The 57416-nt window shown below is 60.5% G+C and carries 51 protein-coding genes, 1 tRNA gene and 1 riboswitch (1 of these 53 running past the window's edge); of the genes, 21 read left to right on the top strand and 31 right to left on the bottom strand.

Translation table 11 applies throughout. The annotated features are described in order from the left end of the window. Both D6858_RS02900 and D6858_RS02895 read left to right on the top strand, forming a co-directional pair. On the top strand, positions 1-274 hold the 3' end of the coding sequence (locus tag D6858_RS02900) for a hypothetical protein (protein ID WP_120107013.1). 326 nt of this gene lie to the left of the window's left edge; the window shows 274 of its 600 coding nt (coding positions 327-600); its start codon lies off the left edge, out of view; its stop codon occupies positions 272-274. A gap of 124 nt (positions 275-398) precedes the next feature. Next, the gene (locus D6858_RS02895) at positions 399-1205 is read left to right on the top strand and encodes a hypothetical protein (protein ID WP_120107010.1); all 807 of its coding nucleotides are present in this window, start codon (positions 399-401) and stop codon (positions 1203-1205) included. A 5-nt stretch (positions 1206-1210) separates the two neighbouring features. On the opposite strand, the gene D6858_RS02890 is transcribed toward D6858_RS02895, so the two are convergent. The 11 genes from D6858_RS02890 to D6858_RS02835 form a co-directional block, all read right to left on the bottom strand. Then, positions 1211-1879 (bottom strand): trimeric intracellular cation channel family protein, encoded by a 669-nt coding sequence (locus D6858_RS02890; protein WP_120107007.1) that lies wholly within the window; start codon positions 1877-1879, stop codon positions 1211-1213. A 273-nt stretch (positions 1880-2152) separates the two neighbouring features. Then, entirely contained in the window at positions 2153-3637 is a 1485-nt protein-coding gene (locus D6858_RS02880) for a DUF4403 family protein (protein ID WP_120107002.1), read from the bottom strand. 52 nt (positions 3638-3689) lie between these two features. Further along, positions 3690-4457 carry a hypothetical protein gene (locus D6858_RS02875; RefSeq protein WP_120106999.1) on the bottom strand — a complete coding sequence of 256 codons (768 nt, stop codon included), beginning with the start codon at positions 4455-4457 and terminating at the stop codon, positions 3690-3692. A 66-nt stretch (positions 4458-4523) separates the two neighbouring features. Next, entirely contained in the window at positions 4524-5921 is a 1398-nt protein-coding gene (gene lpdA / locus D6858_RS02870; protein ID WP_120106997.1) for a dihydrolipoyl dehydrogenase, read from the bottom strand. Between the two features lie 75 nt (positions 5922-5996). Then, positions 5997-7238: a 2-oxoglutarate dehydrogenase complex dihydrolipoyllysine-residue succinyltransferase gene (gene odhB / locus D6858_RS02865; RefSeq protein ID WP_120106995.1), complete on the bottom strand. Its 1242-nt coding sequence runs from the start codon at positions 7236-7238 to the stop codon at positions 5997-5999. A gap of 17 nt (positions 7239-7255) precedes the next feature. Next, positions 7256-10111, bottom strand: a complete 2856-nt coding sequence (locus D6858_RS02860) for a 2-oxoglutarate dehydrogenase E1 component (protein ID WP_120106993.1) — start codon at positions 10109-10111, stop codon at positions 7256-7258. Positions 10112-10172: 61 nt separating this feature from the next. After that, entirely contained in the window at positions 10173-11063 is an 891-nt protein-coding gene (gene sucD, locus D6858_RS02855) for a succinate--CoA ligase subunit alpha (protein ID WP_120106991.1), read from the bottom strand. Between the two features lie 41 nt (positions 11064-11104). Further along, positions 11105-12067 (bottom strand): malate dehydrogenase, encoded by a 963-nt coding sequence (mdh, locus tag D6858_RS02850; protein WP_120106989.1) that lies wholly within the window; start codon positions 12065-12067, stop codon positions 11105-11107. Positions 12068-12312: 245 nt separating this feature from the next. Next, positions 12313-14241: a putative bifunctional diguanylate cyclase/phosphodiesterase gene (locus tag D6858_RS02845; RefSeq protein ID WP_225081279.1), complete on the bottom strand. Its 1929-nt coding sequence runs from the start codon at positions 14239-14241 to the stop codon at positions 12313-12315. A 162-nt stretch (positions 14242-14403) separates the two neighbouring features. Continuing rightward, on the bottom strand, positions 14404-14715 hold the full coding sequence (locus D6858_RS02840; RefSeq protein WP_120106987.1) for a hypothetical protein: 312 nt from the start codon (positions 14713-14715) through the stop codon (positions 14404-14406). Positions 14716-14864: 149 nt separating this feature from the next. Further along, a complete protein-coding gene (locus tag D6858_RS02835) occupies positions 14865-16112 on the bottom strand; it encodes a cell wall hydrolase (protein ID WP_240623660.1) in 1248 nt (415 codons plus the stop codon). Positions 16113-16275: 163 nt separating this feature from the next. Continuing rightward, positions 16276-16461: riboswitch (cobalamin riboswitch) on the top strand. Between the two features lie 92 nt (positions 16462-16553). Here D6858_RS02835 and D6858_RS02830 point away from each other — a divergent pair. The 4 genes from D6858_RS02830 to D6858_RS02815 are packed head-to-tail and all read left to right on the top strand — an operon-like array spanning position 16554 to position 21006. Next, on the top strand, positions 16554-18413 hold the full coding sequence (locus tag D6858_RS02830) for a TonB-dependent receptor plug domain-containing protein (RefSeq protein ID WP_120106985.1): 1860 nt from the start codon (positions 16554-16556) through the stop codon (positions 18411-18413). A gap of 42 nt (positions 18414-18455) precedes the next feature. Further along, the gene (locus D6858_RS02825; RefSeq protein WP_225081283.1) at positions 18456-19331 is read left to right on the top strand and encodes an ABC transporter substrate-binding protein; all 876 of its coding nucleotides are present in this window, start codon (positions 18456-18458) and stop codon (positions 19329-19331) included. Continuing rightward, positions 19328-20281, top strand: a complete 954-nt coding sequence (locus D6858_RS02820) for a FecCD family ABC transporter permease (RefSeq protein ID WP_120107176.1) — start codon at positions 19328-19330, stop codon at positions 20279-20281. The genes D6858_RS02825 and D6858_RS02820 overlap by 4 nt, the downstream gene beginning before the upstream one ends. After that, complete coding sequence (locus D6858_RS02815; RefSeq protein ID WP_120106983.1) at positions 20278-21006, top strand: ABC transporter ATP-binding protein; 729 nt, start codon at positions 20278-20280, stop codon at positions 21004-21006. Before D6858_RS02820 ends, D6858_RS02815 begins: the two co-directional genes overlap by 4 nt. A gap of 3 nt (positions 21007-21009) precedes the next feature. Here the strand turns inward: D6858_RS02815 and D6858_RS02810 are convergent, their stop codons facing one another. Beyond that, positions 21010-23235: a M3 family metallopeptidase gene (locus tag D6858_RS02810; protein WP_240623659.1), complete on the bottom strand. Its 2226-nt coding sequence runs from the start codon at positions 23233-23235 to the stop codon at positions 21010-21012. A 182-nt stretch (positions 23236-23417) separates the two neighbouring features. Further along, the gene (thpR, locus tag D6858_RS02805) at positions 23418-23963 is read right to left on the bottom strand and encodes an RNA 2',3'-cyclic phosphodiesterase (protein ID WP_240623658.1); all 546 of its coding nucleotides are present in this window, start codon (positions 23961-23963) and stop codon (positions 23418-23420) included. Between the two features lie 143 nt (positions 23964-24106). On the opposite strand from thpR, the gene D6858_RS02800 reads away from it, so the two are divergent. The 4 genes from D6858_RS02800 to D6858_RS02785 all read left to right on the top strand — a co-directional run bounded on the left by D6858_RS02800 (position 24107) and on the right by D6858_RS02785 (position 30307). Then, positions 24107-25822 carry a thiamine pyrophosphate-dependent enzyme gene (locus D6858_RS02800; RefSeq protein ID WP_120106981.1) on the top strand — a complete coding sequence of 572 codons (1716 nt, stop codon included), beginning with the start codon at positions 24107-24109 and terminating at the stop codon, positions 25820-25822. A gap of 96 nt (positions 25823-25918) precedes the next feature. Continuing rightward, on the top strand, positions 25919-26692 hold the full coding sequence (locus D6858_RS02795; RefSeq protein WP_120106979.1) for a DUF2189 domain-containing protein: 774 nt from the start codon (positions 25919-25921) through the stop codon (positions 26690-26692). Positions 26693-26829: 137 nt separating this feature from the next. Then, positions 26830-29751 (top strand): excinuclease ABC subunit UvrA, encoded by a 2922-nt coding sequence (gene uvrA / locus D6858_RS02790; RefSeq protein WP_120106977.1) that lies wholly within the window; start codon positions 26830-26832, stop codon positions 29749-29751. 58 nt (positions 29752-29809) lie between these two features. Further along, positions 29810-30307, top strand: coding sequence for a hypothetical protein (locus D6858_RS02785; protein WP_133305227.1), 498 nt, complete (start codon positions 29810-29812; stop codon positions 30305-30307). Positions 30308-30456: 149 nt separating this feature from the next. On the opposite strand, the gene D6858_RS15600 is transcribed toward D6858_RS02785, so the two are convergent. The 4 genes from D6858_RS15600 to D6858_RS02765 all read right to left on the bottom strand — a co-directional run bounded on the left by D6858_RS15600 (position 30457) and on the right by D6858_RS02765 (position 34465). Next, complete coding sequence (locus D6858_RS15600; protein ID WP_133305226.1) at positions 30457-31764, bottom strand: hypothetical protein; 1308 nt, start codon at positions 31762-31764, stop codon at positions 30457-30459. A 1357-nt stretch (positions 31765-33121) separates the two neighbouring features. After that, complete coding sequence (locus D6858_RS02775; protein ID WP_120106971.1) at positions 33122-33667, bottom strand: septal ring lytic transglycosylase RlpA family protein; 546 nt, start codon at positions 33665-33667, stop codon at positions 33122-33124. 290 nt (positions 33668-33957) lie between these two features. Beyond that, on the bottom strand, positions 33958-34287 hold the full coding sequence (locus tag D6858_RS02770) for a hypothetical protein (RefSeq protein ID WP_225081295.1): 330 nt from the start codon (positions 34285-34287) through the stop codon (positions 33958-33960). Continuing rightward, on the bottom strand, positions 34277-34465 hold the full coding sequence (locus D6858_RS02765; RefSeq protein ID WP_120106969.1) for a hypothetical protein: 189 nt from the start codon (positions 34463-34465) through the stop codon (positions 34277-34279). The genes D6858_RS02770 and D6858_RS02765 overlap by 11 nt, the downstream gene beginning before the upstream one ends. A 101-nt stretch (positions 34466-34566) precedes the next feature. Here D6858_RS02765 and D6858_RS02760 point away from each other — a divergent pair, with 101 nt between their 5' ends. From D6858_RS02760 to D6858_RS02745, 4 genes are all read left to right on the top strand, one after another. Then, a complete protein-coding gene (locus D6858_RS02760) occupies positions 34567-35220 on the top strand; it encodes a S24 family peptidase (protein WP_120106967.1) in 654 nt (217 codons plus the stop codon). Between the two features lie 165 nt (positions 35221-35385). After that, positions 35386-35952, top strand: coding sequence for a hypothetical protein (locus D6858_RS02755; protein ID WP_120106965.1), 567 nt, complete (start codon positions 35386-35388; stop codon positions 35950-35952). 109 nt (positions 35953-36061) lie between these two features. Then, positions 36062-36736: an MBL fold metallo-hydrolase gene (locus D6858_RS02750; RefSeq protein WP_276308682.1), complete on the top strand. Its 675-nt coding sequence runs from the start codon at positions 36062-36064 to the stop codon at positions 36734-36736. A gap of 171 nt (positions 36737-36907) precedes the next feature. Beyond that, complete coding sequence (locus D6858_RS02745) at positions 36908-37123, top strand: hypothetical protein (protein ID WP_120106963.1); 216 nt, start codon at positions 36908-36910, stop codon at positions 37121-37123. 104 nt (positions 37124-37227) lie between these two features. Here the strand turns inward: D6858_RS02745 and D6858_RS02740 are convergent, their stop codons facing one another. The 5 genes from D6858_RS02740 to pdeM form a co-directional block, all read right to left on the bottom strand. Beyond that, positions 37228-38496, bottom strand: coding sequence for a cystathionine gamma-synthase family protein (locus D6858_RS02740; RefSeq protein ID WP_120106961.1), 1269 nt, complete (start codon positions 38494-38496; stop codon positions 37228-37230). Positions 38497-38648: 152 nt separating this feature from the next. Then, positions 38649-40067 carry an SLC13 family permease gene (locus D6858_RS02735; protein ID WP_205664861.1) on the bottom strand — a complete coding sequence of 473 codons (1419 nt, stop codon included), beginning with the start codon at positions 40065-40067 and terminating at the stop codon, positions 38649-38651. Between the two features lie 132 nt (positions 40068-40199). Further along, positions 40200-40796 (bottom strand): hypothetical protein, encoded by a 597-nt coding sequence (locus D6858_RS02730; RefSeq protein WP_133305225.1) that lies wholly within the window; start codon positions 40794-40796, stop codon positions 40200-40202. A 67-nt stretch (positions 40797-40863) separates the two neighbouring features. Continuing rightward, positions 40864-41382, bottom strand: coding sequence for a translation initiation factor IF-3 (infC, locus tag D6858_RS02725; RefSeq protein WP_102156435.1), 519 nt, complete (start codon positions 41380-41382; stop codon positions 40864-40866). Between the two features lie 100 nt (positions 41383-41482). Beyond that, positions 41483-42190 carry a ligase-associated DNA damage response endonuclease PdeM gene (gene pdeM, locus D6858_RS02720; RefSeq protein ID WP_120106955.1) on the bottom strand — a complete coding sequence of 236 codons (708 nt, stop codon included), beginning with the start codon at positions 42188-42190 and terminating at the stop codon, positions 41483-41485. 45 nt (positions 42191-42235) lie between these two features. On the opposite strand from pdeM, the gene hemF reads away from it, so the two are divergent. From hemF to D6858_RS02695, 5 genes are all read left to right on the top strand, one after another. After that, positions 42236-43105 (top strand): oxygen-dependent coproporphyrinogen oxidase, encoded by an 870-nt coding sequence (hemF, locus tag D6858_RS02715; RefSeq protein WP_120107166.1) that lies wholly within the window; start codon positions 42236-42238, stop codon positions 43103-43105. 66 nt (positions 43106-43171) lie between these two features. Beyond that, complete coding sequence (locus tag D6858_RS02710) at positions 43172-45079, top strand: M1 family metallopeptidase (RefSeq protein ID WP_120106953.1); 1908 nt, start codon at positions 43172-43174, stop codon at positions 45077-45079. A 95-nt stretch (positions 45080-45174) separates the two neighbouring features. Beyond that, the gene (locus D6858_RS02705; protein WP_120106951.1) at positions 45175-47265 is read left to right on the top strand and encodes a RelA/SpoT family protein; all 2091 of its coding nucleotides are present in this window, start codon (positions 45175-45177) and stop codon (positions 47263-47265) included. 4 nt (positions 47266-47269) lie between these two features. Further along, positions 47270-47632: a VOC family protein gene (locus D6858_RS02700; RefSeq protein WP_120106949.1), complete on the top strand. Its 363-nt coding sequence runs from the start codon at positions 47270-47272 to the stop codon at positions 47630-47632. An 18-nt stretch (positions 47633-47650) separates the two neighbouring features. Continuing rightward, a complete protein-coding gene (locus tag D6858_RS02695) occupies positions 47651-48103 on the top strand; it encodes a tRNA (cytidine(34)-2'-O)-methyltransferase (protein WP_120106947.1) in 453 nt (150 codons plus the stop codon). Positions 48104-48113: 10 nt separating this feature from the next. Here D6858_RS02695 and D6858_RS02690 read toward each other — a convergent pair whose 3' ends face one another. Continuing rightward, complete coding sequence (locus tag D6858_RS02690) at positions 48114-49160, bottom strand: peptidylprolyl isomerase (RefSeq protein ID WP_120106945.1); 1047 nt, start codon at positions 49158-49160, stop codon at positions 48114-48116. Between the two features lie 37 nt (positions 49161-49197). Further along, complete coding sequence (locus D6858_RS02685) at positions 49198-49605, bottom strand: metallopeptidase family protein (RefSeq protein ID WP_120106943.1); 408 nt, start codon at positions 49603-49605, stop codon at positions 49198-49200. 84 nt (positions 49606-49689) lie between these two features. On the opposite strand from D6858_RS02685, the gene D6858_RS02680 reads away from it, so the two are divergent. Beyond that, positions 49690-49780, top strand: a tRNA-Ser gene (locus D6858_RS02680). A gap of 160 nt (positions 49781-49940) precedes the next feature. Here the strand turns inward: D6858_RS02680 and D6858_RS02675 are convergent. Then, entirely contained in the window at positions 49941-50837 is an 897-nt protein-coding gene (locus tag D6858_RS02675; protein ID WP_120106941.1) for an AraC family transcriptional regulator, read from the bottom strand. 188 nt (positions 50838-51025) lie between these two features. On the opposite strand from D6858_RS02675, the gene D6858_RS02670 reads away from it, so the two are divergent. Then, positions 51026-51757 (top strand): SDR family oxidoreductase, encoded by a 732-nt coding sequence (locus tag D6858_RS02670; protein WP_120106939.1) that lies wholly within the window; start codon positions 51026-51028, stop codon positions 51755-51757. Positions 51758-52031: 274 nt separating this feature from the next. On the opposite strand, the gene D6858_RS02665 is transcribed toward D6858_RS02670, so the two are convergent. The 6 genes from D6858_RS02665 to D6858_RS02640 all read right to left on the bottom strand — a co-directional run. Then, complete coding sequence (locus D6858_RS02665) at positions 52032-52709, bottom strand: TadE/TadG family type IV pilus assembly protein (RefSeq protein WP_240623668.1); 678 nt, start codon at positions 52707-52709, stop codon at positions 52032-52034. After that, complete coding sequence (locus D6858_RS02660; protein WP_240623657.1) at positions 52709-53320, bottom strand: TadE/TadG family type IV pilus assembly protein; 612 nt, start codon at positions 53318-53320, stop codon at positions 52709-52711. Before D6858_RS02660 ends, D6858_RS02665 begins: the two co-directional genes overlap by 1 nt. Continuing rightward, positions 53317-55299, bottom strand: coding sequence for a Tad domain-containing protein (locus D6858_RS02655; RefSeq protein WP_120106937.1), 1983 nt, complete (start codon positions 55297-55299; stop codon positions 53317-53319). The genes D6858_RS02660 and D6858_RS02655 overlap by 4 nt, the downstream gene beginning before the upstream one ends. Positions 55300-55477: 178 nt before the next feature. Then, positions 55478-56071: a hypothetical protein gene (locus tag D6858_RS02650; protein WP_120106935.1), complete on the bottom strand. Its 594-nt coding sequence runs from the start codon at positions 56069-56071 to the stop codon at positions 55478-55480. 126 nt (positions 56072-56197) lie between these two features. After that, positions 56198-56494: a DUF11 domain-containing protein gene (locus D6858_RS02645; RefSeq protein WP_120106933.1), complete on the bottom strand. Its 297-nt coding sequence runs from the start codon at positions 56492-56494 to the stop codon at positions 56198-56200. 39 nt (positions 56495-56533) lie between these two features. Beyond that, a partial coding sequence (locus D6858_RS02640) for an IS3 family transposase (RefSeq protein ID WP_120106458.1) occupies positions 56534-57416 on the bottom strand: 883 nt, incomplete at its 5' end.

Genomic DNA, 57416 nt, shown 5'->3' with positions numbered 1-57416 from the left:
CAACGCCCAACGCTATGGCTATCGCGGCGCGCGGGTGACCGACATTCGCGATATTGATCGCAAACGTAATGGCTACAAGGTCGAAGGCCGGATCGCCGTGAGTAACATGGGCCGCGAATGGCGCCGGGGTGACCGGAATTACGGTTCAGGCTGGGGTAACGACTACCGTGGCTGGAACAACAGCTATCGCGGTTGGGATAGCGGAAAGTTCAAATGCGAAGTGCGCTACGGGCGCGTCGTCGATCTCGATTACAGCGGTATCCGCGGGCTCTGATCTGAGCACGCACCGCTAACGAGCCACCGAAGGGGCGGTTCAGGCTTACGCAAGCCTGGACCGCCTAATTTCGTCGTCACTATGCGGCGCTCTGTCGCAGATCTCCGTGGATGGGGACATTGATATGACCGGTTATTCCAAATTCGCCGCTGCCGTTGCACTGATGGCCAGCGCATCGATGGCAGTATCACCGCTGGCCGCTGCGGAGATGCCGCATCCCTCCATCGCCAGCGATGTCATCGCAATCGGTGGATTTCATGCCGATTCCGACAATGCCGACCACTCACGACGGTGGGGACGGCACTATCGTCGCGACCGTATCGATGCAGGCGATGTTATCGGTGGTCTGCTGGTGGTTGGGGCGATTGCCGCTGTCGCGAGCGCCGTTACCAAGTCTTCGCGCGATAACGATGATCGCTATCGCAACCGGCCATACCCCGACACACGCTATCCCGATACGCGTTATCCGGATAATCGCTATCCCGAATATCGCAGCCGCCCCGATCAGCCGCCGTATGGCGACAGTGCGGGGTTAAGCCGCGCGGTCGATAGCTGTGCCGATGCCGCAGGGAGAAATGGCCGGGTCGACAGCATCCATTCGGCCGAACGGTACGGCGAAGGCTGGCGGGTGGAGGGCAATCTGGTGACGGGCGCGCCTTTCACATGCATGGTCGGGCGCGATGGCCGGATCGACGGCATCGATTTCGGGCGGTCCTCACGCGGAGCGGTGGAGGACCGGCAGTGGAGCAGCGAGCGATATGCTCAGGCGTGGCAGAATCAATCGGCCATCCCCGGTGGCGGTGCATCCGGCCCGGCGGTTGACAGCGATATCGATCGCAATGCGGCACCAGCCTATCCCGGCGGCCCGATTGGCGACGAAGTTGACGACGGGCGGTACTCAACTGCGGAACAGCCTGATTTCAGCGGCTGATCTTCCTAACGATCGTTCTTCGGGGGTGGAGGATCTGCCGGCTCACTGACCTTGTCTCGCTCCTTGCCCTCTCGGTATGATGGCAAGGCGAGCCGCCAGCGGATTGCTGTCCCGCGCAGCGCGAAACCGGCGGCCCATGCTACACTCCACGCGATAACGGCAGGCAGACCCGCCACTTCGCCGCCGACTGTCAGGATTGCCGATAGCGCCGCTGCCGTCACGTATAGCTCTGGCCGCATCAGGATAGAGGGTTCGCCTGCGATTACATCGCGGATCACGCCGCCCGCGCAGCCGGTGACGATGCCCAGCACCGCAGCAGGCAATGGAGCGACACCAAACGCCAGCGCCTTGGCTGCACCCAGCACCGCGAAAGCGGCCAGCCCCATCGCATCGGCCCATTCCAGCAATTCGTTGTCCCACCACCGGCGCGGAGTGAACCACGCCACCAGCGCAGTTGCGAAGATCACCGCCGCCACCCACGGACTGTGCAACCAGAAGGCCGGCGCGCCCAGCAACATATCCCGCAACGATCCGCCGCCCACGCCGGTGACCAGCGCGAAGAACGCCATCGTCACGAATGTCTGGCGTAGTCTGGCGGCCAGCAGTGCACCGGTAAGCGCGAATATCGCCGTGCCGGCAAGGTCGAGAAACGGGGGCAGGGCAGGGCCAATCATGTGCTCGCCTTTACCCGAATCTGGCGATGGGGGAAAAGCGGGATTGTGCCCAATATCGAACCGGGAAGCCTTAATATCGGTTTATGTGCAGAATGTGCGCTCAGTACCTGCTCATGCTAATCACGGATCATCTGCTATCCCAGCTCTCTTTCGATCAGCTGCGCCAACGCGATTGCGCCGGGTTCTTCGGGTGGCCTGAAGACATCGGCTTCTCCAGGATTTACTCCCGAATTCAGACGCGAGGCGCGGCAGGGTTGCGATCAGCCGACCCCGTCAGCGGGCGGTCAATGTGATCGATGTCGTCGCGGAGCCCTGCACCGGAAGATACAGCCCGCGCCCGGCCGCCTTCAGCTCTCCGGTGTTCACTTCATCGATCCGGGCGTGAATTACCAGATCGCCTTCGCGGCGGCGAGCGATGGCGCGTTCGATCTTGCCTTTCAGATCATCGAAATCGCCTTCGAAATTCTGTGTCAGGGCATCGGCGATTGCCTGCTGATATCCCGGCGCACTGGCAAGCCGCATCAGGATATCGGTTTCCATCCGGTCGCTGTCGCCCGTCACCGAGACATCGCTGAACGACACTTTGCGTGAATTCGGCTGGTTATGCGGCACGCCGGTGAGCCAGACCGTTCCGTTGGCCGCGCCATATTTCCCGTCGGTCCGCTGTGCCGTGAAGGTGGCGCCCACGGCCACGCGGCCGCCGGTGGATCCGTAAACCTCTATCTTCCCGAATCGCGCCTGCACCGGGCCGATGCCGGGCACTTTGAATGGTCGGGCAGCCCGCTTGTTCAGTGCCCTGGCAATCACGGGTTCCAGCTCTGCGTAATCGGCCACGACCGGGATGAAGAATGCCAGCTTGCCGGGCGTTTCCGACAAAGGTGTGCGTGGTGGCAGTGGTTTCTTGTCCGGGGGTGCAGGCTTGTCGCCAACGAAAGTCTGGGTTCGGGCGGTCATTCCCAGCTTGAGATTCAGCGTTTTGCCGGAAAGTGAATAGCCGCCATACTGCAATTGCTGCGGCTCGATCCGCATCCACACTGGCGGGTTTTTCTCGTTGAGCTGAAGGACAGTGAACGCTTCGCCCCACAATCGCTCGATATCGCGGCGCAAGTGGACTTTCTCCAGCTCTCGCGGAAGGCTGCGTTCGAGCTTGGCGATTACGCTTTTCAGTTCTTTGTCGGCATCTTTGGTGAATTCGATCCGCTGGCCGAGGAAGTCGATGTGCGGCGTGTCGGTCCAGTCGTACCGGATGGCGATCTTGCCCCGCGGGTTCCACTGCCGATCGATCGACAGCCGGATCACAGCGCGTACATTGGCATCGGCAGTGGCGGTTTCCTGCTTGAGAATGCCTGCAATATCCTTGGCGTGCACTTCGGCGTGGATTGGCATTGTCACGACGATATCGCGCCCGCGCCCGGCAATGGCCATTTTGCCGCGCGTGACAGTGCCGACGATGTCGCATTTGATCTTGGGAGTCTTGAGTTTGACGAAAGCGACTTTGACCTTTTTCGACGCGAGGCACGTCTGATCCTTGCGATCAATCTGGTAGAGTGTGCGCGGAATTTCGCGCGCGACATTATCGACCAGTTTCGACAAGTCAGCCTTAACAGGCACCGCGATGACCGAATTTTCATCGGGGACTTCGATAGCATCGTTGGCGCGGGGAGGGGGCGCGAACGGTTCGCTCGATTGCTTGCAACCGGCCAGCGCCATGGTGCCGCAGAGAGCCATCGCCAGCCTGTGAACCCAGCCGTTCGCCATAACGTGCCCCTGTTCCCCTTCGCCTATCAATACGCGAGTTAGCGGACAGTTCCTAGCGGTCGGTGGCGCTCAACGGCCTGAAGAGCAGGCCGAGAGCCAGACAGTAGCCGAGAACGGGGGCGGCGCCATATCCGACCAGCGGTGCGGGGAAGGGGCCAATCAGCGATGCGCCGACAAGTCCGGCAGAATATCCGGCGAATGCAAGTCCGCCTGCGTATCGCCCTTCGCGCGAAAGCGTGGGGGCTGCTGTCGCAAGCGCCAGTAATGCCAGCGAAATCAGTGCGGCTGCGCTGTGTTCGCTCGCCATGCGCTGTACTACGCCTTCCACGAACGGCACGGCTGACAGCGGATCGCCGCGCCATGCTGTCCACACCGTCGCCAATGCCGCGCAGGCAAAGGCAGCCAGAGTTGGCAAATCGCGCCGGACGACCAGAGTCGCTGCAACGCTGCAAGTCAGTGCAAGCGCCATTCCAAAATCGGGTTGGAAAGCGGTGACAGCAGCGAAGGCGACTGCCGCGATGGAGGCCGGCCATCCGCCAATCCGCTGGAATGCCACCGCGAAACACGGCCCTGCCAGCATTGTCGCATGTATGCTCAGCCCGCCCAGAGCGACCCACCGATGGACTCCTTCGCTGGAAGGGCCGAACATCAGCGCCAGCGCGCCTAGAACTGCGGGGGCGATCAGCGCAGCATTCGCAGGAACCCGTGCGATTGCGAGCGCGAGTGGCACCCCCGCGACCACGGCGGCAAGGTTCACAATGGCATAAATGCGAGGTGCACCCGCGCCCACCATCCACCACCCGCTGACAAGCAGTGTCACGGACAGCGCGATAGCGCAGACGGAGATGGGGCGGTGCAATCCTATGTCGCGATAGCCCTTAATAAATCAGGTGTGGATCGGTTTCCCCATCACGCCCATTGCCGCTTCCTTGATCGCTTCCGAATGGGTCGGGTGCGCGTGGCAGGTATAGGCGATGTCTTCGCTGGTCGCGCCGAATTCCATGCCCAGTGCGGCCTCCGCGATCATTGTTCCGGCGACGGAGGCAATGATCCACACGCCTAGCACGCGGTCGGTTTCAGCGTCGGCGATGACTTTCACGAAGCCATCGGGTTCGTGGTTGGTCTTCGCGCGGCTGTTGGCCAGCATCGGGAACTTGCTGGTTTTCACTGCGCCGCGTTCCTTCGCGGCCTCTTCGGTCAGGCCGACGCCAGCGATTTCCGGCCATGTATAGACCACACTGGGGATCACGTCGTGATTGACGATGCCGGTCTGTCCGGCGATCCATTCGGCCACGGCGATGCCTTCGTCTTCCGCCTTGTGCGCCAGCATGGGGCCGGGGATGACATCGCCAATGGCGCGCACACCATCGACAGCGGTGCGGAATTCACCGTCGACTTCGATCTGGCCACGCTTGTTGGTTTCCAGACCGATCTTGTCGAGGCCGAGGCCATCGGTATTGGGCTTGCGTCCGATCGACACCAGCACGCAATCGGCCTCCAGCGTTTCCGCATCGCCGCCAGCGGCCGGTTCCAGCGTCAGCGTGGCTTTCTTGCCCTTCACCGTGCAGCCGGTGACTTTGGTGCCGAGCTTGAATTCGATGCCCTGTTTCTTGAAGATTTTCTGCGCTTCCTTGCGCACATCGGCGTCCATGCCGGGCAGGATTTGATCGAGGAATTCGACCACGGTGACTTCCGCGCCCAGACGGCGCCAGACCGAGCCGAGTTCCAGCCCGATCACACCGCCGCCGATCACGACCATCTTCTTGGGGACGGCTGGCAGTTCGAGCGCGCCGGTCGAATCGACAACCACGCCTTTGGCATTGTCCACTTCGACACCCGGCAGCGGAGTGACCGACGAACCGGTGGCGATCACCACGGTCTTGGCGGTTTTGGTTTCGCCGTTCACTTCCACGCTGTGCGCGTCCTTGAAGGTGGCGTAGCCTTTCAGCCAGTCGACCTTGTTCTTCTTGAACAGAAATTCGACGCCCTTCGTCAGGCCGCCCACGGCGTCGATCCGCTGTTTGTGCATCTGACCGAGGTTGAGCTTAGGGGTCACCTCAATGCCCATTTCGGCCATCGCGCCACCCTTGGCCGCTTCGAAATACTCGCTGGCATGGAGCATCGCCTTTGACGGAATGCAACCGACGTTGAGGCAGGTGCCGCCCAGCGTTTCGCGTCCTTCGGCACAGGCGGTTTTCAGGCCAAGCTGCGCCGCACGGATCGCCGCGACATAGCCGCCGGGTCCAGCACCGATAATCAGGACGTCGTAATCGTAGTCCGACATTTTCAACTCCGTTCGCCCCTTGTATCCAGCGCAGGGCATTTGTCTGGGGTCGCTGCGGGCAGCGAACCAAATGGATTACAGGTCGATCAGCATCCGGGTGGGATCTTCGATCGCTTCCTTGATCGTTTTCAGTGCGGTGACCGCTTCGCGACCGTCGATCAGTCGGTGGTCGTAGCTGAGCGCGATGTACATCATCGGGCGGATCACGATCTCGCCATTGCGGACGACCGGGCGATCTTCGATCCGGTGCAGGCCGAGCACGGCGCTCTGCGGCGGGTTGATGATCGGGGTCGACATCAGGCCGCCGAACACGCCGCCGTTGGAAATGGTGAAGGTGCCGCCCTTCATGTCTTCCATCGTCAGCGAACCGTCCTTGGCGCGTTTGCCGAAGTCCGCGATATCCTTTTCGATCTGGGCAAAGCCCTTCTTGTCGGCATCGCGCACGACCGGCACGACCAGCCCGTTGGGCGCGCTGACCGCGACCGAGATATCGACGTAATCGAAATAAACGATTTCATCGCCATCGATCTGCGCGTTGACCGAAGGGATATCTTTCAGCGCAAGACAGGCTGCCTTGGCGAAGAATGACATGAAGCCCAGTTTGATATCGTGCTTCTTGGCGAAAACGTCTTTGTACTTTTCGCGCGCTTCGATCACGGCGCTCATATCGCAGTCGTTGAAAGTGGTCAGTAGCGCGGCAGTGTCCTGCGCGCCTTTCAGCCGCTTCGCGATAGTCTGGCGCATACGGGTCATCTTGACCCGTTCTTCGTTGCGGCTCCCGACAGGCGCAGCGGCGGCAGGTGTCGGCGTAGCGGCGGCTGGTGCAGGCGAGGCGGTTTTTGCCTGCGCGGCGGCGACAACGTCTTCCTTGGTCAGGCGACCGTCTTTGCCAGTGCCCTTGATCTGCGTTGGATCGACCCCGTGTTCGAGCACAGCGCGGCGTACAGCGGGCGAAAGCGTCTGTGCGGCATCGGGATCGTGGATCTTCGCCTGCGCCGGAACGGTGTCTTCCAACGTGCCATTGTCCGACGATGAAGCGGGCGCCGCAGCGGCAGGCTTGGCGGGGGCAGCGCCCGCGCTGCCTTCCTCGACGATGGCGATCACCGCACCGACTTCGACTGTGTCGCCAACGGCGACTTTGTGCTCGCCCATCACCCCTGCGATGGGGGAGGGGACTTCGACAGCGACCTTATCGGTTTCAAGACTGGCAATCGGTTCGTCGACAGCGACCGCTTCGCCCGGCTGTTTCAGCCATTCACCGATGGTCGCTTCTGTGACCGATTCACCCAGAGTGGGGACTTTGACTTCTTGGGACATTGAAAAGTTCCTGTTCCTCAGGCGGGTTTCTTGCGAGCGGATGCCTTGAGCTTTGCGCGGGCATCCGCGCCGCCATCGGCAAGGCCAAGTGCGACCTGCACCAGCGACCGCTGTTGTTCGACATGGCGTTTGGCAAGGCCGGTGGCAGGCGATGCCGCCACTTCGCGTCCGGCATAACACGGGCGCATCCCGGTATGCCCGGCTTCGTTCAACGCCTCTTCGATCTTGCTTTCAACGAAGAACCATGCGCCGTTGTTTTTCGGCTCTTCCTGACACCAGACGACCGTTTCGAGGTTCTTCATCCGTTTCAGGCGGATCACCAACGGCTCACCGGGGAAGGGATAAAGCTGTTCGAGGCGGACGATAGAGACGTCTTCCAACCCTTCCTCGTCGCGCTTCTCGATCAGGTCGTAGGCGACCTTGCCCGAACAGAGCACAAGGCGTTTCACCTTGGTGTCTGCAATTTCGGCCGTATCCGACATAATCCGCTTGAAATGGCTTTCACCCGTGAATTCCTCGACAGTGCTTTTCGCCATCGGGTGGCGAAGCAGGCTCTTGGGAGTCACGATAATCAGCGGTTTGCGGAACGGACGCAGCATCTGGCGGCGGAGAACATGGAAATAGTTCGCCGGCACGGTGATGTTGCACACCTGAATGTTATCGTTGGCGCACAGTTGCAGGAATCGTTCGAGCCGGGCCGAGCTGTGTTCCGGCCCCTGACCTTCGTAGCCGTGCGGCAGGAGCATCACCAAACCGTTGGCGCGCAACCATTTGGCTTCGCCACTGGCGATGAACTGATCGATGATGATCTGCGCCCCGTTGGCGAAATCGCCAAACTGGGCCTCCCACAAGACCAGCGATTTGGGATCGGCCATCGCGAACCCGTATTCGAAGCCGAGCACGCCGTATTCGGACAGCGGGCTGTCATACACCTCGAACTTGCCATGCGGCAGCTGGCACAGCGGAATGTACTTGTCTTCGGTCTTCTGATCGATCCACACCGCGTGACGCTGGCTGAACGTGCCGCGCCCAGAATCCTGGCCGGACAGGCGCACGCCATATCCTTCGGTCACCAGACTGCCGTAAGCGAGCGCCTCGGCGGTGGCCCAGTCGAACCCTTCGCCGGTGTCGAACATCTTGCGCTTGGCATCGAGCACGCGGCCGAGCGTTTTGTGGATCGTCAGATCGTCGGGCACAGTCGTAAGAGTGCGGCCGAGGCTGTCGAACAGCTTGCGCGAGATCGCAGTATCGACATTGCGGCGCGCTTCTTCGGAATCGGCGGGCTTGTTCAGCCCAGCCCAGCGGCCACCGAACCAGTCGGCTGCATTTGGCTTGTAATCCGCAGCCCCGTCGAACTGTTCATCCAGATGCGCACGGAATTCTTCGCGCATGGCATCGGGATCGCCCTTTTCGATCATGCCTTCGTTCAGCAGGCGATCGGAATAGAGCACGCTGACTTTGGGGTGCTGACGAATCCGGTCGTACATCAGCGGCTGGGTAAAGCTCGGTTCGTCCCCTTCGTTGTGGCCGAACCGGCGATAGCACCACATGTCGATCACGATATCGCGCCCGAATGTCTGGCGGTATTCGATCGCCATCTTGCAGGCGAACGTCACCGCTTCGGGATCGTCGCCGTTGACGTGCAGGATCGGAGCCTGAACGCCCTTCGCCACATCGGAGGGGTAGGGCGAGGAGCGGGCGAATTTCGGGCTGGTGGTAAAGCCGATCTGGTTGTTGATCACGAAATGGATGCAACCGCCGGTGTTATACCCGCGCACCCCGGAAAAGCCGAAACATTCCCACACGATGCCCTGACCCGCAAATGCCGCATCGCCGTGGATCAGCACAGGCAGAACCTGTTCGTGCTTCTTCAGATCGTCGCGAATGGCCTGTTGCGCGCGGGTCTTGCCGAGCACGACGGGGTCCACCGCTTCCAGATGGCTGGGGTTGGGCACCAGGCTCATGTGAACCTTGATCCCGTCGAATTCGCGGTCGGTGCTGGTGCCGAGGTGGTATTTCACATCGCCCGAACCGCCGACATCTTCGGGGTTGGCGCTGCCGCCGGAAAATTCGTGGAAGATCACGCGATACGGCTTGGCCATCACGTTGGCGAGCACGTTCAGACGGCCACGGTGAGCCATCCCGTAAATGATTTCGCGCACGCCCATCTGGCCGCCATACTTGATCACCGCTTCGAGTGCGGGGATCATCGATTCCCCGCCGTCGAGGCCGAACCGCTTGGTGCCGACGTATTTTTTGCCGAGGAAATCTTCGTATTGTTCGCCGCGGATCACTGCCGCCAGAATCGCGCGCTTGCCTTCCGGGGTGAAGGTGATGACTTTGTCGATCCCTTCGATCCGGTCCTGAATGAAGCGGCGTTCCTCCACATCGGCGATGTGCATGTATTCGAAGCCGACCTTGCCGCAATAATTCTTGCGCAGGATCGCCACGAGTTCGCCGATGGTGGTCCATTCGAGGCCCAGCGTCCCGCCGACATAAACCGGGCGATCGAGCGCGGCGCCGGAAAAGCCGTGGAATTCGGGCGTCAGGTCGGCAGGCAGCTCATGGCTGGAAAGGCCCAGCGGATCGAGGTTAGCGGCAAGATGGCCGCGTACCCGATACGTGCGGACGAGCATCATCGCGCGGATCGAATCGTCGGCGGCCTGTTCGACCGCCTTTTCGTCCATCTGCTTGCCCGTTTTGGTCGCAGCCGCTTTTACCGCCAGCTTCATCGCTGTCGGATCGAGCGCCTGCGTCAGATCGTCCTCGCTCTCACCGCCGACCAGCGGCCAGCGCGGGTTGGCCCAGGACGGACCGGGTTGCGGCCCGGAATCCTGACCGTCAGGGAGGAAATCGTGTGCTTCGTTACCCATTGGGTTACCTCAACGCGCCGACGCCCCCCGTCGGCCCTTCAATAAGTATAATTCAGGCGAGTTACGCCAGTTCCTTCAGCAGCGCATCGAGCGTGGTGCCAAGTTCACTGGGCGACGGGGAGACGCGGATGCCCGCGCTTTCCATCGCAGCGATCTTGTCTTCCGCGCCGCCCTGACCGCCGGACACGATGGCACCGGCATGGCCCATGCGGCGGCCCGGAGGTGCCGTGCGGCCCGCGATGAAGCCGACCATCGGTTTCTTGCGGCCCTTCTTGGCCTGTTCCTTGATGAATTCAGCGGCTTCTTCCTCTGCGGAGCCACCGATTTCACCGATCATGATGATCGATTTGGTTTCATCGTCCGACAGGAACAGGTCGAGCACGTCGATGAAGTTGGTGCCGTTGACCGGGTCGCCGCCGATGCCGACTGCGGTGGTCTGGCCAAGGCCGACCATCGTGGTCTGGTGCACGGCTTCGTAAGTCAGGGTGCCCGAACGGGACACGACGCCAACCGAACCCTTCTTGAAGATGCTGCCGGGCATAATGCCGATCTTGCATTCGCCGGGGGTCAGCACGCCGGGGCAGTTGGGGCCGATCAGGCGGCTCTTGCTGCCATCGAGCGCGCGCTTCACGCGCACCATGTCGAGCACCGGAATACCTTCGGTGATGGCGACGATCAGTTCGATTTCCGCGTCGATCGCTTCGAGGATCGAATCGGCGGCGAACGGCGGCGGAACATAGATGCACGATGCGGTCGCGCCGGTGGCGGCCTTGGCATCTTTGACCGTGTTGAACACCGGCAAGCCGATGTGTTCGGTGCCGCCTTTGCCCGGCGTGACGCCCGCCACCATCTGCGTGCCGTAATCGAGCGCCTGCTGGGTGTGGAATGTGCCGGTGTCGCCAGTCATCCCCTGAGTAATGACCTTAGTATTCTTATCGACGAGAATGGACATGAATTTTCCTCTCTGGATGCGTCTGTTTCAGGCCCGCCGGATCAGGCCAGCGACGGATCGATGTTCTTGCAGGCGACGAGCAGTTCTTCGACCGCATCGACCGAAACCTTGAGGTTCTTCGCTTCTTCGTCCGACAGTTCGATTTCGACCACGTCCTCGATGCCGTTCGCGCCGATCACTGCCGGAACGCCGACATAGAGGCCGTTGACGCCATACTTGCCATCGACGTGCGCGGCGCAGGGCAGAATGCGCTTCTGATCGCCAAGGTACGCTTCGGCCATTGCAATCGCGCTGGTGGCCGGTGCGTAATAAGCGGAGCCGGTCTTGAGCAGGCCGACGATTTCGCCGCCACCCGAGCGGGTGCGGGCGACGATTTCATCGAGGCGGGCCGCATCGACGCCCTTGATCTTGGCCAGATCGCCCACGGGGATGCCGCTGATCGTGGAGTACGACAGCACCGGCACCATCGTGTCGCCGTGGCCGCCGAGCACGAATGCGTTCACGTCCTTCACCGAAACGCCGAATTCCCATGCGAGGAAAGTCGCGAAACGGGCAGAGTCGAGCACGCCGGCCATGCCGACGACTTTATTATGGGGCAGGCCGGAGAATTCGCGCAGCGCCCAGACCATCGCGTCGAGCGGGTTGGTGATGCAGATCACGAATGCGTCGGGGCAGTTGTTCTTGATGCCTTCGCCGACAGCCTTCATCACCTTGAGGTTGATGCCCAGCAGATCGTCGCGGCTCATGCCCGGCTTACGCGGCGAACCAGCGGTGACGATCACGACATCCGAACCAGCGAGATCGGCATAATCGTTGGTGCCGGTGATTTTCGCGTCGAACCCTTCGATCGGGCCGCACTGACTGAGGTCCAGCGCCTTGCCCTGCGGCAGACCTTCGGCGATGTCGAACAGGACGACGTCGCCCATCTCTTTCTTCGCAGCGAGGTGGGCGAGCGTGCCGCCGATCATACCGGCGCCAACGAGGGCGATCTTCTTGCGAGCCATGAGTAAGACTTTCCCTTCACACGCGCGGGAACGGCCAACGGAGGTGACACGGCCCCGTCCCGCGGGCAGGGCGGCCAGCGAATTTGCGCCGGGGTAGGCGTGTGATCAGGCGAATGCAACCGACAAAAGGTCTAATGACGCCAACTATCTTTGCTAACAGTTATCAATTACAATATGAAGCCCAAAACGGGCTTGTCAAGCCAGTGAGAAACCGTTGATCCTGCGGGAAAAGCGGCGGTCGCGGCTCACCCGACAGCGGCGCGGTTCACGCCTTTCGGGTTGCGTTCCTGCGCCAGCAGCAGCGCGGCGAGATAGTCGGGCACGGCCCGGCTGAAATAATATCCCTGGCCCAGAGTGCATCCGGCAGCGGACACAGCGCGGACCTGTTCGATGGTTTCCAGCCCTTCTGCGACTATGGCCATGTCAAGGCGCGCGCCCATTTCGGCCACGGCGCGGATGATCGCGTCGCTCTTGCGGCCGACTTTGGGGCCGGACACGAAGCTGCGATCTACCTTGATCTTGCTGAACGGGAATTTGTTGATGTAGCCGAGCGAGGAATAACCCGTGCCGAAATCGTCGAGTGCGAAGCGGACGCCGACTGCTGAAAGTTCTTCGATAAAGGCGCCGGTCGACTCGCTATCGTCGAGGAACAGGCTTTCGGTTACCTCCAGCTCCAGCCGTTCGGGTGCAAGGCCTGCTTCGCGGATCGCGGCGAGAATGCCGATCGCGGCACCCGGTGCACGGATCTGCAGCGGCGAAAGGTTGACCGCCAGCGTGACATCTTCGGGCCAGGTGGCCGCTGCGCGGGCGGCCTGCTTGGTGATCCAGTTGCCCAGAGTGACGATAACGCCGGTTTCTTCGGCCACAGGGATGAATTCGTCTGGCCGCAGTTCCCCCTTTTCCGGGTGGAACCAGCGCACCAGTGCCTCAAACGTGCGGATACGCCCGGTTTCGAGATCGACGATCGGCTGGAAGAAGATCGACAGTTCGTCACGCTGGATCGCAGCGCGCAATTCTGCCTCGATTTCGCGCCGACGCACGAGGTCGCGGCTCATCGAACAGTCATAGAACCGCGCCTGATTACGGCCGCCCACTTTCGCCTGATAGAGCGCAAGGTCGGCACTTTGCATCAAAGTATCCGCGTCGTGTCCATCGTCGGGCAGGATCGCCACGCCCATCGACGAAGGGATTTCCAACCGCTCGCCATCGACGCGCATGGCACGGGTAACATAGGACAGGACTTCGTCGGCCAGTTCTTCACAATGCCTGCGGGTGTCGACTTCGCACACCATAATGAACTCGTCACCGCCGAAGCGCGACACGATCGCGCCATCGGGGGCGACCTCTTTAAGGCGGCGCGCGACTTCGCTCAAAACCCGGTCACCGACAGGATGACCGAGCAGGTCGTTGACTTCCTTGAAGCGGTCGAGATCGAGCCAGAACAGCGCCAGCATCCGATCGTCCGGCAACGCGAGCAGTTTTTCGACCATCGCGTGATTGAGCCCTGCGCGGTTCGCCAGCCCGGTGACGACATCGGTTCGCGCCAGAGTCTGCATCTTGCTGGCCAGCTTGGCACTGGTTTCCGCAGCGGCGATGGATTCGCGCAACATCCGGAAGAGATTGGCGACAATAGAGGCCATTGCGGGAATCAGCATGGCCATCGTGATCGCCAGAGCGATCAACGGCAACGTCCCCACATACAATGCGCCCAGAATGATCGGCCCGGTGGCCAGCGTCAGTTGCCCCATCGCGATCATCGGACGCCCGGCGTTACGCGCGCAGATGCCGATGCCATATCCGATAGCGTTGGCCTGCATCAGAACCTGAACCCCGACATCGACATGCAACACCAATGCCAGCGCTGCGGTGATGCCAAGCGTAATGGCATAACTGAATGCGCCGATCTCGTAGATGACTTCGAGTGTATATGTGCTGGTGTCGCGCTGACGTTCAGCGAGGATCAGAGAGAGTGTGACGCGTGCAATCGCCACGATGCACAACGTGGCCGACAGTGCATAGAGAGCTGTGCTGCCGGTAATGAACGCGGAAAACCCGGTGGAGACAATGCCGCACAATGCCCCCAGTGCGAGACTGACCGGCTGAGCATAGAGTGAGTGTACAAGGGTGCGTCTGACTCTCTGATCCAGAGCAGTCCGGCGTCCCTTCGGGAACACGCGCCTTACGGCTTTATGGAGTTTTCGATCCACCACAACGCAGGCATTATCGCAAAGAGGTCACCGGATAGTTAAGATCGGCTTGACGTTTATCGGGGGGTGTCATTGGCTACAGGCAGCCGTTGTTAGGCCAGAGCCGATGCAGCCTCGCAGATGCCGGATTTAGTTTACCGACAGGGTGCCCTCGGTCAGCCGCGCCAGACGCTTGTCGAGCGTGCGGCAGATCGCCAGCCACCAGTCATAAGCGAGCCGGTCGTTTGCGAAGAATGCCGCTTCGGCGTGTTTGCGCGCCACTTCCGCTGCGCGCAGGCCGTGCTGGCCGAAATGCCGCAAGGCCGCCTGCAGCACCGCCTCGTTCGATGCGCGGTGATGATTACCATTGTCATTCGCTGCCCGCGCGGGTGCCCTGGTTGTCAGCGCGCGTGTTACGGGTGAACAGATCGCGTGACGGACGAAGGCATAGCGATAGGACATCGGGCGAAGCGATCCTTATGATTATTAAGGGCTTTGTTCTGAATTGTTCCTCTGCGGCGAGAGGAAGTGCCATCGCTATGCCGGAATGATGTTTGTGGGATGCTAAACAGCATGCTTTCCACGCTGTTAACCTTATCGCCCGGTCCCGGTCAGTTCGGCTGGGCGATCCAGCGCCCCGAGTTGGCGTATTCGGCCTTCACATTGCTGGAATTCGGCAGGTCGTTCGCCTGATAGATCCGGTCGCCCCCGCGCGCGGCCACCGATTGCGCGTAAGCGGGCGGTGGCGAGGGGGCCGCGCTACTGTTTGACCCGGCGCCAGCAATGGCTCTGCTGGCCACGGCGGGCGACGCGGTGAGGCTGTCGGTCGGCTTGTGAGCGGCTTCATATGCCCGCGCCAGCATCACCGGATCCGGCGCGGAATCGGGGGATGGTGCGGCTGTGCGCGGATGCGGCGCGGCAATCGGTTCGCTGCCGCGATAGACATCGGAAAACGCCGCCAGCCGTCCGGCCGCGCCGCGCCAGCGATAAAAGGTGTGCAGTCCGATTGTGCCAACATTGTCGAGGCTGGATGCCCAATAGGGCAGCACGTAAGTCGCATGGTAATGTGTGGCGAGGCCGATGGGGCGATAGACATATCCGCTCAGCGCGGCCTGCGCCACCGCGGCGGCGCGGTTCCATTTTACCACCATCGGCTGGCGATTGAGCGACCCGTCGCAAGTGAATGTGAACTGGCACCCGGTCTGCCGCTCGCTGCCCTGAAACACTACGCCGCATACATTGTCGGGATAGCTGGGGTGCGCCACGCGGTTAAGCACCACTTGTGCCACGGCGCGCTGGCCATCGGTGCTTTCATTCGCGGCTTCGTAATAGACCGCCATCGTCAGGCAGCGCAGCGCGCGCGCCTTGCTGATCCCGCTGCCGATTTCAGTGAACGGCCGCGCGACAAGCCGCGAGCCGGGCGCGTCCGTGGCATCGGGCGCGGGTTCGCCATCCCAGTGCGCGCCTGTGTTCAGCGCGGGGGGCAGATCGTCGTCGCTATACCCGGCGGGCAGATCGGGCACATCTTGCAGATAGAAGAACGCCGATCCGGGGAAGCTTTGGCCCGGTGTTTCGAACGGCATGGGCGTGGCATCCTGCACGCTGGCGGGATCGAAATCGAACCGGCTCCATTCGCCCGGTGCGGCCATCGCCGGAACCGCAATCGCGGCGGCCAGTGCCAGAAACCGCCGGCCACGATGCTTGCCATCGGACGCGCCGCCGAACGCACGCAGCCACTCCGCAATGCGCGAAGGCCTGCGGTTGCGCCGTATCCGGCGGGCAGAGGTGGCAGGCTGACGGATCGCGAATTCCTTTACTGCATTGCGTACTGCATCGCACGGGGCACCGCTGGCTTCCACAGCCGCGCCTTAGCGGCGCGTAGCGGACGCGGGCGCATATCGCGAGCGCGGTTACGGCAACCGTCCCTTGGCGGCACACCTTGCAAGGCAGAGTTAAGCGGTGTGCTTGCCAAGTGGTAAACGAGTGGTGCGCGCGCTTGCCTTTCGTAATCGCCGCGCGTATCGGCCCGCCATCGTCACGGGTTGTCCGATTATTCGGGCCTAAGAGGGAAGGGAGTCATATTCTCCCGCTGCCCCCGCAACTGTGACCGGGGAGCGAATGGCCATTCGCCACTGATCGCGAGATCGGGAAGGCGGCCAGAAGCGTTGATCCGGGAGCCAGGAGACCTGCCTGAGACGGTCGTTCGTGTTGCCGGGCGGGGTGTTACCGGTGGCAGACGTGAAGCGCATGTCCGCGCCTCCCGTTGATGAGCGACGAGTTCGTTCATTATTGGAGGTTTAATGTCTAAATATCTGTTTTTGTTGAGTTGTGTCGCAATTGCATCGCCTGCTTTTGCGGGGGAGGACGCATACGAAGCCGATCCGACCACGATCACGGTGACCGCCAGCGGCACAGGCAGCAATGTCGTCGATACCGGGCAGCCGGTAACAGTGATCGGCGCCGATGAAATCGATTCGATTCAAGGTGCGGATATTGCCCGCGTTCTGCAACGCGCGCCCGGTGTTTCGATCACGCGCAACGGCGCCCCCGGCGCGGTAACCAGCGTGAGCGTGCGCGGTGCTGCTTCCCAGCAATTGCTGGTACTGGTCGATGGCGTGCGGGTGGCCGATCCGGCCTCGCCCGGCGGCGGGTACGATTTCGGCAACCTGCTGGCCGGCAATATCGAGAAGATCGATCTGCTGCGCGGCGCGAACTCCACTATCTGGGGTTCGGATGCGATGGGCGGGGTATTGGCAGTGACCACGCGGGCGCAGCGCGGACTGCAGGCCAGCGCCGAATATGGCAGCAACGAAACCGCCTATCTCAACGCCAGCGGAGGTATCGGTAGCGATGCCTATTTCCTTGGCGGATCGGCCAGCTGGTATCGCACCGATGGCTATTCCTCGGCCCGCACCGGGACAGAGCCTGACGGGTTCGAACAGTTCGCCGCCAATGGCGAGGCACGGGCCTATCTCTCGCCCAGCTTCGAACTGTTCGTGCGTGGCCGTTATGCCAAGGGCGATCTCGATGTCGATGGCTTCCCTGCGCCGAGCTATACCTTTGCCGACACTAACGAAACGCAGAAGACCGAACAGTATTCGGGCGCAGCGGGCGCGGTGTACGACAGCGGTACGCTCTATCTGCAGGGGGCATGGTCGTTCGCGGATACGCAGCGCGAAAACTACAATCCCGACATCGGTAGCGACCCGACATACACGATTGCCGGGCATCTCGATCGGGCGGACTTGCGCGGGACATGGCGCGCGGTCGGGCCGCTGGTGGTCAATTTCGGCGGTAACGGCGAATGGACGCGGTTTGCCGATATTGGAGGCAAGCACGAATCCACCAACACATGGGGGGCTTACACCCAGATCGGCATCGAAACCCCGCGTTATGCCGCGCATGTCGGTGTGCGCCATGACGAACACGAACGGTTCGGCGGCGAAACCAGCTTCGGTGCCGATGCCAGCTTTGAAATCGTCCACGACCTGCGCCTGCGCGCCAGCGTGGGCGAAGGGTTCAAGGCCCCGACACTGTATCAGTTGCTGTCGGACTACGGCAATGTGAGCCTGCGTCCTGAACAGGCCACCAGCTACGATCTCGGCCTGGCATGGCGCGACCGCGCTGCGCCGACCTATGCCGCGATCACACTTTTCCGGCGGGATAGCGAAGATCTGATCGATTTTGTTTCGTGTTATGGGGTGAGCGACGGGGTCTGCAGCGACCGCCCATATGGCACATATGACAATGTAGGCCGTGCGCGCGCGCAGGGCGTCGAAGTCGCATTCGGTCTCGCCCCGTCGGAAAACCTGCGGACGCAAATCGCCTATAGCTATGTCGAAGCGACCGACCGGGCGACCGGCAACTGGCTCGCCCGGCGGCCGCAGCACACGCTGACCACATCGCTCGACTGGACCACTCCGGTCGGTCTGGTGATCGGCGGCGACGTGCGGCTGGTAGGCGAAAGCTTTGACAACGCCGCCAATACCACGCGGCTGGCCCCCTATGCCGTGGGCGATATCCGCGCCAGCCTGCCGATTGCCAACCGGTTCGAGCTGTTCGGCCGGGTCGAAAACGTGACCGACGCCGATTATGAAACGGTCGCTGGTTACGGCACACAGGGTCGCGCCGGATATGTCGGTGTGCGGTTGAAGATGTGATCGCTTCGCTGCACCCGGAAACAGCGCCGCTGCCGTTGTCTCATGGCTGATTATCCCAGCCGTGGGGCAACGGGCCACCCGGTGTCCGCCATGCGGCGACGGGCCAAGGTGCGAAGCATCCTTCCGGTCGCTCTGTTCTTCCTGATGGCGGGTTGCACTGCGGCTGCCGCGCCGGAGCCAGCAAGACACCCGACCATCGTCAGCCTCAATCCCTGCACCGATGCCATTCTGGCCGAAGTCGCGGAGAAGGATCAGGTGCTCGCGCTGAGCCATTACAGCCGCGATCCGCAGGCCAGTTCGATGGACGTATCGCTTGCGCGGACATACGGCACCACTGGCGGGACAGTGGAGGAAGTGCTCGCGCTCGATCCGCAAGTCGTTGTCGGCGGCACATATATGCAGCCTGCCACCCGTGCGGCATTTGTCAGACTGGGGATGCGGGTGGAAACCATCGACATTGCAAGTTCGGTGGATGACAGCATCGCACAGGTTCGCAAACTGGCTGCACTCGCCGGATATCCCGAACGCGGCGAAGCGCTGGTGCGGCGGATAGAGGCCGCTGTGCAGCGGGGGCGCTGGGATGGGCCAGCCGTTCCGGCGATCCTGTGGCAACTGGGTGGAACCGTCCCCGGCGACAGCGCGCTGGTGAGCCAGTTGATGGCCAATGCGGGCCTTGCCAACCAAACCGCGGCGCGCGGTATGGGCCAGGCCGAATACCTCTCTCTCGAACGTATGCTGAGCGATCCGCCACGGGTCTTGCTGGTGGCGGGCGATGAACGGGGGCAGCATCACCCCGTTTTGCAAGATGTGCCGGGAATGGCGACGGTCCCGTTCGATCCGACGCTGCTCTATTGCGCGGGGCCGACAATCGTGCGGGTCGCGGATCGGCTGGCGGCCATCCGGCGGGCGATTTCATGACCCGGCTTGTCAGAAACCTGCTTATCCTGCTGGCGATTGCCGTGCCGCTGTCGCTGCTGGCGGGGCGTGTGTGGATCGATCCGGCGACGACGCCCAATGCCACGGCGATCCTGATGGAACTACGGTTGCCGCGCGCGTTGCTGGCAATTGTCATCGGTGCCGGGCTGGGGGCGAGCGGTGCGGCGATGCAGGGGTATCTGCGTAATCCGCTGGCCGATCCGGGCCTGTTCGGGATCGCCCCCGGCGCGGCGCTGGGCGCAGTGGTGAGCCTGTGGTTCGGCTATGCTGCCAGCCCTTATCTGTTGCCGCTATTCGCTCTGGTCGGGGCAGGGGGCGCGATGGCCCTGCTGGCGGCGATTGCCGGGCGCACGGGTGGCATCGCGCTGTTTACGCTGGCGGGCATGATGATCGCCAGTCTTGCCGGTGCGCTGACCAGTCTGGCGATCAGTCTGGCCCCCAATGCCTTCGCGATGAGCGAAATCGTCAACTGGCTGATGGGTGCGCTGACCGATCGCGGCTGGCCCGAAGTGTGGATCGCCGCGCCGCTGACGCTGGCAGGGATCGCATGCCTGATGATGGCTGCGCGCGGGCTGGATGCGCTGGTGCTGGGCGAAAGCGCGGCGCGCAGTCTGGGGATGGACCCCGACCGCCTGCAATGCTGGCTGGTCGCGGGCGTGGGGCTGACGGTCGGCAGCGGGGTCGCGGTGGCGGGGATCGTCGGCTTTGTAGGCCTGATCGTGCCGCACCTTGTCCGCCCGCTGACCGACCGGCGTCCCAGTTCGCTGATGCTGCCGAGTGCGCTGGCGGGGGCGTTGCTGGTGCTGGTGGCCGATTGTCTGTGCCGGATACTTCCGCTGGTCACCGAATTGCGGCTGGGCATTGCGCTCAGCCTTGTCGGGGCGCCGTTTTTCCTCTGGCTGCTGATGCAAATGCGACGGGGGCTGGCATGAGCCTGATCGCGGCAGAGCTGACCGTAGAGGGGCGGCTTGAAGAAGTTACGGCGGCGATGCAAACCGGCCAGGTGACGGCGATCTGCGGGCCGAACGGTGCGGGCAAGTCCACTTTGCTGCAATGTCTTGCGGGCCTGTTGCCGACCGAAGGCGGGCTGGTCGCGCTCGATCACAGGCCGCTCGACCAGATGCGGTCGTGCGAACGGGCGCAGACCATCGGCTATCTCCCGCAGAATGGCGAGATCGCGTGGGATCTGACCGTGCGGAACCTCGTGTCACTGGGGCGCTTGCCGCATCGCGACCGGGGAGAAGCGGAAGTGGCGGAGGCGCTATCCGCGCTCGATCTCGATCCGTTTGCCGAACGGCCGGTGTCGCAGCTTTCGGGTGGGGAACGGGCGCGGGCCTTGCTGGCGCGGGTGCTGGCAGGGACACCGCGCTGGATTCTGGCTGACGAACCGCTGGCGGCGCTCGATATCGCGCATCAACTGGCGCTGATCGGGCATTTCCGGCGCACCGCGCGCGACGGGGTCGGGGTGGTGCTGGTGCTGCACGATCTGGCACTGGCGATGAATTATGCCGACCGCGTTATCGTGCTCGATCGCGGAGTAAAGGCGGCAGATGGCGATCCGCAAATGGCCTTGTCGGAAGATGTCATCGCCCGCGTATGGGGCGTACCCGCGCGCTGGCTGGGAGAGCCGGGCGCGCGGGCACTGATTCCCGGTTAACCCTTACTTCTTGTCAGGCACCAGACCGCGCGCCTCCAGCATCGGTTCGACGCTGGGTTCATGGCCGGTGAAATCCTTGTACATTTTGAAGTAATCTTCCGCAGCACCGCGGCTGAGGATGGTGTCGCGATAATGCTGGCCGTTCTTGCGGGTCAGGCCGCCATTGTCGAGGAACCACTTCTGGCTGTCACGGTCGAGCATTTCGGTCCACAGATAGCTGTAATAGCCAGCCGAATACCCGGTCGGGCCGGAGAAGATGTGGCTGAAATAGCTGCTGCGATAGCGCGGCGGCACCAGATCGGTTTCGAGGCCGAGCTGCTTGAGGCTCTTGTCCTCGAACGCATCGACATCGGTGGGCACCTTGATCGCCGCTGCCTGTTCGGGCGTCAGCGCATGCCATTTCATATCCAGCAATGCCGCTTCGACGACTTCACCGAAATCGTAGCCCTGATTGAACTTCTTGGCGGCGATGATCTTGTCGATCTGCGCCTGCGGGATCGGCGCGCCGGTTTTCCAGTTTTTGGCATAGTGCGCCAGAACTTCGGGGTAGCTGGCCCACATCTCGTTGGTCTGGCTGGGGTATTCCACGAAGTCGCGGGCCACCGCCGTGCCCGAAAGCGAGGCGTATTTGCCGTTGGCGAAGAACCCGTGCAGCGCGTGGCCGAATTCGTGGAACATGGTTTCGACATTGTCGAAGCTGACCAGTTGCGGTTCGCCATCGGGTGCCTTGGGGATGTTAAGCACGTTGTAGATCACCGGCTTGTCACCGAACAGGTGGCTCTGATCGACGAAGTTGCTCATCCACGCGCCGCCGCGCTTATTGTCGCGCTGGAACGGATCGAAGTAGAAGATGCCCAACTGGCTGCCATCGGCATCGAACACATCGTATGTGCTCACGTCCGGGTTATAGACCGGCAGGTCGGTGCGTTTCTTGAAGGTCAGGCCATAGAGCTTGTTGGCGGCATAGAACACACCATCTTCCAGCACCCGGTGCACTTCGAAGTACTGTTTTACTTCGTCTTCGTTGAAGGAAAACTTCTTCGCCTTCACCTTGTCGGCATACATTTCCCAATCCCACGGCTTGACGGCGAAGTTCTTGCCGCTGGCCTTGATTTCTTCGTTCAGCATGGCTGCATCGGCGCGCTGGCGGGCGGCGAGAGCGGGGACCATCTGTTCCATGAAATCGAGCGCGGTTTTGGGGTTTTTCGCCATGCGATCCCACATGACATAGCTGGCCCAGTCGGGTTCCCCGAACAGCGCGGCCTTCTGCGCGCGCAGTTCTGCGATGCGGGCGACGGTTTTGCGGGTGTCGTTCTCGTCACCCTTTTCCGCGCGGGTCCAGCTGTTGGTGAACAGCTTTTCACGCACGGCCCGGTCGGTCAGCGCGCCGAGCGAGGGCTGGCGCGTGGTGTTTTGCAGGGCGATCACATATTTGCCGGGCATCCCGCGTTCTTCGGCAGTCTTGGCCGCAGCGGCGATTTCGGCATCGGACAGACCGGCCAGTTTGGCCTTGTCATCCACCACCAGAGCAGCCGCCTTGGTGGCGGAGATCAGCTGCTGGCTGAATTCGGTGGTGATGGTGGACAGTTCGGAATTGATTTCCTTCACTTTCGCCTTCTGCTCAGGCGTCAGCATCGCCCCGGCATGGACCATCCCCTTATACGTTTCTTCCAGCAGCTTGCTGTCTTCGGCATCGAGGCCGAGCGAAGCGCGCGCATCGTACACCGCCTTCACCCGCGCAAACAGGTGGGGATTCAGCGTGATCCCGTCGGAGTGGGCAGAGAGCTTGGGGCTGATTTCGGCATCGACTGCCTGCAGCGTGTCGTTGGTGTTGGCGCCGGTCAGCGCATAGAACACGGTGGCGACACGGCCCAGCATCCGGCCTGATTTTTCCAGCGCGACGATGGTGTTTTCAAACGTCGGCTGTGCGGGGTTGTCGATGATAGCCTGCACTTCGGCGGAATGAATCTTCATCGCCTGTTCGAAGGCGGGGGCGTAATCGGTATCCTTGATCTTGCTGAAATCGGGTGCGTGCAGCGGCAGGTCGGAAGGTTGCGCGAAATATCCGGTGCCCTGCGGAATGGCCGGCGGGCCGTTTTCAGCGGCAGTGTCAGCTGCGGTTTCGGGCCGGTCGGCGGTGGAATAATCCTGCATCGTGGTACATCCTCCGAGCATCGCGGCGCCCAGAACGGCAGGTGCGGCGGCAGCGAATAGGCGTGTCTTAATCAAGGTGGTGCTCCCTGTTGTATTATGCGGAATTGGCACTGACCGAACGACCGCGACAGATGGGCGCGGGCACAAGGCAGGCATGGAGATACTGTATCAACGGTTGAAGCCGGGATCGGTTGCGGTTGCAACCGGATTCGTGTCGCTCGTCGATAGAGAACAGCAGTTTGTCGACCATAGAGCGTTCATCGCAGCCGCCATTCGACCACCGGATCGTATTGCGATCCGCCGGGTGTCAGCGTGCTTTCGTAAAGGCGGACGCTATCGACGGGCCAGGCGGGCGCGGCCAGCCGCGAATGCTGCGCCAGCCAGGGCGCCACCGGCCCCGCCGCGCTGTTCAGCCGGGCGAGCGTGATGTGCGGCGTGAACTTGCGGTGTTCCGCCTCCAGCCCGACCGACTGGCACACCCGTTCGACTTTCTTCTGCAAGGTGTCGAGCGCGGCATTGGGGGCGATGCCTGCCCACAAAGCAGTTGGCTGCCCCTTGCGTTCGAAAAAACCGACACCGTGCACTGCCAGTTCGAACCGTGGCGCATCGATCCGGCCGAGTGCATCGACGAGATCGTCCGCCACGCGCGGATCGGTTTCCCCGATATAGCGCAAGGTCAGGTGCAGTTGTTCATCGTCCTGCCAGCGGGCGGCGGCCACGCTGTCCATCGTGTCGATCAGCACGTCGCGCACGGCGACCGGTGGGCGCAGAGCAACGAACAGGCGGGGCAGGGCAGCGACCATTGCCGCAAACAATAGGCAGGCATACCGCTCTGGCCAAGGGCAGACAGCGGGGCCATTGTGGAACTGTCGCGCGCGTTATCCGTAAAGGAAATGCTGCGTACTTCTACGTTGCCTCGAAGCATACCTGGAAAGGCCTCCCCAATATGGCAAAGACCGTTGCCGAAATCGTCGTCGATACAATCGAACAGGCAGGGGCGAAGCGGATTTACGGGATACCGGGGGATACGATCAATCATTTCACCGACGCGGTTTCGCGTTCGAACCTGCGGTGGGTTCACGTGCGGCACGAAGAAGTCGGAGCCTTCGCTGCCGGGGGCGAGGCCTATATGACCGGCGAACTGGCAGTATGTGCTGGCACCTGCGGACCGGGCAGCCTGCATTTCGTAAACGGAATATACGAAACCCACCGCAACGGTGCGCCGGTCCTGCTGATCGCATCGGACGTGGACCGGCGGGAGAAAGGATTCGATTTCCCGCAGGAGGTCGATCAGCACAAGATTTACGAACAGCATTCGGTGTTCTGCGAATATATCTCCCACCCCGCACAGGCGCGACGGATCGTCGCCAAGGCGGCGCAGGCGGCGCTGACCCGGCGCGGCGTGGCGGTGGTGATCGTCAACGGCGACATGTTCACCGAGAAGGACGACGATAAGGCCGACTGGCAGGTCTATCGCCCCGATCCCCGCACGCGGCCCAGCGACAGCGAACTGGCCGAACTGGCGCGGGATATCGATGCCGCCGAGAAGGTCACTGTCTATGCCGGCATCGGTGCGCGCGATGCCCACGATCAGATCGTGGCGCTGTGCGAAAAACTCAACGCACCGATGGTCCACACCACCCGCGCGAAGGAATGGCTGGAACCGGACAACCCCTATAATGTCGGGGTCAACGGCATTCTCGGCAACAAGGCGGGGGTGGAGGCGATCCATCGCGCCGATCTGGTGCTCTGCCTCGGCTGCGATTTCGCGTACACGCAATACTATCCCGCACAGGCGAAGATCGTGCAGGTCGATATCGACCCGACCCATCTGGGCCGCCGCGCGCCGATCCATATGGGGCTGATCGGGGATAGCGCGACGACACTGGACGCGCTGACCCCGATGCTGGCGGCAAAGCCGGATCGCGCGCATCTCGACAAGGCGCTCGATCAGTGGCGCGAAGATATCGACGGATATCGCGACGCGGGGGAGGAATCGGACGACACTCTGATCCACCCGCAATTCGTTGCCAATATGCTCGATCGGGTGGCGGCGGACGATGCGATTTTCGTGTCCGATGTCGGCACGCCGATGGTGTGGATGCTGCGCCACATTGCCGCGAACGGGAAACGGCGGTTTCTCAACAGCCTGCTCCACGGCACGATGGCCAGCGCCTATCCGCAGGCGATTGGCGCGAAAATCGCTTATCCCGATCGGCAGGTGATTGCGATGTGCGGCGATGGCGGGATGACCATGCTGATGGGCGACCTGCTGACTCTGGTGCAGGAGAAAGTGCCGCTCAAACTGCTGGTGTTCAACAATTCCACGCTCGGCTTCGTGGAGATGGAACAGCGGGTGGAAGGGCTGGTCGATCATTATACCGGATTGGAAAATCCCGATTTTTCCAAGGTGGCAGAGGCCATTGGTATTGCCGGATGGCGGGTGGACCGGGCCAGCGATCTTAGCGCGGCGATGGACAAATGGCTGGCCGAACCTGGCCCGGCTCTGCTCGATGTGAAGGTCAACCGGGTCGAACTGGTGATGCCGCCCGAAGTGAAGCTGGGGCAAGTGGCCAGCACCGCGCTGTTCGGCGTGAAGGCAGTGCTCAGTGGGCGGACGAAGGAAGTCGTCTCTCTGCTGCGCGATAACTTCCTGCGGTGATTGCCTGCGCGCGGGGTATTGCCCGCTGCGCCGATCTGATGCAGCTTGCCCGGCGAAGACCCCGGATAACCGGGGCGGGATGAGGGGGAGTATGCGATGACCAGTGTCGGTCAGGCGCAGATCGCGCCGGTCACGGTGGCGCGCGATCTGGCGCTGCGCGATTTGTGGGCGGCGCTGGCGGCGGGCGCGCGCGATTTTCTGGCGTGTCCGTTGTTCGGGCTGTTTTTCGGATCGATCTATGTCGGTGGCGGTCTGTTCGTTGGCTATGCGCTGTTCGCGTGGAAATCGCCCACCTGGCTGATCCCGGCGGCGGCGGGCTTCCCGCTGATCGCACCATTCGTGGCGGTGGGCCTCTATGAAGTCAGCCGCCGGCGCGAAGCGGGTTTGCCGCGTAGCTGGCGCGCGGTGCTGGGCGCATTGCGCGGGCGAGGGGACGATCAGATTATCAGCATGGGGGTGATCGTGTTCGTCGCCTTCAGTTTCTGGATGATCGTCGCCCATTCGATATTCGCGATCTTTCTGGCCGAAAGCGGGATCGGATCGGAATCGCTGGCGATCTTCACTACGCAGGCGGGCATCGCCATGCTGGTGGTGGGCGGCGCGGTGGGCGGATTGATGGCGCTGGCATTCTATGCCGTGACAGTGATGAGCCTGCCGATGCTGGTGGACCGCGAAGTCGATTTCCTGACTGCGATCATCACCAGCCTTGCCGTCATCAACCACAACCGCCCGGTGATGATGGCATGGGCGCTGATTATCGCGGTGGTGCTGTTCATGGCGATGATCCCGGCGTTCCTTGGCCTGCTGATCGCGCTGCCGGTGCTGGGCCATGCGACCTGGCACCTCTATCGCCGCGCGGTGACGGACTGACCTGTCGTTCCTGTTGTTCGCTGGTCTGTCGCTCGCGCGGGTTGTATTCGCGCGCGTGCCGCCCACATCGCAACGGCACCGGGGAAGGCCACGCGCATCCCCTTGACTAACGTGAACATTACCGGAACATAGCCTGCATGGCACTTACCACGATTTCCGTGCGCGGCGCGCGCGAGCACAACCTCAAGGGTATCGATATCGACCTGCCGCGCGATGCGCTGATCGTGGTCACCGGCTTGTCCGGTTCGGGCAAATCGAGCCTCGCGTTCGACACGATCTATGCCGAGGGGCAGCGGCGCTATGTCGAAAGCCTCAGCGCCTACGCGCGGCAGTTTCTGGAGATGATGCAGAAACCCGATGTCGAACATATCGACGGGCTGTCCCCCGCGATCAGTATCGAACAGAAGACCACCAGCCGCAACCCGCGCTCCACCGTGGCGACGGTGACTGAAATTTACGACTACATGCGGCTGCTGTGGGCGCGGGTGGGGGTGCCGTATAGCCCGGCGACCGGCCTTCCGATCGAAGCGCAGACGGTGTCCAACATGGTCGACCGGGTGATGACTTTGCCCGAAGGGACGCGGCTCTATCTGCTGGCCCCGGTGGTGCGCGGGCGCAAAGGCGAATATCGCCGCGAACTGGCCGAATGGCAGAAGGCGGGCTTTACCCGCGTGCGGATCGATGGCGAGCTGTACGAAATCGAACAGGCCCCCGCGCTCGACAAGAAATACAAGCACGATATCGAAGTGGTGGTCGACCGGCTGGCGGTGCGCCCCGGCATCGAAACCCGGCTGGCCGACAGTTTCGAAACCGCGCTCAAGCTGGCCGAAGGGCTGGCCTATGTCGATCTGGCCGATGGCGTCGTGCCGGGTCGCGAGGCGGAAGCGAGCGCGGGCGGCGCGATGAAGGGGGCGGGCATCCCCGCCAACCGCATCGTGTTCAGCGAAAAATTCGCCTGCCCGGTCAGCGGGTTCACCATCGAAGAGATCGAACCGCGCCTGTTCAGCTTCAACGCGCCGCAGGGCGCTTGCCCCACGTGCGACGGGCTGGGGGAGAAGCTGCTGTTCGATCCGCAACTGGTGGTGCCCAACGAACAGCTTTCGCTGAAAAAAGGCGCGGTGGTGCCCTGGGCGAAGAGCAATCCGCCGTCGCCTTATTACATGCAGGTGCTGACCAGTCTGGCGAAAGCATACGATTTCGACCTGACGACCCCGTGGGAAGATCTGGCGCAGGATCAGCGCGACATCATCCTGCACGGCACCGGCGGCCTGCCGGTGGCGCTCACCTTCAAGGACGGGCGCAAGGAATACACCGTCAGCAAACCGTTCGAAGGGGTGATCGGCAACCTCAACCGGCGGATGATGCAGACCGAAAGCGCGTGGATGCGCGAGGAACTGAGCAAGTACCAGACCGCTCAGCCGTGCGAGGCGTGTGGCGGCAAACGCCTGAACGAGAAAGCGCTGGCGGTGAAAGTGCCCGGCCCCAACGGCCCGACCGACATCGCCACCCCCACGCAGATGAGCGTGACGCTGGCGAAGGACTGGTTCCTCGCGCTGCCCGATCATCTGACCGATCAGCAGAACCAGATCGCCCGCGCCATCCTGAAAGAAATCAACGAACGGCTGGGCTTCCTCGACAATGTCGGGCTGGATTACCTCAACCTCGACCGGACCAGCGGCACGCTGAGCGGGGGGGAAAGCCAGCGCATCCGCCTCGCCAGCCAGATCGGCAGCGGGCTCAGCGGCGTGCTCTACGTGCTCGACGAACCGAGCATCGGCCTGCACCAGCGCGATAACGACCGGCTGCTGGAAACGCTCAAGCGGCTGCGCGATCTGGGCAATACCGTGATCGTGGTCGAACATGACGAGGATGCGATCCGCACCGCCGACCATATCGTCGATCTCGGCCCCGGCGCCGGGGTGCACGGCGGGCAGATCGTGGCGCAGGGCACGCTGAAAGATATCCTCAAGGCCAAGGGATCGCTCACCGCCGATTACCTGACCGGGCGGCGCAAGATCGCGGTGCCCGAACAGCGCCGCAAGGGCAACGGCCACCACCTGACAGTGCACGGCGCGCGGGCCAACAACCTGCGCGATGTCACCGCCGCGATCCCGCTGGGCACGTTCACCTGCATCACCGGGGTTTCGGGCAGCGGCAAGTCGAGCTTCACCATCGACACGCTCTATGCCTCCGCCGCGCGGCAGCTCAACGGCGCGCGCGTGGTGGCAGGGGCGCACGATAAAGTGACCGGCCTCGAATTCTGCGACAAAGTGATCGAAATCGATCAAAGTCCGATCGGCCGCACCCCGCGCAGCAACCCGGCGACATACACCGGCGCCTTCACCAATATCCGCGACTGGTTCGCCGGTCTGCCGGAGGCGCAGGCGCGCGGGTACAAACCGGGCCGGTTCAGCTTCAACGTGAAGGGCGGCCGGTGCGAGGCGTGCCAGGGCGACGGCCTGATCAAGATCGAAATGCACTTCCTGCCCGACGTGTACGTCACGTGCGAGGAATGCCACGGCAAACGCTATAACCGCGAAACGCTGGAGGTGAAGTTCAAGGGGATGAGCATTGCCGACGTGCTCGACATGACGATCGAGGACGCGGAAGAATTCTTCAAGGCCGTGCCCCCGATCCGCGACAAGATGCACATGCTGAACGAAGTCGGCCTCGGCTATGTCAAAGTGGGGCAACAGGCCACCACCCTATCGGGCGGGGAGGCGCAGCGGGTGAAACTGGCCAAGGAACTCGCCCGCCGCAGCACCGGGCAAACGCTGTATATTCTGGACGAACCGACCACCGGCCTGCACTTCGAAGATGTCCGCAAACTGCTGGAAGTGCTCCACCGTCTGGTGGATCAGGGGAACAGCGTAGTGGTGATCGAACACAATCTGGACGTGATCAAAACGGCAGACTGGATCGTGGACCTTGGGCCGGACGGCGGCGTCCGCGGCGGCGAGATAGTGGCCGAAGGGACGCCGGAAGAAGTGGCGGCGAACGAGCGGAGTTATACGGGGCGGTATCTCAAACCGTTGCTGAATAAGAATGATGCTACTTAAAGAGACTAGTTTTCAATTTTTTATACGTTAAAAAGGTGCCTCATTTTTGGAGGCTAAGATGAATCTTGCTCGAACGGCGCCTGTTAATTCTGAGTTTGAAGACGCAGACGAAGTACGCGGTATTGTGGTTCGCAGTTACACTCCTGTCGGTACTGTGTCGGGAATTAATTACGGTTCTGTTCACGTTGAAGCGCGAGAGGCAATTATCGCGGATACCAACTCTGCTTCTTACTTTGCGCGTTTTGAGCTTAGTACGGGTGGAGATTATCCTCAGACTGCTGCAACGCTTGTCAAAATAGAAGACTTAGATGGTCTGATTTCTGCTCTGGATAAGTTGTCTGGGGCAAAGATAACTATGGAAAGGTTTGAGTATTCGGAAATAGAATTTGAGATAAGCGGACTATCATTTATTGTTTTTAACAATGATCGCGGATCAATGATGCTTGCAGTTGGGTGTAATGGAGTGAATATTCATTTCAACTCAATCTCGAGGATTTCTGAAATATCGGAGTATGTCAAGAAGGCAAAGGCGCTGCTCATGGAAAGAAGGCTTTGAAAAAAAGCAGTGTTCTCAGTTGACTGCTCCGTGTCGAAGGTGACGTGCGACGGCACGATGGTAGCAGAAGCGCGGGTAGCGAGCGAAGCTATACGGGGCGGTCTTTACGCGTGATGTTGCGAGGGGAGGTAGTATCCCTAACTTAATTGCTAGCTTCCAGAACCTATTGATTTTTTTATAATTTCAGATGCCTGGGTCATCCAGTCAGAAATGGTTATTTTTGAGATGGAAGGTGCTAGCGTGGTGGCGTTGTTTGCGGTTGCTGTCAGGAGGAACATGATGGTTGCCCACTTTGCCGATACTTTCAGTCCATCGCTCACACCAGTAAATCCGGCTCCAAAGAGGTTGCCAAAGCTTGTGAATATAGTTGCAATCAAGTTCTCAAGCGTTCTAACGACTCCAAATATAGCTCTTTTCGAAGAGGTGCTTGGATCTCTTATGGCCTCAAGTAGAAGTTGGATAGATTTAGGTACTTGTGGGTCAATTAGGTCTTCATTAGACTTTAGCAAATTAACGAAATTCATTCCTACGGAAAATATATTGGATACGTCTTTGTATTCAATTTCTTTTCCTAAATCTGCATTTGTTACAAATTTCTGCCAATCAGGGAACTGGCTAACAAACATCGACAAGTTTGTCCCGAATGCCTCAAACTTTGCACTGATAGTTTCAGGAAGTTGCTCATTAAATCTCCTTACGAGTACGTCGCAGGTTGTGCTCAACATTCCGAGTCTTATTACGTCGGCGTCCGACCCTAAGACATCTCGTATCTCAGCTATCGCAACTGATAAGCGCGGGTCGACATTTGTTTTTCCAAGAGATTCGATAATCGAAGAGGCATCGGTTTGTAGTGCTGTTTTTCCATATGTTAGTAAGTGACGATCCTCTCTTTTTGATTTGTAATTCTGGCGCCTAATATATAGTTTCCCGTTTGAAACAGAAAACTGTATCGGAGCTAATTTTTGGCCTGGAACAATATCGCCTAATGTTTGATTTAGAGTATTTTTATTTATATTAGTCGATTTATTTATTATTTTTGTTTTATTTTCTCTTGGAGGTCTATGGGCAGATATGTAACTCGAATATGAAGTAAGCACTGATGAAATGTACTCATAATATGTTGAGTAATTTCCTTTTCTATCAATATATATTTCCGATGATATTGAATCTATAAAAAATGAATTTTTTGTTAAATTGTTAAAATATGAAATAACTTCTTCTATGACATCGAAGGAAAAATTCAAATCACGTCGATCAAAAGTTCGGTCAAGCGTCCGCGTTATTTTTTCGGTGGTTGCCTTAATTTCTCGCCCCTCTCCATTTTGAGGCCACTGTTTACGAAATTTGAGCGCCGCATTGCCAAGTGAGACGCTCAAATTTTGCAGATCAAGGCGGGTGAGCCTTGCCCAAGTATGCACATTTACTTTCAATTTGAGCCTCAAATTATCAGATTTCAAAAAATTAATGCCTGTTCAATCTATTATGTGCAATAGTAACTTATAAACAGAGCTGTAGCCCGGATAATCACGGTGGTTCGATTGGGGTTAACTGTGTTGCGCTCATTAGTCCTGCCCCCCTTTCCTACACCCCCCTTTCCCCCATAAATACCCGGTCCACTTCCCCATACGGAGAACCGGACCATGACCATCTCTCACCCCAATCCTCCCCACGATGGCGCCGATGATGGCGCGGGCGGGGGTGCGCAGGCGGCTGCGGCTACGCCCAATCTTCCCGCGCTGATCGCTGCTTTGCCCGGTGACGAAACCCGTCCGCCGCAGACGGGCTTTACGCGGGAGCGGCAGGCGGAGTTTCTCCGGGCGCTGGCCGATGGCGGATCGGCGCGGCGGGCTGCCCGGCGGGTGGGGGTCAGCCATCAGAGCGCCTATCGCGCGCGGCGGGCCTGCCGCGAATTTGCGCGGGCGTGGGATGTGGCGCTGCTCTCCGCCCGTTCTCATGCCGAAGAGGTGCTGGCCGACCGCGCGCTGGATGGCGTGGAGGAGGCGGTGTTCTATCATGGGGAGGAGGTGGCCACTCGCCGCCGCTATGACAGCCGCCTGTTGCTGGCGCATCTCGCGCGGCTCGACCGGCTGGCCGAACGCGCCGAACTGGCGGAGCTGGCCGATGGGTTCGAAGCGGTGCTCGACGCCTTCGCCCGTGGGGAGCCGCTGGCCCCGTCCCCCGCTGCGCCCACCCCGGAAAAGGGCGGGGTGGAGAAGTGCGACTTTTCTTCCCCAGGACAGTGTAACATGCGGTCCATGTCTCTTGCTGAAAACGGGGAGCCGGAGGACAATCCCTATGCCGATCACGTCGAGCTGCACACGATGCCGGTGATCGAGGACTTCGGTGCGGACGAGCTGTGGGTGGGGTGGACGAACGACGAACCCGACGATGGCGGCCCCACCTGGCTGGATGAGGTCGACGAGATGCTCGACAACCGGCCGGAGGACGCTCCGCCATTCGAGGCGCTGATCGAAACCGCCAACTCGCACGGCACCTTCGGTGAACTGCGCGACTGCATCTGCGAACAGGTCTGCGGCTTTCACTGGAACAAGGAGGAGTGGTGGACGCTGGACCACAAGGGCGTGTCGCGCCCCGAACTGAGCATCCGCAAATACGACGAAACGCATTGGGTGCTGCCCGCGCGCTATGCGAAAGACGCCGCTACTCCACAGAGCGGGCACTACCTCCGGCTGGCAACCACCCGCGCCGCGCAAGCCGGGGGCGGGGGCGAGCTACTGACGCCAGCGCGGCGCACGCGCGGCCAGCGGTGGCGGTGGCGCGGGGCGCTCAGGTCGAGGGAGGTATGTGGTCGGCTCAGCCGTCGAGCAGGGCGAGTTCGACCGTGCCGCTGCCCGGCCCGACAAGGCCGATCTCGCTCGCCGCTGCGCGGCTCAGGTCGATCAGGCGGCCATGCGAATACGGCCCACGGTCGTTGATGCGGACCACCACCGACTTGCCATTGCGCGGGTTGGTCACCCGCACTTTGCTGCCGAAGGGGAGTGTCTTGTGCGCGGCGGTCAGCGCGTTCATGTCGAACCGTTCGCCACTGGCGGTGGGGCGGCCGTTGAACTTGCGCCCGTAATACGACGCGATCCCGCTGCCGATCACCTGCCCGGCATCGTCGCCATCGTCGGCGGCCTGATCGTCCACCGGCGGAGTGATGGTGGAGAGGTTGACCGCATGCGATGCCGCGGCAAATGCAGGCGCCGCCTTCGCCATACCGGCGAAGTTGGCCGCAAACGCATCGGCGCTGTCGTCCGCCCGAACCGGCGCGGAAAGCGATGCCGGCAGAGCCAGCGCAACCGCGAATGCAAAACCGCGCAGTGCGCCGTGGCGAATGTTGAAACAGATCCCGTCCATAACGCTGGCGGGTTTACCCGCAAGGTTCCGCCACCGGCACCCCCGCGGAGTCACCTTGCCCCGGTCTGGCCACATTTCATCGTGGTTTGGGGAACGAACTGCGGCAAACCAGACGGTTTGCAACGTCTGTATCGGGGGCGGCATGGGCTGGAAGCGGGGGGCTCCGGAGGCGAGTCGCTGCCACTTTGCTGTGGTCCGGACCGGGGGATGAGGAGAGCGGCTGGATTGCCCGCCGCTCTCCTGAAATGGAGTGAATGGGACAGGTGTTCAGGGTGCCGTTGCGGGGCGGGCTACGCGTCCTTCAGCATCAGCAGCTCGCATCGCAGCGAGAGGACAGGAACAGGAGCAAGCGTATGATCGACTTCGGCAACAGTGGCCTCCGCCACCAGCTGGCCAGGTATGGCGAACTCATGATCGGGCAGAGCGGCGATGAAGGCTTCCCCCGCCGCAATGGCGCCGATGCCCTCGAAGCGCAGGCCAAAGGTGTGGCGGGTGCCTTCGAATGTAGCGCTGGCCCACGGGCGTTCGACATGGCGCACAAAGCGGGCATCCGGCCCGGCAATCTGCGCCAGCGCATTGCGGAGATGGCGGACGGGGCCGCGTTCGGGCTTAGCCTGCATGGGTCGAATCCTGATAGTTGTTCATGAAATGTTCCGTCCTTTTCACCGTCTCGGCACGCGGTTCGCGCCCCATCCGCAGATCGAGCACGAAGCGCGGATCGTGGGCGGCGAGGCGGCCGAACCTGGTGGGCGGCATGTCATGGGTGCGGAGGAACTTCTCGATGGTGCGAATAAGCATGGGGGCTCTCGTCAAATTGAGTCGAATGGTGCGATCGAGCAGCCTAGCTTGCGCGCGAAATCCTACTTGTCTAGGAAAAATCCTACGTATAGGAAGTGGCAATGAGTGAATATCCCAATCACGATGCGCGGCAGCGCTTGCTGGATCTGGCCACAGACCGTGGTGTGAGTCTGGCGGGCCTGTCGGATATGATCGGGCGCAATTCCAGCTATTTGCAGCAGTTTATCCGCAAGGGTAGCCCGCGCAAGCTGGAGGAGGGGGATCGCCGTGCACTGGCGGAGTTCTTCGGCGTGGCAGAATCCGAACTGGGCGGAATGGAGGAAAAATACCACACAGCGCCGACTTCCCGATCCAACTGGGTGGAGGTGCCGCGCCTGCCGGTGGCGGCGGCCGCGGGCAGCGGCGCCGTGGCCAGCGGAGAGCAACCGTTCGACAGTTTCCGCTTCTCGCGCCGATGGTTGCGCGAACACGGGCTGGAACGGGCGCAGCTATCCGCGATCACGGTGATGGGCGATTCGATGGAGCCATTGCTGAACGACGGGGACGAAATCCTCGTCGATACCGCGCAGCGCACTTTGCGCGATGGCATCCATGTCGTGCGCGTGGGCGATGCGCTGATGGTGAAGCGGCTGGCGGCGGCGGGGCCGGACCGCGTCGTCCTGCTCAGCCAGAACTACGCCTATCCGCCGCAGGAATTCGCGCTGTGCGATATCGAGATAGTGGGCCGCGTGGTGTGGAAAGGGGGGCGGTTGTGAGAGTGACTTACATATCCTCCGTCGTCGCCAGTAGTTCGCTTGAAGATGCAGTTATCGCGTTCGAATTGAAGAACAAATACGTCCATGAATTAGTTAACGTCATTGACAGCGGAGCGGCGCAGCAGTCCAGCATCTTCCCCTCGACGATCGAAGGGGGCAATAATAATGAAGAAGTTAAGTCTCGCGCTTGCCGCGTTGGCAATGGTGGTGTGTTTGCCGGGGCAGGTAACCGCCCGGGAAAAACTGCCGGAGCTATCGGCTTCGGAACTGGCCGCAGTTCAATCCAGAACCTATCCTGTATCGGACAAGGTGGTGTTTTCCAGCGCGGTCGCTGCGCTTCAGTCCGCTGGCTATCTCGGTATCGAGGCGAGCAAGGATGCGGGCACGATATCGGGTCACACCGATGCCAAATCGAAGCTGATGTTCAACATCTTCTGGGGGCTGGGGAAGAAGAAATACACGCAGACCGCGCAATTCCTCGTGGAGGAAATGCAGCCCGGCCAGACGACGCTCCGGCTCAACCTGTTCCTCAACGAATCCAAGACCCGGAGCATCATCTTCGGCAACAAGGCGACCGATGCCATGCTGATCCGGCAAGGGGAGCCATACGTGGCGCTCATGCAACTGGTCGATGCGGAAGTCGCCAAGCGAAAGCCGCTGGAAACCAAGGCGGACGCGGCTATGGAATCGAGCGATACAGCGGGCACACCTGCCAGCGATCCAGAAGGATAATACCCGTGCGGAGCGATCCGCATGGGATCGCTCCGCATGACAAAGCGAAGAGCGGACTGCTGGCCAGTTCCCGCTTGCACCCGCGCGCCGCAGACCTCACATTCGCGCTATGACCGATACCACCACCTCTGCCGCGCCGCCGATGCGCGCTGCGATTATCCCTGTTACGCCTTATCAGCAGAACTGTTCGCTGATCTGGTGCACCAAGACGATGAAGGGTGCGCTGGTCGATCCCGGCGGAGAGATCGACAAGCTGAAGCTGGCGGTGGAGCGCGCCGGGGTCACGCTGGAAAAGCTGCTGATTACCCACGGCCATATGGATCATTGCGGGCAAGCGGGGATGCTGGCGGAAGAGCTGGGCCTGCCGATAGAAGGGCCGCACGAGGACGACCGCTTCTGGATCGCGCGGCTGGTGGAAGATTGCCAGCGGATGGGAATGGAAGGGCGCCCGTTCGAATCCGATCGCTGGCTGGTCGATGGCGACACGGTGACAGTGGGCGATCTGACGTTGGATGTGATCCATTGCCCCGGCCACACGCCGGGACACGTGGTGTTCGTTCATCGGCCCAGCCACTTCGCCATCGTGGGCGATGTGCTGTTTCAGGGCAGTATCGGGCGCACCGATTTCCCGCTTGGCAACCATCAGGATCTGATCGATTCGATCACGCAGAAGCTATGGCCGCTGGGCGATGACATAACCTTCATCCCCGGCCACGGCCCCACCAGCACGTTCGGGCAGGAGCGTAAGACCAATGCGTTCGTCAGCGACTATGCTCTGGGGTGAGTAAGTTCGACGAGTGGTGGGGTTATTGGGTCCGGTCACCTGTAATAGAGCGGCGGGGTTATTGTGAAATGATCCGATGTTTGCTTTAACGGTGCTGGTCGCAGAATAATAAATCGATAAATATAATTGGGTCTGTGGCATCTCTACAATTTATAAAAGCTTGGAGATACCATGAAATATACGCGTTACATTGCCGCCGGTATGGCGGCTGCTTCGCTTGCCGCCGCACCCGCGCTTGCAGAGCCTGCTGCCCGCGCTTCTGCGCCTGCGAAGAACACCAACGGTATGGAAAGCGGTGGGATCATCGCCATTGTCGGTGTGATCGCAGTGGTCGCATTGGGCGTGATCGCTGCCACCAATGGTGACGATACGCCTGTAAGTCCATAAAAAGGCAAGTCATATCAATGCTATGAGGCCCGGCCCATCGCGTGGGTCGGGCCTCTATCGTGATGCGGGGCAGCTGGGTTCCGGCCCTTGCTCCGGCCTTCGCCTCAGACCGCGTCCAGCGCCTGTTCGAAATCGGCGATCAGATCGTCTGCGTCTTCGATCCCGATGCTGATGCGGACGAGATTGTCGGAGATGCCCAGGCTGACTTTGCGCGGATCGGGAACGGACAGGTGGGTCATGCTGGCAGGGTGGCTGGCAAGCGTCTCCGTCCCGCCCAGACTGACTGCCAGCTTGGCGATCCGCAGCGCGTCGAGGAAGCGGAAGCATTCGGCTTCGCCACCCCTGATGAACACCGAGAAGGTGCTGCCTGCACCTGTGCAATGCCGGTCGTAGATGTCCTGCTGCCGCGCATCGTCGATCATGCCGAGGTAGCCGAGCCGTTCGATCTTAGGATGCCCCTTGAGGAAGGCGCAGACCCTAGCGGCATTCTCGCCCGCACGGCTCATCCGCAGTTCGACCGTTTCGAGGCTTCGCAACAGCATCCATGCGGTGTTCGGATCGGCGATCCCGCCCATCGTATTGCGGAGCATTCGCACCGGATCGATCCACTTCTTCGCCCCCGCGACACTGCCCGCCACGAGGTCCGAATGCCCGCCCACGTACTTGGTCAGCGAATAGACCACGATGTCCGCGCCGTGATCCAGCGGACGCTGCCACAGCGGGCCGAGGAAAGTGTTGTCGATGGCGATCGGGCAGGCGTGGTCCGTGCCCAGCGCGGCATCGCGCGCCGCCGAAACGGCTTCGATGTCGACCAGTGCGTTTGTCGGGTTGCCGGGGCTTTCGAGGTAGATCATCGCCAGCTTGCCCCCCTGATCGGCGGCCTGCGCCCTGGCCCGGGCGATCACGTCGTCCAGTTCCTCGCTGCTCGCGCCAGCAGGGAAGTCGATGTAGCTCACGCCGAACTTGGCAAGGGTCTTGGCAACGAAGCCTTCGGTCGCGGCATAGAGCGGGCCGGAATGGATAATCACGTCGCCAGCGGAACAATAGGTCAGCATCAGCACGCAAATCGCGGTCATCCCGCTGGAGAAGCAGAGGGCGTCTTCCGCCCCGTCCCAGATGCTCAGGCGATCCTCCAGTATCTCCTGATTGGGGCCGTTGAACCGCGAATAGACCAGCCCGTCGGCACCACCCGGCCGCTTGCCGGTGATCCCTTCGAAGTGGCGCTTGCCCGCCGCTGCGTTCTCGAACGCGAAAGTGCTGGTGAGGAAGATCGGCGGTTTGAGCGAGCCTTCCGACAGAGCGGGATCGTAGCCATGCCCCATCATCATCGTGCTGGGCTTGAGCGGGCGAGGGGCGGATTTGGAGTCGGCCATCGGATGGGCACCCTTCCTGTTGTCGTCACGCTCCCAGGAAGGCGGGAGCCGGTGGAGCCAACCGGGGCGCTGGCGTTCCTAACCTCCTCAGGAACGCATCTCCGCCGGGTAACCCGTTTCAGACAACGGGTTACCGTTGCAATGAAGTGATTTCAACCGAAACCAAGCAATGCCTGCATGGCCCACACCACCCCTACGATCAGGAAAACCCCTGCTACGTCCAGCCCTGCCCCGGCACCGATCATCCGGGGCAGGGCGATGCGGTTGGTGGCCCATGCAATCGCGTTCGGCCCGGTGCCTGCGGGCAGCATGAAGCCCCAGCTACTGGCCAGTGCCGCGGGCATCGCCAGCCAGATCGGATCGACTCCCAAGGCTATGCCGAGGCTGGCGACGACCGGCATGATCGCGCTGGCGGTGGCGACATTGCTGGCAAATTCGGTGATGACGATCATCAGCGCGACAACCGCGAGAGCGACGACGATCAGCGGCACACTGGCCAGCGGCAGCAGCGACTGGCCCAGCCATTCGGCCAGCCCGGATTCGCCCATCCCGGCGGCCAGCGCCAGCCCGCCGCCGAACATCATGATCACACCCCACGGTGCCCGGTCTGCCTCCTGCCATGTCAGCAGCGGGCGGCCGGTCCCATCGGGCAGTATGAACAGCAGAAAGCTGGCAGCAACGGCAATTGTGCCGTCGGTCAGCGCGCCCTTGGGCATCATCGGTTCGAGCAGCGGCTGCGCGAGCCACAGCGCGAAAGTGCCAGCGATCAGGGGCACCAGACGCTTCTCGGCAGTGGACCATTGGGTGTGCGTGTCGATCGCCTGACGCGCACCCGCCACGTCGAAAGGGTGGGCACTGACCTGCTGCACTCTGGCGATAATCCACGCCGCCAGCGGAACTCCGACCAGTACGACTGGCAACCCGAACAGGCTCCATTGCGCGAAGGTGATCCGGGTGCCGGTAAGCTGATCCACCAGGCCCACGGCGATGGCGTTGGTCGGACTGCCGACAATCGTACCGAGGCCGCCGATACTGGCGGCGAAAGCAATGCCCATCGGCAATGCCCCGTTGAGCCCCTCCTTGTGGCTGTCGTCCATCCCCCCGCCGGTCAGCACGGCCAGTGCCATCGGCATCATGATGAGAGAGGTGGAGGTGTTGGAGATCGCCATCGACAGGATCGCCGCAGCGACCATAAAGGCGAACAGCAGGCGGCCTTGCCCGCCATTCGCACCGATGCTCTTGAGCAGAGCGAGAGCAAGGCGACGGTGAAGCCCGGTCCGCTCAATCGCCAGCGCGATGAATGCGCCGCCGAGGATGAGGAACAGAATCGGGGAGTAATATGCGCTCGCCGTCTCGTTGGCGGTCATGACGTTGCTCATCGGCAGTACCAGAAATGGCAGCATCGCGGTTACCGTCAGCGGCAGGGCTTCGGTCATCCACCATGCCGCCATCCACACCACCAGCCCGGCAACGGACCACGCCTGCGCGCTCATTCCGGCGGGCGGCGGCACGACCAGTGTGACGCCAAAGGCAAGCAGCCCGACAATAAAGCCGATATGGCGTGCTGTCATTCCAGATACCTCCCCAATCCCGCGAAGAATCTAGCGCCTACGGCGGACGCGGCAAGGGGGGACGATGTCGCCATTGCGGAAAATGGGGGAGGGGGCGGGTGGATGTCCGATGGTCAAGTCCGCCGGACCGGATCAGCTCACAGGCTTCAGGTCAGCCTTGTAGATATGCCAGTGGAGCTGGTCCGAACTGGCGCCCGGCACATCGTTGACGCGCCGCAATACCACGTCGCCCTTAAGCACTTCGACCCCGCCGCCGCGCAATTCGCCGGTGAGAGTGGTCGGTGCGGTATAGTAGGTCGAGCCTGCGGCCCCTTCCATCGTGCCGGACGGCATCGCCACGGTTATACGGCGGTATTTGTCGAACTGCGCCGAATAGAGCGCCTTGCTGGTGCCGCTATCCTTGCCGTCATTGCCGAATTGCTCCCAGGCGAGGGCATAGTTGCCGTTCTCCAACGCGCGCGCCCACGTGAGCAAGACGCCCCGCGCACCCTTCTCGCCGCGATAGGCGTCGGTGATATCCGACGGGGTGCCGGGCTGCGGAACGGCATCCGCAGCAGGAGGCGATGACGATTTAGCGGCGACAGGGGCGGGTGTCGCAGCTTCGCTGGCAATGGCGACGGGAGCGGTCGAATTCGCTGCTGCCTGCTGTTCGGGGGAGGTTGTCTGCTGCTGGCAGGCGCCAAGCGCCAAGGTGCCGACGAGCAGCATGGAAATATGCGGGCATCTCATGAGCAGAAGTCTCCGGGTTGCGACCTTCGGAATGGTAACCGACAAGCAAACCCGGAGGTTCCGAAGCTTACTTGGGAGCAAGCACCATCAGCATCTGGCGCCCTTCGAGGCGCGGAAACGCTTCGACCTTGGCAATCTCTGCCACATCTTCCTGAACGCGCTTGAGCAGGTCCATACCGAGTTCCTGATGCGCCATTTCGCGACCACGGAAACGCAGGGTCACCTTCACCTTGTCACCATCTTCGATGAAGCGGTTCACGTTACGCATCTTCACGTCATAATCATGCGTGTCGATGTTCGGACGCATCTTGATCTCTTTGATCTCCTGCGTCTTTTGGGTCTTACGTGCGGCGTTGGCCTTCTTCTGCGCCTCGTACCGGAACTTGCCGACATCGAGGAACTTGCACACCGGCGGATCGGCGTTGGGCGAAACTTCCACGAGGTTGAGGCCGACGTCGGCGGCCTGTTCAATCGCTTCGCGGGTGTACAACACGCCAAGGTTCTCGCCGTTCTCGTCGATCACGCGAACCTTGTCGGACTGAATCATGTTATCAAAGCGCGGGCCGCTCTTTACGGGCGGCGTCATCGAGCGCCGGGGTGGACGGGCTATGGGGCAGTCTCCTGAAATTGCCTGTTTGTCGTGCGGGCTACTTAGTGATTATCGACGGATTCGCAAAGGGGAACACTCATGCGGCTGCACGCCACAGGGGAAAAGTGGCCAGCTTGCCACTTGCCTGCACCAGCGCATCGATGCCGGAGGCCGGCTGAAGCGCCTTCAGAATGGCCGGATCGGCGGCATCCATCCCCCCGGTGAGCGCGCCGAAAGCAGGCAGGATCATCCGTCCCGATACGCGCCCCTCCGCCACGGAATTGCGTGATACGACCACGCACGAGCGACGGATGCGACGTTCACGCACCGTCAGGTGAAGGCGCGGGTGGAAGTGGCCCGACAGCTCTGGCCGGGTTTCTCCCGGCTGAGCCTGATGGCGCAGGATCATTCCGCCGACATCGAGTGCGGTTGCCAGCGTCCCGTCGATCCGGGGCGGCATAGCGGCATCATGGTTGCCGGTGATCCATACCCAGTCGGTCGCACGGGTAAGGGCAGCTAGCATCCCTGCCGCGTGCGGTTCCAACCGGTCCGGTCCGGCAGAGTCGTGAAAGTTATCCCCCAATGTGAATACCCTGCGTGCACCGGTTTCACGAATTGCCAGTGCCACCCGCTCCAGTGTTTCCCGGCTGTCGTAAGGCGGCAGCATTTGCCCGGCGCGCGTGGCGTAAAAGCTGGCTTTCTCCAGATGCAGGTCCGCCACCAGCAACGCCCGCTCCCGCGGCCAGTAGAGCGCATTTGTCTGGCACAGGGCAAATTCTTCGCCGCAGAACGAAAAGGGAACCATTTGAGCCTCTTGCCCCAGTCGCGCAGGCTTGGCAAGGATGTCCGCATGACCGACTGGACACCTTATACCGCCCGCGCGAAGGATTGGTTCGAAAGCCTGCGCGATCAGATCTGCGCTGCCTTCGAATCGATCGAACGCGAAGCGGGATCGGACGCCGCGTTCGAATATACGCCCTGGCAGCGCGAAGAAGAGGGCAACGAAAGCCCCGGTGGCGGCACGCGCGGCGTGATGAAAGGCAAAGTGTTCGAGAAAGTGGGGGTCAACGTCTCCACCGTTCACGGCAATTTCGCGCCCGGATTTGCCGATACGATCAACGGGGCGAGCGAGGAAAACCCCGGCTTTACCGCAACCGGCATCAGTCTGGTGGCGCATATGGCCAACCCGCATGTGCCCGCGGTGCATATGAACACCCGCTTCCTGGTCACCGGGAAGGCGTGGTTCGGGGGCGGGGCCGATCTCAACCCGCCGATCCCGTATGACGACGATACCGAGCAGTTCCATGCCGCCTTCCGTGCCGCCTGTGCGGGTCACAATCCGACATATTACGACCGTTTCCGCAAATGGGCGGACGATTACTTCTTCATCCCCCACCGCGGTGTGGCGCGCGGAGTTGGCGGAATCTTCTACGACCACCTCGAATGCGATGGCGAAGATGGCGGTGTTGCCGCGTGGGAACGCAATTTCGCGTTCACGCAGGATGTCGGGAAGGCGTTTCTCGATGTGTACCCGCAGCTTGTTCGTCGCCGGATGGGGGCGGAATTTACCCCGGAGGATAAGCGCACGCAGCTCGAATGGCGGGGGCGCTATGCCGAATTCAACCTTGTCTATGATCGCGGTACGTTGTTCGGCCTTAAAACCGGCGGCAATATCGATGCCATTCTGATGAGCCTGCCACCCGAAGCAACGTGGAGCTGATGTGAAGGGCACCAACCGGTTGCCCGCCCGTTGAAATCCAGACCGCCCGATAAATCGGAGTTACTGATGCGCTTTGCCTTTTCCGCCGTTGCCTTGTTGCTGACCACCACCGCCTGCACCACCGTTCCGATGGAAGGGAACATCGACACCGCGCGCACAACGCCGCTGGTCGCGCCCGTGCTGACGTCGCCCGACGCGCTCGACACGTCGACGTATGCGCGGCCCCAAGTCGCCCGCGTGACGCATGTCGATCTCGATCTCGCGCTCGATTTTGCAGGGAAATCGGTCGGCGGCACAGCGACTTTGTCGGTGCTGGCGGCACCGGGCGCGAGGGAACTGGTGCTCGATGACAAAGGGCTGAAAGTCGCCAGTGTGACGGATGGGCAGGGCAAGGCCTTGCCGTTCACAGTCGGGGCTTCTGATGGAGAGAAGGGCGCGCCGCTGACGATCCAGATTGGCGCCGGCGGAGAAAGCCGGACTGTCAGGATCGCGTATTCCGCCAGCGATGCAGACGCGCTGCAATGGCTGTCGCCGGAACAGACGGCGGGTGGAAAATATCCCTACTTGTTCAGTCAGGGGCAGGCGATCCTCAACCGCACGTGGATTCCAACGCAGGATAGCCCCGGCATTCGCCAGACATGGCGCGCGCGCGTGACAGCCCCGAAACCGCTGACTGTCGTTATGTCGGGCCTCAAAGTCGGAGAGACAGAGGATCTGGGTGATCGTCGCGCCTTCACCTATGAAATGGATAAGCCGGTTGCGCCTTATCTGATCGCGGTGGCGGCTGGCGATATTGCCTTCCGCCCGCTTGGCCCGCGCACCGGGGTTTGGACCGAACCCAAAATGCTCGACGCCGCAGCCAGCGAACTGGCCGATACCGAAGCGATGGTGAGTGCAGCAGAGAAACTCTACGGCCCCTATCGCTGGGGGCGGTACGATATGATCGTGTTGCCGCCCAGCTTCCCTTATGGCGGGATGGAAAACCCGACGCTGACGTTCCTGACCCCGACATTCATCGCCGGTGATCGCAGCCTGACGGGGCTGATCGCGCACGAACTGGCCCATTCATGGTCAGGCAATCTGGTCACCAATGCCGTGTGGGGCGATGGCTGGCTGAACGAAGGTGTGACGAGCTATTTCGAAAATCGCATCGTCGAAGAAATCTACGGCAAAAAGCGCGCTCAGCAGGAGGCATCGCTCGATTACACAGCGATTATCGAAACACTTGATCGCGTGGGCAGCGACGCGCCCGGTACAGCGCTGCATCAGCCCGATGGAACCGACAGTGCAGGCAGTGCGATCGTTTACAACAAAGGCGCGGCATTCATGCGGACGCTGGAACATGCGGTTGGGCGGGAACGGTTCGACGCATGGTTGCGCCAATGGTTCGACAAGCACGCATTTCAGCCTGCCACGTCGCAGATGATCTACGACGATATGCTGGCCCATCTCGTCAATGGCAAAGTCGAAGCGAACAAGCTCAAGCTGCACGAATGGATTTTCGATCCCGGCCTGCCCGCCAACGTATTGCGCCCCGATCCGGCGGCGTTTGCGACCGTCGATGCTGCGGCGAAGGCCTATGCCGATGCGGGCACCATCCCGGCGAAAGCTACCTGGGATGGCTGGACATCGGCCGAACGCCAGCGTTTCCTGCAAAGCCTGCCGCAGCAGCGGAGCGCGGATCAGCTTGCCGCTCTCGACAGCGCGCTGAGTCTATCGGCAAGCGGAAACAACGAAGAGCTGTTCCTGTGGCTCAACCTCGCACTGGCCAATCGTTTCGATCCTGCGGTTGAACAGGCGGATCGGTTCCTGTCGCATGTCGGGCGGACCAAATTCGTGCGTCCGCTGTTCGCTGCTTTGATGGAGCAGGGTGATTGGGGGCAACCGATTGCCAAGCGCATCTATGCAAAAACACGGGCGGGCTATCATTCTGTCACACAAGCTTCGGTCGATAAGGTCGTACTGAAAGACTGATCTTTCCACCGGTTACGCGGCGCGCGCGCAAATAGTTGCGTGCGCGCCATATTTCCGCTTGCTCTCGTGCGAACAATTCGCACATCCTATAGGCAATGTTGCGTCAATACGAACTGGTCGAACGAGTCAAAGCCTACGATCCCGATGCGGACGAGGCCGCGCTGAACCGCGCCTATGTTTATACGGTTCAAAAGCATGGCAGCCAGAAGCGCGCCAGCGGCGATCCTTATTTCAGCCACCCGGTCGAAGTCGCCGGGTTGATGACCGATCTCAAGCTCGATCAACAGACCATTATCACGGCACTGCTGCACGATACCGTTGAAGATACGCTGGTAACAATCGAAGATATCGAGGAAAATTTCGGAAGCGAAGTCGCCCGGCTGGTCGATGGCGTGACCAAGCTGTCCAAGATCGAAGCGATGCCGGAAAACGAACGCGCGGCCGAAAACCTGCGTAAGTTCCTGCTGGCGATGAGTGAGGATATCCGCGTACTGCTGGTCAAGCTGGGCGACCGGCTGCACAATATGCGGACGCTGCATTTCATCAAATCACCGGAGAAACGCCAGCGGATCGCCCGCGAAACGATGGATATCTATGCTCCCCTGGCGGAGCGGGTGGGCATGTATGAATATATGCGCGAGATGCAGTTGCTGGCATTCGAGCAGCTTGAGCCGGAAGGCTATCGCACCATCACAGGGCGGCTGGAGCAGATCCGGGCTCAGGATGGCGGGCAGGTCGATGCCATTGCGCTGGAAATCAAACAGGCGCTGTCCGCAGCAGGGTTGCAGGTTGAGGTGTCGGGACGAGAAAAACACCCCTATTCGATCTGGCGGAAAATGGCAGAGCGTCACGTCAGCTTCGAACAGGTTACCGACATCATGGCGTTCCGCGTTATCACGCATGATGTCGACGATTGCTATCGCGCGCTGGGGGTCTTGCATCGCACCTGGCAGTTCATTCCGGGGCGGTTCAAGGATTACATCTCAACCCCGAAAACGAATGGTTATCGCAGTCTGCACACGGCCCTGATCTATCAGAATTCAATGCGGGTGGAGGTGCAGGTGCGAACTCGTGAAATGCATCGCACCAACGAATTCGGGCTCGCGGCGCACTGGGCCTACAAACAGGGTAATCGTCCTGATGGTCAGGTCGGCTGGCTGCGCGACCTTATCGAAATCGTCGATGCCAGCAACGATCCTGAAGAGCTCCTCGAACACACCCGGCTGGCAATCTATCAGGATCGCATTTTCGCGTTTACGCCCAAGGGTGCGCTGTTCCAGTTGCCCAAAGGTGCGACAGCAGTCGATTTTGCCTTTGCAGTGCATACCGATCTTGGGGCGCAGACCGTCGGGGCGAAGATCAACGGACGGCATATGCCGTTACGCACACCGCTCAACAATGGCGATGTCGTCGAGATCATTAAGGGGAAGAGTGCGGAGCCGCAGCTTTCATGGCTCGGCTTTGTCGTCACGGGTAAGGCGCGGGCTTCGATCCGCCGTGCGGTGCGGATGAAGGAACGGGCGGAGATTGCCGCTCTCGGGCAGCAGTTGTTCGATGAAATCGTGGCGCAGATGCCTGCCAAGATCGGCAAGAAGGCCATCCGCGAGGCGCTCGCGCGGCTTGAGCTGGAAGACGAAGAAGATCTGATGATCGCCATCGGTTCTGCCAAATTGCCCGATCGGGAAGTGATGGAAGCGCTGATGCCGGGAAGCACAGCGCAATTGCCGGAAGTCGAGCATCGCCCGCGTCAGGAACGGGCGGTTTCGATCCGTGGTTTGACTCCCGGCGTGGCGTTCACCCTGGCTGAATGCTGTCACCCTGTCCCTGGCGATCGCATCGTTGGCTTGCGCCGCCCTAACGAGACGGTCGAGGTGCACACCATCGATTGTCTCGAACTGGCGAACGGGGTCGATGCCGATTGGGTTGATCTTCAATGGGGCAAACGTAGTCAGGGTGCAGTCGGTGGCATACGGGTTACGCTATACGATCGCACCGGCACTCTGGCCGAAATGGCATCGATATTCGCCAAAGGGCACGCGAACGTGGTGGCTCTATCACAAACGCAAACCGAAAGCCCTTTCGTTACTTACGAAGTGACTGCTGACTTTACCGATCTGGCGCATTTGACACGGACAGTCAGTGCCCTTCGCGCGAGCGATGCGGTGGCGCAGGCAGATCGGATTTAGGGCGATGGGAATTGTCGGCCTCGATCACGTGCAGCTTGCCATGCCTCGAGATGGTGAGGCTGATGCGCGGAGCTTTTATGGCGCAGTTCTGGGGCTTGTCGAAGTGCCCAAACCTGCCGATCTGGCGAAACGGGGCGGGTGCTGGTTTGTGGGAGATGGTGTGAACATCCATCTTGGTGTGGAGGAGCCATTCCGCGCTGCCGCAAAAGCGCATCCCGCATTGCTGGTCGATGATCTTGCTGCGACGCGGGAATATTTGGCAACGCATGGGATCAAATTCTCAGAAGGATCTCCGCTCGATGGCTATGTGCGCGGCGATATTCACGATCCTTTCGGCAATCGCATCGAATTGATGCAGAAGCTCTGATAACGCTTGCGTAATCCTATGCGTATTGCCTTGTTCGAACCTGAAATTGCCGGAAATGTCGGCGCCGTGATGCGCCTCGGTGCCTGTATGGGGACGGCAGTCGATCTGATCGAACCAATGGGTTTCGCTTGGGATGACCGCAGAGTTCGACGCGCGGCGATGGATTATATCGATCACGTTTCGGTAACGCGCCATAGCGGCGTGTCTCCGTTTCACGCCTCGCTGGGGCAGAGCAGGCTGATCCTGTTCACCACCAAGGCGAGCCAGTCGATCTACGACTTCGCCTTCGAACCGGACGATGTGCTGTTGTTTGGCAAGGAAAGCGCCGGAGTGCCGGACACCGTCGCCCAATCGTGTCATGCGCGGGTGCGTATTCCGATGCGCGCCGAAGTGCGTTCGATGAATCTCGCGTCATCGGCTGCGCTCGCGCTGGGCGAGGCATTGCGCCAGACTGGCGGCCTGCCGGGCTAGATTCCGCCAGTTATTGCTCCTTGGCTACGCGTCGCACCGGCACAGGTGCGTTGCAGACATCCACGCCACCCGCTGGCACGATGAAAAACGGATCGCGCCGGTTGGCGCGCGCGTCGACATAGCGGGCAAATGTCATGCTGTTGGTATCGAGATATTCGAAGTGCGGTTGCTCGGCCGCCGGTAAGTCGCTCGCAAGCTGGATGCTTTCGATCCTCACGTGCATCGTCGGGTCTTCATAAAAGCCCAATGGGCCTTTGCCGCGAGGAAGGCTGGACAGATTTTCCATCCCCTCAATCACGCGGCCAACCAACGCGATGTTGCGATCGAGGTGGCGCGGCGTCTGTCCGATCACCGTGTACAACTCCGCGCCGGTTCCGGCATCGGGAGCGTAATCGCGACCGACCCCGACCATGCCATAACAATGGACCGGCCATGCGCGCTTCGCCCTGGTATCCATCGCTATGGGCCAACCGAGACGGAACGTCGTGCGCGGAGCATAGCTATCGTTTGACATGGCCGTGTCGATCAACCCGTTTCGCTCGGAGAATTCCTTGGCCTTGGCTGGAGGAGGACAATCCTGTCCTTGCTTGCAGCTCACAAATGGCGGCGGGGCGTCTTTGGGCCGTGGCAGTGCAGCGATACTGACAGTGTAGTCAGTTCCACTGGTGGACTTCAGTCCCGCGGGCAGAGCTTTGGCCTTTGTCGGATCTTCGCCATTCGGATCACCCCATTGGACTACGTAATTGTCCTGAACGCGGGTAATGGCGAGGCCATCCCACCAGCGATCATGGGCCAATACGCGAATATTGGCGATCCATGACTGACTGAACGGGCGGGGCATCAACTGGATGACGACTTGCCATGCTTTGCCCTTGGCGTCCGGAGCAAGCTTCATCACTAACAGATCGCTTGCCGGGATCGGCAGCCAATCGCTCTGCGGCGCCTGAGCGACGATGTCGCTCGGTCCCGGCGTGTCAGGTGTTTTGGAATCGTCCGCCAGAGATGGGCTGGCAAGCTGTACGAGGAAAAGCGCGGCGAGTGCGGTACGAGCGATCATCCGCCGATTGTGCCACGCCCGCTTGCAAAGACAAGGTTCAGCTTTGCCGTGCCTGTTCCTCCAGCGCATGCATATCGGCGTCCGATAAACCGAAATGATGGCCGATTTCGTGAATCACGACATGTGCGACGAGGTGTTCAAGGTCTTCACCATCAGAAATCCATTCATCGAGAATCGGTTGCCGAAACAACCTTATACGATTGGGCATCTGGCCACTGTCGGAAATGCTGGCGTGCGTCATCCCGATCCCCTCGAATACACCGGTTAGTTGAAAAGGATCATCGATACCCAGATCAGCCAGCGTTTCTGCATCGGCAAACTCCTCCACCAACAGGATAATATCTCCCAGATGATCCCGAAATGGGGCGGGAATCCGATTGAGTGCAGCAAGGGCGATTGCTTCGAATTCGGCCGGGGAGGGGGGCTTGCGGAACGTGCGTGTCATCGTTCTCGTGCCTAAACTGGATTGAGGCGCTTGTCAGCGCCTCTCACTGCCGCTAGGTGCCCGCCTTCAGTCGATCAGGCATGCGGAGCGGTGGCCGAGTGGTCGAAGGCGCACGCCTGGAAAGTGTGTATACGGTAACCCCGTATCGAGGGTTCGAATCCCTCCCGCTCCGCCATATTTAAAGTCGTGGATACGCCGACAAGCGACGGTGATATTTGCATTTGGAGAAGCGTTACCAGCGGAGGATGGCGACTCAGTCTGCAATCTGTCGCCGGTAATGCGCCCAAGCGACTTGTGAGGAATGGCCCAAGACGGCCAAACTACGCCTCGTCCTCTCAAATCGCCGTCGCCATTTGCGGCATGGCCCTTAACCGCCCAATGTCGCGGGCGGGTGGGACGCCGAAGAGGCGACGATATTCGCGGCTGAACTGGGAGGGGCTTTCGTAACCAACGCGGAAGGCTGCCTCTGCCGCGTCGAGCCGGTCGGCCAGCATCAGCGCCCTCGCTTCCTGCAAACGCAGCTGCTTTTGGTATTGCAACGGGGTCATGGCAGTGACGCGGCGGAAATGGTCATGAAAGCTGGACAGGCTCATGCCGGCAAGATCGGCGAGGTGCTGCCCGCTGAAGGGCTCGCGAAAATAGGCTTTGAGCCAGGCGATTGCGCGGGCGATCTGGCTGGTACGGCTTTCGCCACTGGCTATGGCCCGCAGGACGCCCCCACCCGGACCGGTCATCAGCCGAACCAGCAATTCCCGCTCGATCAGCGGTGCAAGCAGCGGAGCGTTCGCCGGTTCACCCAGCAGCGCCGTCAGCCGCGTCGCCGCATCGATCAGCTCTGGCGTCATCGGGTGCAGCGTCATCCCTCCGCCATCCTCCGTGGTCGCCGACAGGGGCGGCAAGGTTAGCGCAATCTCCGACAGCATGGCAGGGTCCAGATAGAGGCAGAAACAGAGATAAGGAGCCTCCACACTGGCCTGCGTCACGGCGCCAGTGACGGGCAACTCGAGCGAGGCGACGAGATAGCTGGCGGGGCCATAGTCGATTATCGCATCGCCGAGCATGACGCGCTTGCCCCCCTGTGCGATGATGCACAGCGCCGGGCGCTGCACCATATGCACTGGCTCGCCGCTATGGCTCGAACGCACTAACGCCAGTCGAGAGATAGGGGTGTCGATGATGCCATCGCGCTTGGCATATTGGGCAATCTGCTTCGCCAGTTCATGATGCACCATTAGCGCCTCTTCAGTCTAAAATTCGACACTGTTCTACAGTGCTGACGGTCACCGATCCAGCTTGAGACCGGACTTTTGGAATATCGTGCAATCATTTCGGACGACCATTCTATCGCCTCCCGACCAGATAGCCTCATTTGGTGAACATCAATCCGACGGCTACGTCCGTCTGAACTGGAGCGACTATTATGGATATCGAAGACAAGGTGATCGCGATTACCGGTGCCAGCAGTGGTATCGGGGAAGGAACGGCGCGGCTGCTGGCCGCGCGCGGCGCGAAGTTGATGCTGGGTGCACGCCGCACCGATCGGCTCGCCGCGCTGACGGACGAACTGAACGCGGCGGGAGGCACAGTCGCCTTCCGGTCGCTAGATGTCACCGACCGTGCCAATTTCGAAGCTTTCATCACAGCGACGGAGGCTGACTATGGCCGGGTCGACGTGCTGGTCAACAATGCGGGCCTGATGCCGCTGTCGCGTTTCGACAGCCTGAAGGTGGACGAGTGGGACCGGATGATCGACGTCAATATCCGCGGCGTCCTTCACGGCATTGCAGCCGCCCTCCCGCGCTTCAAGGATCAGGGCAGCGGCCAATTCGTCAACATTTCCTCGATCGGCGGTTATGCCGTGTGGCCGAACTGCGGGGTCTATAGCGCGACCAAATATGCGGTGCGCGCAATCTCGGAGGCGCTGCGTATGGAGCATGACGACATTCGCGTCACCATCGTTGCGCCGGGCGTGGTGGAATCGGAACTGGCCGACACGATCACCGATCCTGTCGCAGCGCAGGCGATGGTCGATTTCCGCGCCATAGCGCTCACACCGGATGCAATCGCACGCGCTATCGCCTATGCGGTAGAACAGCCGACGGATGTGGACGTCAATACGCTGATCGTGCGTCCAGTGCGCTCGACAATCTGACGGAGGACGTGTCAGAGTTGGCAAGCTGAGCGCTTCAGTTCTGCATCGTCCAACGTGCTTTGGGGGGATGAAAACGGCCAGTCTGCACCCAGCGCAGATTGGCCGTTTCTCGAAGACACATCATCGTAGCGCTATGGCGTAGGTGTAGTGCTCATCTTGATCGGACGCGGGCCACCATTTTGATATAAAACCGGGAACGCCGGATGTGGCTGGCCTGCATTAAGTCAGCAGTTGAAGAGTGGTGGCGCGCAAACATTCCTGGTTTGGCGAGCCTTTATTTACACAAAGACTGGCCGCCGGTGCCTGTGACGCCGGGTGTCAGATTACGGTCGTCTCTTACCGTAAAAATTGCTTCCTGACGAAATGTCGGTTTCGTAGGCAGCAGGTTTCCGAACAACCCTTTGTAGTCATAATAGACCTCTGCAATCATCACCGCCGAATCCGTGCTGGCGCGAATTTTATCGGACGATTGTCCGACACCGTCGATGGGGGAGCCTGTTAGCCCATTGTTGTCCGTATCGTTGCCATAGGTTGACGTGCGGGCCAGATCGCCGCTGCATCGCTGCCAGCGGATATACTGTTTGCCCGTAGCGCTATCGAGTTCGAGGCTCGACAAAATCAGTCGACCGTTATGCTTGAGATCAAACGATTCGCCTTGTTTCAGCGCACCGGCCATAATTGAATCGATGTCGCTCTCTTTCACATTGGGGCTCACACTGCTGTTATCGGTTTGCCCGATACGCGATGCGTTATCGGCCAGCGACAGGGCGATCTGGCTGACGCGCATGTTCACGGTCGACATATAGGCGATTTCGGTGCCGACCAGACCCAGGGTGATGAACACAGGGAACATAATCGCAAATTCGACCGCGGCCACCGCAGCGGTTTCTGCCAGAAATCGCCGTTTCAGACTTGAAAAGCGGCGGCACAGTCGTGTGATTTGAACAGCCATCAGTCGCAAGTCCCCGCAGTGGAGCCATACTCGGTCTGGTCAGCGAATGGCTGGTTCTTGCGGACCGCAGACGATGTCAGCGTGCGTTTGGCCCATGCTTCCGGCATAAATGGCACTTTGAACAGCGGATCGTAAGTGGCCTTCACCGTATAGATGACAACATCGTTGGCACCGCCGTTGCCGGAAACACCGATATCTTCATCCCAGGAATTATTCCCGTTTTCATCGACATAAGCTTCGCCATTGTTACAGGTGCCGTCACCGTTGGCATCGTTCCATTGCTCTGCCCGGCCAATATCCGCGAAGTCATAGTAGCTGGTGCGGGTCGATTTCACATCTACGCCGGGCAAGACATAGGAAACCTGATCTTCCACCATTTGATCGGCCACAGTAATGTCGCCCGTTTCGAGCGACGAACTGCGCGCGGCCGATTCCACTGCGCCGTTCAGCACAGCGTTACCATAGATCATCTGCCCCAGATCGAGCGTCCCGACGAGCATGACAAGAAATACAGGTGCAAGCAGGGCGAATTCAATGATCGTCACGCCGCGATCATTCGCGTGCAACTCGCGCATTCCGTAGGGCAGGTGTGCAGGGGGATTCCCGATCATTGCGTCACTCGCAATTCGCCCACTTGTTTGGCGATTTCCTGAAATGCGTGGTTCAGTTCGTCGGCATCGTTGGCGGTGAAGGCGCTGTTGTCCGACGCACAGTTCGACAGGTCGTTGGTGAGGCCAGTCGAAAATGCGATCACCCACAAGCGAATACCTTTTGCCTTCACAGCCTGGCATAAAGTGAGAAACCGTGATGTGTGACGAGCGGTGAGCATGCTGTTGCCATCGCCAGTAACCCGGCGGTCAAAGAACTCGATGCCATAGGAGCTCTGAATCTGCACATTGGGAACCATCGCGCCATCGGTCATAAAGATCATATGGCGCGACACATTGCCGCCGTTGGCAGGAGATTGGTTCACAGTATCTGCAAAGATGCCCTGAGGTGAACTTATGCGTGCGCCCCACAGTATTCCAAGATCGTGGTACGTATTGCCCACTGCGATGAGAGAATCTGCATAATCGTAAAAGTCAGACTTGCTCATGGTTTTGAGCAGCTGGGACTTGTACGGGCAAAAGGACATCCCCGGTTTTTGAGGTTGGCCGTATGAGGAAACATCGGCGCTCGTCAGCGTGCTTGAATTTGCCCGAACGGTACGACGATATGCGACCTCCGGCCACATGGGTGCCCAACGCGTGTTGTCATCAGAGGCATCTGGCGCTGCATCGATGTTCAGGTCGAGTGCATCGCTTGGGGTGATGCCGGTCGATTTCTCAAACCCGAACTCGGATGCAGGAACAGTTTTACGTTCCTCAATGCATCCTTCCCATTTGGAAGATACATCGACGGCTTTCCCCCAATAGTCATTCCCGGTCTTTGTCGTGACGGTCTTGAAGGCCTTGTAATCCCGAACATCGTATTTCAGTCGCTGATACGTCCAGCCCACCTGATTGGGCCCGTCGACATAAACTGGATCCTGAATTTTATAGAGGTGATCGTACAAATATCGCGAATAATTCAATACCACCGCGACATAATACTTCTTGGTCCACCACCACGATCCGGACGTCCGCTCTTCGCAGGTGTAGCTCTTGCGAGTCTGTTTTTGTGCGGTAGTTGTGGTGGTGACCAGTTGTCCTGCGCTATTGACCGATGGCCCCTCGGTACTTGTCGTGGTGCCACCACTGTTTTGCCAATTGGTGTCTGCCGGCAGGCTGGCTTTACAGTCGTTACGATTTTTATGCTCAGTCGAGCTGTAGTCTTGGGTCGAGTCGATGTTTTCGGAACTTTCGCCCGTTTCGTTGCTGTAAACAGGATCGCCCCAATGGTCGAAAATTCGCTCGTATTGTGGCTTGCGTGACTGAACCCAATAATCGTCGACCAGCCAGTTCGGATTTTTGTCGTATATCAATTGGCCGACATTGATGGAGGAACTGTAGGGGACAAATGCGTAGCGAACGCGTGCGTTCGAACCCGATACTGATTTTTGCACAGTATCGTAAAAGTTCTTCATCGCGTTTCGCAGCATGTCGATTTTTTTATCGCCGCTCCACCCTATTCGATCATCCATCGATCCGGTGCTGTCGAGCACCATCGTTACGTCGCTGTTGCCAACACCCATCGACGCCGAGCATGAGACGCTGACTGCCAGCGTCTTGAAGCCGAAGATCTGCATGATGACAGACGATACATTGGTCGATGCCACCCCTTCGATTGTATTACCGTCGTCGTTAGATTTGGGGGTGAAGACAGTGCCGGTCGCATCTTGCTCAACAGCGTTGAAGTTGTTCTGAAAATAGGCTTTCGCCTCACCCTTGGCGAAGTCGTCGAACCCTTTTGTCATCACGGCTTTGCGACCGGCCAGAACGCCCGCGTCGCACGCCGCTTGCAGGCGGGTTTGCGCCTTGTATGCGCGGCTCATATCCACGCCGCCACCAATCAATCCGGCTAGAATTAGGAGTCCCAGCGCACCTATGGGGAGCAGGCTGCCGTTCTGGTCGACCGTTATCGCTCGCGTTTGCTTGATTCGTGTCGTCATCTCATTGCCCCAACAACGACTGCGACAGGGGATTTGGCGCGCCGTCAGTCGTTACGTCGCGCACCCTGCCGAGCCCCAAACCAGAAGCCGGTTCGTGCAATCGTTATTACTGGCAATTCACTAAGAGTTAGTTGACTGAGATGAATTGTGTGCAGATGATTGAGATATAAGGAATATTCTATGATTTGGGGGGGCTGGTCGCCCAATCCAGACATTGTGCAAGCAATTCCGCCGCACTTTCCACTGAACTCAGTGCCTTCTCGAACTGCGCGACTGGCAAGTGGCACTGACTCTCCCACTCCATCAACTCGGCCTGGTCGCGTCTTACATCGATCATATCGAGCCGTATGCATTGTTCGAATTCGGTGATCGACAGATGTCCAGCTTCCACTTTCGCCAGGATCAGCTCAACTCGCCTCTCAACATCTTCATAATAGTGATCAAACCGTTCAGCGGGAAACGATTGCTCTGATTTTGCTGGAGAGACAGCATCCGTAAGAACGGGGTCCTCATCACTTTGCGGGGCTTCCGGTTCGGTCCATTTAAGCCGCTGCAACCGTTGGGGGCTGACGACGACCACTTCCTCATCCTTTTTCCTGCGTTTCGATATGTGCTGGAGCAGGACGGTAAAGTTTGTCAGTCTGGGTATGGGCAGGGGTGGGAGCTTGGGCAGCCAATTCAAGGTACTCGATTTCCGTAACAGGGCAAAAACGATGTACAGAAGCGCACAAGCCAGCCCGGCAAAAACCAGCTGCAGTTGATTAAGTGACATGATGACCTTTCGCGCGGGGAAGGCGAAATTCCGTTCCCCATTTTCACAACTGATCGAAAGCCGGATCGATGGCTGGAAATATCGAAAGAGTGTAAATGCCAGGTTTCGATCAACAGCGAGGCCTGCTCAGTTGATTTTCGTCTGAAACTTCACTGCCATCGTTGCTCCGCTATCCAAACTGTCAGCGGTCATCGTGATATTAGCCCCCTCTATCGAAGCCCCGATCGGATCGCTCTCATCGGCACTGGAACTGTCATCATCTTCCGCAGTTGTCGCGCTGGCACAGGTTACTCCCGATGTCATGCTCCCGGAAGCATAGGTTAGCTCATCTGGAATGCTGTCGCTTGCACGAATATTGTTTGCGACAGTGTCGCCGGTGTTCTTCACCAGAACACAATATTCGACAGTTGCGCCAGGAATCATTGAACCGCCCCGGGATTGCCGGAGGCCATTTGGTTTAAATTATGCCGCCATGGGCGTGTCGTCCAGCATGGCGTAGTATCGTGCTTCAGCTTCGGCAGGCGGGATATTGCCGATGGGCGCGAGCAGGCGCCGGTTGTTGAACCAGTCGACCCATTCGAGCGTGGCGTATTCCACGGCTTCAAATGATCGCCACGGACCTCGGCGGTGGATGACCTCGGCCTTGTAAAGGCCGTTGATCGTTTCGGCCAAGGCGTTGTCGTAGCTGTCGCCAACACTGCCGACCGATGGTTCGATCCCGGCTTCGGCAAGACGCTCGGTATACTTGATCGAGACATATTGGCTGCCACGATCACTGTGGTGGATCAGGCCGCCACGGTGAACAGGCCGTCGGTCATGGATCGCCTGCTCCAGGGCATCGAGTACAAAGCTGGCATGCGCCGTTCTGCTCACCCGCCAGCCCACGATATAGCGGGCGTAAACGTCGATCACGAAGGCGACATAGACGAACCCGGACCACGTCGCGACGTAGGTGAAGTCCGAGACCCACAGCATGTTGGGTGCCGGTGCATGGAACTGGCGGTTGACCTGATCGAGCGGACATGGCGCTGCCTTGTCGCTCATCGTCGTCTTCACCGGCTTCCCCCGGATCACGCCCTGCAGGCCCAGCTCACGCATCAGCCGTTCCACCGTGCAGCGGGCAATATCGAAGCCCTCGCGCTGCATCTGCCGCCACACCTTGCGATACCCGTAGACCTTGAAGTTGGCATCGAACACGCGCTGAACCTCGGGCTTCATTGCTTCGTCGCGCTGGGCGCGTGGTGACAGGCGCGACGGATCGCGGCGCTGTGCGACACGCTCGTGGTAGGTTGATGGGGCGATCGGCAGAACCCGGCAGATCGGCTCGACCCCATACTCACCCCGA

This window comes from Tsuneonella suprasediminis (genome assembly GCF_003605755.1).
Classification (GTDB): domain Bacteria; phylum Pseudomonadota; class Alphaproteobacteria; order Sphingomonadales; family Sphingomonadaceae; genus Tsuneonella; species Tsuneonella suprasediminis.
This window is presented reverse-complemented; position numbering and strand designations above follow the sequence as displayed.

What these genes read in the sequence shown, in the direction of transcription:
- D6858_RS02795 (WP_120106979.1), top strand. Translation starts at nt 25,919, where the DNA reads ATGACCAGTGTCGGTCAGGCGCAGATCGCGCCGGTCACGGTGGCGCGC.
- D6858_RS02645 (WP_120106933.1), bottom strand. Translation starts at nt 56,494, where the DNA reads ATGATTCCTGGCGCAACTGTCGAATATTGTGTTCTGGTGAAGAACACC.
- thpR (WP_240623658.1), bottom strand. Translation starts at nt 23,963, where the DNA reads ATGGTCGCTGCCCTGCCCCGCCTGTTCGTTGCTCTGCGCCCACCGGTC.
- D6858_RS02730 (WP_133305225.1), bottom strand. Translation starts at nt 40,796, where the DNA reads ATGAGATGCCCGCATATTTCCATGCTGCTCGTCGGCACCTTGGCGCTT.
- D6858_RS02825 (WP_225081283.1), top strand. Translation starts at nt 18,456, where the DNA reads ATGGCTGATTATCCCAGCCGTGGGGCAACGGGCCACCCGGTGTCCGCC.
- D6858_RS02665 (WP_240623668.1), bottom strand. Translation starts at nt 52,709, where the DNA reads ATGGCTGTTCAAATCACACGACTGTGCCGCCGCTTTTCAAGTCTGAAA.
- D6858_RS02710 (WP_120106953.1), top strand. Translation starts at nt 43,172, where the DNA reads ATGCGCTTTGCCTTTTCCGCCGTTGCCTTGTTGCTGACCACCACCGCC.
- D6858_RS02760 (WP_120106967.1), top strand. Translation starts at nt 34,567, where the DNA reads ATGAGTGAATATCCCAATCACGATGCGCGGCAGCGCTTGCTGGATCTG.
- D6858_RS02785 (WP_133305227.1), top strand. Translation starts at nt 29,810, where the DNA reads ATGAATCTTGCTCGAACGGCGCCTGTTAATTCTGAGTTTGAAGACGCA.
- D6858_RS02745 (WP_120106963.1), top strand. Translation starts at nt 36,908, where the DNA reads ATGAAATATACGCGTTACATTGCCGCCGGTATGGCGGCTGCTTCGCTT.
- D6858_RS02700 (WP_120106949.1), top strand. Translation starts at nt 47,270, where the DNA reads ATGGGAATTGTCGGCCTCGATCACGTGCAGCTTGCCATGCCTCGAGAT.
- D6858_RS02660 (WP_240623657.1), bottom strand. Translation starts at nt 53,320, where the DNA reads ATGATCGGGAATCCCCCTGCACACCTGCCCTACGGAATGCGCGAGTTG.
- lpdA (WP_120106997.1), bottom strand. Translation starts at nt 5,921, where the DNA reads ATGTCGGACTACGATTACGACGTCCTGATTATCGGTGCTGGACCCGGC.
- D6858_RS02650 (WP_120106935.1), bottom strand. Translation starts at nt 56,071, where the DNA reads ATGTCACTTAATCAACTGCAGCTGGTTTTTGCCGGGCTGGCTTGTGCG.
- D6858_RS02815 (WP_120106983.1), top strand. Translation starts at nt 20,278, where the DNA reads ATGAGCCTGATCGCGGCAGAGCTGACCGTAGAGGGGCGGCTTGAAGAA.
- D6858_RS02655 (WP_120106937.1), bottom strand. Translation starts at nt 55,299, where the DNA reads ATGACGACACGAATCAAGCAAACGCGAGCGATAACGGTCGACCAGAAC.
- D6858_RS02895 (WP_120107010.1), top strand. Translation starts at nt 399, where the DNA reads ATGACCGGTTATTCCAAATTCGCCGCTGCCGTTGCACTGATGGCCAGC.
- uvrA (WP_120106977.1), top strand. Translation starts at nt 26,830, where the DNA reads ATGGCACTTACCACGATTTCCGTGCGCGGCGCGCGCGAGCACAACCTC.
- D6858_RS02705 (WP_120106951.1), top strand. Translation starts at nt 45,175, where the DNA reads ATGTTGCGTCAATACGAACTGGTCGAACGAGTCAAAGCCTACGATCCC.
- D6858_RS02750 (WP_276308682.1), top strand. Translation starts at nt 36,062, where the DNA reads ATGACCGATACCACCACCTCTGCCGCGCCGCCGATGCGCGCTGCGATT.
- D6858_RS02765 (WP_120106969.1), bottom strand. Translation starts at nt 34,465, where the DNA reads ATGCTTATTCGCACCATCGAGAAGTTCCTCCGCACCCATGACATGCCG.
- sucD (WP_120106991.1), bottom strand. Translation starts at nt 11,063, where the DNA reads ATGTCCATTCTCGTCGATAAGAATACTAAGGTCATTACTCAGGGGATG.
- infC (WP_102156435.1), bottom strand. Translation starts at nt 41,382, where the DNA reads ATGACGCCGCCCGTAAAGAGCGGCCCGCGCTTTGATAACATGATTCAG.
- D6858_RS02735 (WP_205664861.1), bottom strand. Translation starts at nt 40,067, where the DNA reads ATGACAGCACGCCATATCGGCTTTATTGTCGGGCTGCTTGCCTTTGGC.
- D6858_RS02840 (WP_120106987.1), bottom strand. Translation starts at nt 14,715, where the DNA reads ATGTCCTATCGCTATGCCTTCGTCCGTCACGCGATCTGTTCACCCGTA.
- D6858_RS02755 (WP_120106965.1), top strand. Translation starts at nt 35,386, where the DNA reads ATGAAGAAGTTAAGTCTCGCGCTTGCCGCGTTGGCAATGGTGGTGTGT.
- D6858_RS02860 (WP_120106993.1), bottom strand. Translation starts at nt 10,111, where the DNA reads ATGGGTAACGAAGCACACGATTTCCTCCCTGACGGTCAGGATTCCGGG.
- D6858_RS02820 (WP_120107176.1), top strand. Translation starts at nt 19,328, where the DNA reads ATGACCCGGCTTGTCAGAAACCTGCTTATCCTGCTGGCGATTGCCGTG.
- D6858_RS02800 (WP_120106981.1), top strand. Translation starts at nt 24,107, where the DNA reads ATGGCAAAGACCGTTGCCGAAATCGTCGTCGATACAATCGAACAGGCA.
- odhB (WP_120106995.1), bottom strand. Translation starts at nt 7,238, where the DNA reads ATGTCCCAAGAAGTCAAAGTCCCCACTCTGGGTGAATCGGTCACAGAA.
- D6858_RS02740 (WP_120106961.1), bottom strand. Translation starts at nt 38,496, where the DNA reads ATGGCCGACTCCAAATCCGCCCCTCGCCCGCTCAAGCCCAGCACGATG.
- hemF (WP_120107166.1), top strand. Translation starts at nt 42,236, where the DNA reads ATGACCGACTGGACACCTTATACCGCCCGCGCGAAGGATTGGTTCGAA.
- D6858_RS02690 (WP_120106945.1), bottom strand. Translation starts at nt 49,160, where the DNA reads ATGATCGCTCGTACCGCACTCGCCGCGCTTTTCCTCGTACAGCTTGCC.
- D6858_RS02830 (WP_120106985.1), top strand. Translation starts at nt 16,554, where the DNA reads ATGTCTAAATATCTGTTTTTGTTGAGTTGTGTCGCAATTGCATCGCCT.
- D6858_RS02675 (WP_120106941.1), bottom strand. Translation starts at nt 50,837, where the DNA reads ATGGTGCATCATGAACTGGCGAAGCAGATTGCCCAATATGCCAAGCGC.
- D6858_RS02685 (WP_120106943.1), bottom strand. Translation starts at nt 49,605, where the DNA reads ATGACACGCACGTTCCGCAAGCCCCCCTCCCCGGCCGAATTCGAAGCA.
- D6858_RS02775 (WP_120106971.1), bottom strand. Translation starts at nt 33,667, where the DNA reads ATGGACGGGATCTGTTTCAACATTCGCCACGGCGCACTGCGCGGTTTT.
- D6858_RS02695 (WP_120106947.1), top strand. Translation starts at nt 47,651, where the DNA reads ATGCGTATTGCCTTGTTCGAACCTGAAATTGCCGGAAATGTCGGCGCC.
- pdeM (WP_120106955.1), bottom strand. Translation starts at nt 42,190, where the DNA reads ATGGTTCCCTTTTCGTTCTGCGGCGAAGAATTTGCCCTGTGCCAGACA.
- mdh (WP_120106989.1), bottom strand. Translation starts at nt 12,067, where the DNA reads ATGGCTCGCAAGAAGATCGCCCTCGTTGGCGCCGGTATGATCGGCGGC.
- D6858_RS02890 (WP_120107007.1), bottom strand. Translation starts at nt 1,879, where the DNA reads ATGATTGGCCCTGCCCTGCCCCCGTTTCTCGACCTTGCCGGCACGGCG.
- D6858_RS02880 (WP_120107002.1), bottom strand. Translation starts at nt 3,637, where the DNA reads ATGGCGAACGGCTGGGTTCACAGGCTGGCGATGGCTCTCTGCGGCACC.
- D6858_RS02770 (WP_225081295.1), bottom strand. Translation starts at nt 34,287, where the DNA reads ATGCAGGCTAAGCCCGAACGCGGCCCCGTCCGCCATCTCCGCAATGCG.
- D6858_RS02670 (WP_120106939.1), top strand. Translation starts at nt 51,026, where the DNA reads ATGGATATCGAAGACAAGGTGATCGCGATTACCGGTGCCAGCAGTGGT.